General features: G+C 66.4%; 42 protein-coding genes and 2 pseudogenes. 10 read left to right on the forward strand and 34 right to left on the reverse strand.

The window, feature by feature from the left end:
• Positions 1 to 622: 622 nt before the first annotated feature.
• The 4 genes and pseudogenes from CYJ10_RS35015 to CYJ10_RS30240 all read right to left on the reverse strand — a co-directional run.
• Positions 623 to 1,411, reverse strand: a pseudogene (locus CYJ10_RS35015) (IS3 family transposase); the annotation flags it as partial.
• Positions 1,412 to 1,539: 128 nt separating this feature from the next.
• Positions 1,540 to 2,007 carry a pilin gene (locus CYJ10_RS30230; RefSeq protein ID WP_308303024.1) on the reverse strand — a complete coding sequence of 156 codons (468 nt, stop codon included), beginning with the start codon at positions 2,005 to 2,007 and terminating at the stop codon, positions 1,540 to 1,542.
• A gap of 237 nt (positions 2,008 to 2,244) precedes the next feature.
• Entirely contained in the window at positions 2,245 to 2,562 is a 318-nt protein-coding gene (locus CYJ10_RS30235; protein ID WP_101685125.1) for a YnfA family protein, read from the reverse strand.
• A 32-nt stretch (positions 2,563 to 2,594) separates the two neighbouring features.
• Complete coding sequence (locus CYJ10_RS30240; RefSeq protein WP_101685126.1) at positions 2,595 to 3,536, reverse strand: LysR family transcriptional regulator; 942 nt, start codon at positions 3,534 to 3,536, stop codon at positions 2,595 to 2,597.
• A gap of 135 nt (positions 3,537 to 3,671) precedes the next feature.
• Here CYJ10_RS30240 and CYJ10_RS30245 point away from each other — a divergent pair, with 135 nt between their 5' ends.
• The 3 genes from CYJ10_RS30245 to CYJ10_RS30255 are packed head-to-tail and all read left to right on the forward strand — an operon-like array spanning position 3,672 to position 7,037.
• A complete protein-coding gene (locus CYJ10_RS30245) occupies positions 3,672 to 5,501 on the forward strand; it encodes a gamma-glutamyltransferase family protein (protein ID WP_101685127.1) in 1,830 nt (609 codons plus the stop codon).
• A gap of 46 nt (positions 5,502 to 5,547) precedes the next feature.
• Positions 5,548 to 6,525 (forward strand): Bug family tripartite tricarboxylate transporter substrate binding protein, encoded by a 978-nt coding sequence (locus CYJ10_RS30250; RefSeq protein WP_101685128.1) that lies wholly within the window; start codon positions 5,548 to 5,550, stop codon positions 6,523 to 6,525.
• A gap of 2 nt (positions 6,526 to 6,527) precedes the next feature.
• Entirely contained in the window at positions 6,528 to 7,037 is a 510-nt protein-coding gene (locus CYJ10_RS30255) for a GAF domain-containing protein (RefSeq protein ID WP_101685129.1), read from the forward strand.
• Between the two features lie 61 nt (positions 7,038 to 7,098).
• On the opposite strand, the gene CYJ10_RS30260 is transcribed toward CYJ10_RS30255, so the two are convergent.
• From CYJ10_RS30260 to CYJ10_RS30355, 20 genes are all read right to left on the reverse strand, one after another.
• On the reverse strand, positions 7,099 to 7,821 hold the full coding sequence (locus tag CYJ10_RS30260; protein ID WP_219621553.1) for an MgtC/SapB family protein: 723 nt from the start codon (positions 7,819 to 7,821) through the stop codon (positions 7,099 to 7,101).
• Between the two features lie 69 nt (positions 7,822 to 7,890).
• Positions 7,891 to 9,516, reverse strand: coding sequence for an inorganic phosphate transporter (locus CYJ10_RS30265; RefSeq protein WP_101685130.1), 1,626 nt, complete (start codon positions 9,514 to 9,516; stop codon positions 7,891 to 7,893).
• A gap of 132 nt (positions 9,517 to 9,648) precedes the next feature.
• Complete coding sequence (locus CYJ10_RS30270) at positions 9,649 to 10,638, reverse strand: pyridoxamine 5'-phosphate oxidase family protein (protein WP_101685131.1); 990 nt, start codon at positions 10,636 to 10,638, stop codon at positions 9,649 to 9,651.
• 72 nt (positions 10,639 to 10,710) lie between these two features.
• Positions 10,711 to 11,322: a glutathione S-transferase family protein gene (locus CYJ10_RS30275; protein ID WP_101685132.1), complete on the reverse strand. Its 612-nt coding sequence runs from the start codon at positions 11,320 to 11,322 to the stop codon at positions 10,711 to 10,713.
• A gap of 126 nt (positions 11,323 to 11,448) precedes the next feature.
• A complete protein-coding gene (locus CYJ10_RS30280; RefSeq protein ID WP_101685133.1) occupies positions 11,449 to 12,372 on the reverse strand; it encodes a LysR family transcriptional regulator in 924 nt (307 codons plus the stop codon).
• 19 nt (positions 12,373 to 12,391) lie between these two features.
• On the reverse strand, positions 12,392 to 13,450 hold the full coding sequence (locus CYJ10_RS30285) for an AI-2E family transporter (RefSeq protein ID WP_101685168.1): 1,059 nt from the start codon (positions 13,448 to 13,450) through the stop codon (positions 12,392 to 12,394).
• Positions 13,451 to 13,854: 404 nt separating this feature from the next.
• Positions 13,855 to 14,883 (reverse strand): cytochrome c-type biogenesis protein CcmH, encoded by a 1,029-nt coding sequence (locus CYJ10_RS30290; protein ID WP_101685134.1) that lies wholly within the window; start codon positions 14,881 to 14,883, stop codon positions 13,855 to 13,857.
• 19 nt (positions 14,884 to 14,902) lie between these two features.
• Entirely contained in the window at positions 14,903 to 15,457 is a 555-nt protein-coding gene (locus CYJ10_RS30295; protein WP_101685135.1) for a DsbE family thiol:disulfide interchange protein, read from the reverse strand.
• Complete coding sequence (locus CYJ10_RS30300; RefSeq protein WP_101685136.1) at positions 15,454 to 17,478, reverse strand: heme lyase CcmF/NrfE family subunit; 2,025 nt, start codon at positions 17,476 to 17,478, stop codon at positions 15,454 to 15,456. Before CYJ10_RS30300 ends, CYJ10_RS30295 begins: the two co-directional genes overlap by 4 nt.
• The gene (gene ccmE / locus CYJ10_RS30305) at positions 17,475 to 17,960 is read right to left on the reverse strand and encodes a cytochrome c maturation protein CcmE (RefSeq protein ID WP_101685137.1); all 486 of its coding nucleotides are present in this window, start codon (positions 17,958 to 17,960) and stop codon (positions 17,475 to 17,477) included. Before ccmE ends, CYJ10_RS30300 begins: the two co-directional genes overlap by 4 nt.
• Complete coding sequence (gene ccmD / locus CYJ10_RS30310) at positions 17,957 to 18,082, reverse strand: heme exporter protein CcmD (RefSeq protein ID WP_101685138.1); 126 nt, start codon at positions 18,080 to 18,082, stop codon at positions 17,957 to 17,959. The genes ccmE and ccmD overlap by 4 nt, the downstream gene beginning before the upstream one ends.
• Entirely contained in the window at positions 18,079 to 18,864 is a 786-nt protein-coding gene (gene ccmC, locus CYJ10_RS30315) for a heme ABC transporter permease CcmC (protein WP_101685139.1), read from the reverse strand. Before ccmC ends, ccmD begins: the two co-directional genes overlap by 4 nt.
• 3 nt (positions 18,865 to 18,867) lie before the next feature.
• Entirely contained in the window at positions 18,868 to 19,536 is a 669-nt protein-coding gene (ccmB, locus tag CYJ10_RS30320) for a heme exporter protein CcmB (RefSeq protein ID WP_101685140.1), read from the reverse strand.
• Positions 19,533 to 20,171 carry a cytochrome c biogenesis heme-transporting ATPase CcmA gene (ccmA, locus tag CYJ10_RS30325; RefSeq protein WP_101685141.1) on the reverse strand — a complete coding sequence of 213 codons (639 nt, stop codon included), beginning with the start codon at positions 20,169 to 20,171 and terminating at the stop codon, positions 19,533 to 19,535. Before ccmA ends, ccmB begins: the two co-directional genes overlap by 4 nt.
• A gap of 4 nt (positions 20,172 to 20,175) precedes the next feature.
• The gene (locus CYJ10_RS30330; protein ID WP_101685142.1) at positions 20,176 to 20,775 is read right to left on the reverse strand and encodes a NapC/NirT family cytochrome c; all 600 of its coding nucleotides are present in this window, start codon (positions 20,773 to 20,775) and stop codon (positions 20,176 to 20,178) included.
• A gap of 21 nt (positions 20,776 to 20,796) precedes the next feature.
• Entirely contained in the window at positions 20,797 to 21,339 is a 543-nt protein-coding gene (locus tag CYJ10_RS30335) for a nitrate reductase cytochrome c-type subunit (protein WP_101685143.1), read from the reverse strand.
• A 22-nt stretch (positions 21,340 to 21,361) separates the two neighbouring features.
• Positions 21,362 to 23,857, reverse strand: a complete 2,496-nt coding sequence (gene napA / locus CYJ10_RS30340) for a periplasmic nitrate reductase subunit alpha (RefSeq protein WP_101685144.1) — start codon at positions 23,855 to 23,857, stop codon at positions 21,362 to 21,364.
• Entirely contained in the window at positions 23,838 to 24,164 is a 327-nt protein-coding gene (locus CYJ10_RS30345; protein WP_101685145.1) for a chaperone NapD, read from the reverse strand. The genes napA and CYJ10_RS30345 overlap by 20 nt, the downstream gene beginning before the upstream one ends.
• A gap of 95 nt (positions 24,165 to 24,259) precedes the next feature.
• On the reverse strand, positions 24,260 to 24,424 hold the full coding sequence (napE, locus tag CYJ10_RS30350) for a periplasmic nitrate reductase, NapE protein (protein ID WP_101685146.1): 165 nt from the start codon (positions 24,422 to 24,424) through the stop codon (positions 24,260 to 24,262).
• Between the two features lie 327 nt (positions 24,425 to 24,751).
• Positions 24,752 to 25,672, reverse strand: coding sequence for a LysR family transcriptional regulator (locus CYJ10_RS30355; protein ID WP_101685169.1), 921 nt, complete (start codon positions 25,670 to 25,672; stop codon positions 24,752 to 24,754).
• Between the two features lie 111 nt (positions 25,673 to 25,783).
• On the opposite strand from CYJ10_RS30355, the gene CYJ10_RS30360 reads away from it, so the two are divergent.
• The 5 genes from CYJ10_RS30360 to CYJ10_RS30380 all read left to right on the forward strand — a co-directional run bounded on the left by CYJ10_RS30360 (position 25,784) and on the right by CYJ10_RS30380 (position 30,797).
• The gene (locus CYJ10_RS30360; protein ID WP_101685147.1) at positions 25,784 to 26,953 is read left to right on the forward strand and encodes a CaiB/BaiF CoA transferase family protein; all 1,170 of its coding nucleotides are present in this window, start codon (positions 25,784 to 25,786) and stop codon (positions 26,951 to 26,953) included.
• Between the two features lie 40 nt (positions 26,954 to 26,993).
• Positions 26,994 to 27,461, forward strand: coding sequence for a MaoC family dehydratase (locus CYJ10_RS30365; RefSeq protein ID WP_101685148.1), 468 nt, complete (start codon positions 26,994 to 26,996; stop codon positions 27,459 to 27,461).
• A gap of 108 nt (positions 27,462 to 27,569) precedes the next feature.
• Positions 27,570 to 28,589 (forward strand): Bug family tripartite tricarboxylate transporter substrate binding protein, encoded by a 1,020-nt coding sequence (locus CYJ10_RS30370; protein ID WP_101685149.1) that lies wholly within the window; start codon positions 27,570 to 27,572, stop codon positions 28,587 to 28,589.
• A 52-nt stretch (positions 28,590 to 28,641) separates the two neighbouring features.
• A complete protein-coding gene (locus tag CYJ10_RS30375) occupies positions 28,642 to 29,802 on the forward strand; it encodes an acyl-CoA dehydrogenase family protein (RefSeq protein ID WP_101685150.1) in 1,161 nt (386 codons plus the stop codon).
• A 14-nt stretch (positions 29,803 to 29,816) separates the two neighbouring features.
• Positions 29,817 to 30,797 carry an acyl-CoA dehydrogenase family protein gene (locus CYJ10_RS30380; protein ID WP_101685151.1) on the forward strand — a complete coding sequence of 327 codons (981 nt, stop codon included), beginning with the start codon at positions 29,817 to 29,819 and terminating at the stop codon, positions 30,795 to 30,797.
• 18 nt (positions 30,798 to 30,815) lie between these two features.
• On the opposite strand, the gene CYJ10_RS30385 is transcribed toward CYJ10_RS30380, so the two are convergent.
• From CYJ10_RS30385 to CYJ10_RS30405, 5 genes are all read right to left on the reverse strand, one after another.
• Positions 30,816 to 31,802 (reverse strand): FecR domain-containing protein, encoded by a 987-nt coding sequence (locus tag CYJ10_RS30385; protein ID WP_101685152.1) that lies wholly within the window; start codon positions 31,800 to 31,802, stop codon positions 30,816 to 30,818.
• Entirely contained in the window at positions 31,799 to 32,308 is a 510-nt protein-coding gene (locus tag CYJ10_RS30390; protein ID WP_101685153.1) for a sigma-70 family RNA polymerase sigma factor, read from the reverse strand. The genes CYJ10_RS30385 and CYJ10_RS30390 overlap by 4 nt, the downstream gene beginning before the upstream one ends.
• Before the next feature lie 200 nt (positions 32,309 to 32,508).
• A complete protein-coding gene (locus tag CYJ10_RS30395) occupies positions 32,509 to 33,168 on the reverse strand; it encodes an MliC family protein (RefSeq protein WP_101685154.1) in 660 nt (219 codons plus the stop codon).
• Positions 33,169 to 33,190: 22 nt separating this feature from the next.
• The gene (locus CYJ10_RS30400) at positions 33,191 to 33,577 is read right to left on the reverse strand and encodes a cupin domain-containing protein (protein ID WP_101685155.1); all 387 of its coding nucleotides are present in this window, start codon (positions 33,575 to 33,577) and stop codon (positions 33,191 to 33,193) included.
• A 124-nt stretch (positions 33,578 to 33,701) separates the two neighbouring features.
• Positions 33,702 to 34,595, reverse strand: a complete 894-nt coding sequence (locus tag CYJ10_RS30405; RefSeq protein ID WP_101685156.1) for a LysR family transcriptional regulator — start codon at positions 34,593 to 34,595, stop codon at positions 33,702 to 33,704.
• Positions 34,596 to 34,733: 138 nt separating this feature from the next.
• On the opposite strand from CYJ10_RS30405, the gene CYJ10_RS30410 reads away from it, so the two are divergent.
• Both CYJ10_RS30410 and CYJ10_RS30415 read left to right on the forward strand, forming a co-directional pair.
• Entirely contained in the window at positions 34,734 to 35,945 is a 1,212-nt protein-coding gene (locus CYJ10_RS30410) for a CaiB/BaiF CoA transferase family protein (protein WP_101685157.1), read from the forward strand.
• Between the two features lie 34 nt (positions 35,946 to 35,979).
• Entirely contained in the window at positions 35,980 to 36,978 is a 999-nt protein-coding gene (locus tag CYJ10_RS30415) for a tripartite tricarboxylate transporter substrate binding protein (protein ID WP_101685158.1), read from the forward strand.
• Here the strand turns inward: CYJ10_RS30415 and CYJ10_RS30420 are convergent.
• The 5 genes and pseudogenes from CYJ10_RS30420 to CYJ10_RS35020 all read right to left on the reverse strand — a co-directional run.
• Entirely contained in the window at positions 36,965 to 37,447 is a 483-nt protein-coding gene (locus CYJ10_RS30420) for a type II toxin-antitoxin system VapC family toxin (RefSeq protein ID WP_101685159.1), read from the reverse strand. The two genes, CYJ10_RS30415 and CYJ10_RS30420, sit on opposite strands and share 14 nt — an antisense overlap.
• 15 nt (positions 37,448 to 37,462) lie before the next feature.
• On the reverse strand, positions 37,463 to 37,663 hold the full coding sequence (locus CYJ10_RS30425) for a hypothetical protein (RefSeq protein WP_101685160.1): 201 nt from the start codon (positions 37,661 to 37,663) through the stop codon (positions 37,463 to 37,465).
• A 415-nt stretch (positions 37,664 to 38,078) separates the two neighbouring features.
• Positions 38,079 to 39,869, reverse strand: a complete 1,791-nt coding sequence (gene treF, locus CYJ10_RS30430) for an alpha,alpha-trehalase TreF (RefSeq protein WP_219621556.1) — start codon at positions 39,867 to 39,869, stop codon at positions 38,079 to 38,081.
• A complete protein-coding gene (locus CYJ10_RS30435) occupies positions 39,856 to 40,632 on the reverse strand; it encodes an SDR family NAD(P)-dependent oxidoreductase (RefSeq protein ID WP_257993603.1) in 777 nt (258 codons plus the stop codon). The genes treF and CYJ10_RS30435 overlap by 14 nt, the downstream gene beginning before the upstream one ends.
• A pseudogene (locus CYJ10_RS35020) lies at positions 40,607 to 40,740 on the reverse strand (CoA transferase); the annotation flags it as partial. The pseudogene CYJ10_RS35020 and the gene CYJ10_RS30435, both read right to left, overlap by 26 nt.

Here is a 40,740-nt window from a genome sequence, read left to right on the forward strand (position 1 = left end):
CACTTCAACTGCCTCCCTTCGCCATGTGACCGGCTTTCCCGGCCTCGGACTACTACGGAGGCTCCGCCAGTTTGCACATCATCGGGGGCACACTCCCTTGGCATCTGTGCAAACCTTCCCCAGTTCACATGCTGGACTCATCGCATGGGCGAGGTTGCCTGTCGCAGTCTTTATCCTTGCTTGCCGCAAGTCGTCGCGAACACCACGGTCTAGCTGCGCGCTCCCCGTGGCTCCCTGCTGCTCGGCTTATATATCCGAGTAGCATTCGTGTCGCCGGCCCATACCTGTGTCCGGCGGCAGTCCGCGTCCTGCCTGTAAAGCGGTGTAGGCAGGGGTGACATTTCAACCCTCAGATGCGTTTCAACAGGTTCGTGTTCCTCAACCGTCCCATGCTCAGCCTAGAGACTCATCTTGGCGTAACCGCTTCGCCGCAAGCCCCGTTTCCCACGGACTACGTCACCCTGCCAGTGTCAGCAGGTCACCGCCGCTTCGGCTCACTTCCCCTCGCAGCAAAGGAAGGGCATGCCCGGTACTGCAACGTCAATTCCACCGGGTCCTGCATTCCAAACATGCTCAAGCAGCTTCACCCCCAGACGGGCGGGCTACGCTGGCTGGGCGTACAGTAAGTAATGTCAGCGACCCAGACCTGCTCGGCTGCGCTGGGCACTACCTTCTGCGGCCCATCCTTGAGCAGGTTGGGATGACGCCGGAGGCGGTGATGGCTGTGGGTGGTCTTGTGATAGGCCCGATGCGGCTTCACCAGCAGCCTGGCCGCACGCAGGATGTCGAACAGCCGGTCACGACCCACCCGCATATCCGCCCTCTCCAGCGAAGCTCGCAAGACGTGCTGCAGCTTGCGAGTGCCCATGCGTGGCTGGCGCAGTCGCACCTCTGCCACCAATGCGCAGATCCGGGCATCCCCGGGCCGCTTGTCGAAGCTCGCTGTTGCAGCGCTTGTAGTAAGCCTGGCGGCTGATGCCGATGTAACGGCAAGCCCTGCTAACGCTTAGCCCCGGGACGAGTTCTTGCGCGAGGACTTGCCCGAAGGCTTTTTTACAATGCGAACCCCGTGCTCCTTCTGAATCACATCGATCACCGCCTCAAACAACCGCGCTTTCTCCTGCGCCTCGCGCAACTGGACCTCCAGTTCCTTGATACGCTGCTCCGGTGTGCTGGGCTTGGCCTTCCCTTGATTTTTCATCCTGGTGTACCGGGCGCCCTGTGGCAAGGAGCCGCTCCAGTCCTGTAGTCCGTGCTTGCGTAACCATACCAGCACGGTCGACTTTCCCTGGATTCCATAGTTGTCTTGCGCCTGCTTGTACGTCAGTTCGCCTTTTTCCACTTCCTCCACGACCGCCAGCTTAAAAGCCAGCGTGTGATCCCGTTGGGTTCGCTTCCGATCCGTCTCCAAAGCACTCTCCTCATTCGTGCGAGAAAAGTGTCAACCTTATTCAGGACGGGTCATAGAAATGAAAAAAGCCCCGGGGAAAGTCCGGGGCTTTTTGATAGGACAGCGATTCTTGGCTGTCGCGCGTCGTCTTAGCTGACGGTGGCAGGGCAGCCAGCCGGAGCGAAGCTCGGCTTGAACGGGGACTTGGCTGCGATTGCGCACGACCATGCGCCCGTGTTCAAGCGGGTCAGCGTAATGGTGGCGCCGGCGATTGCCGTGTTGGCGGCGCCGCCCAGGGTTGCTGCCAGCGATACGGCACCGCCAGTAGCGGTGAGATCCTTATCGAACGGGCTCGTCGGAATCAGCGTCGACGTGGTATAGCCAACATCAGTTCCCGTAATCGTCGTCACGCCTTGATTCAAGCGATCTTCGATTGCCGTCTTGTATGCCGACAGTTCGCCCACAGCGCGTGCGACCTGCGACTTTGCCACGTAATCCTGATATTGCGGAATAGCGATAGCAGCCAGGATACCGATGATCGCGACCACGATCATCAGTTCGATCAGCGTGAAACCCTTCTGGACCCGTTGGTGGATTCCCATCCGTGCTTTTTTCATGGAATTGACCCCTTTGAATTAGTTGAGAACAGCAGTTGCTGTCGGGGTCATATAGAGCAACAGGTGTGCCAGGTACATTTCGGCCAGAAATCGTCAAAATGTGAGATTTCTTGTCACCTGTAACGAGATGTATCTGCCAAATCCTGTCACCCCCCCGTGGGAGGGTGGAACTCAAGATGCATAAACTGACGGTTTTTGTCAGAGAAAGTGGCGGTTAAATCGCCTTTAATTCTGACTTTAGCGCGGTTGAAACACGATGACGGCCATGCCGGCGACGGCGATTGTGACACCTGTCATATCCCAGATACTTGGCCGCACGCCATCCACCAGCCAAAGCCAGATGATGGCCACTGCTATATAGATACCGCCGTAGGCGGCGTAGACCCGGCCCGAGGCGTCGGGGTGCAAGGTCAGCAGCCAGGCAAAGACGGCCAGCGACGCGGCGCCTGGCAGCAGCACCCACGGGCTGGCGTTCTGGCGCAGCCAGAGATAGGGCAGGTAGCAGCCGAGAATTTCGGCCAGGGCGGTCAGGAAATACAGTCCAACGGTCTTCATGCTTGTTCTGTTTTGGGTTGATCGCAGGCGTCCTACGCTACCGCCGCCTTCAGCGCGGCCACCAGCGGCATCACCAGATCGTTATCTTCCGACTCGCGCCGCCACATCACGCCCACGGGCGGCAAGTCCCAGCTCAGCGAAAACGGCAGCGCCGCCGCGTCGCCCAGTTCGATCAGTTCGGCGGCCACGGCGCGCGGCACGATGGTGATGGCGTCGGGCTGGCTGCGCAGCAGCGTGGCCATCGGCTTGATCGAATAGGTTTCGACGATGGGCAGTGGCGGCGCCACGCCGGCCACCGCGAACATCGTATTGATGGTGCGCCGTACCGGCGTATGCGGCGGCGGCAGGATCCAGTCGAGTTCGGCCAGCCGCTTCCAGTCGAGGTCGCCGCGCGACAGCCGCGCCTTGGCTCGCGAAGGTACCACGAGCACGGGCTCTTCCCGGTACAGCGGCTCTTGCACGATATCTTCCCCCGCCAGGTAGAACGATCGCGCGATCGCGCAGTCCAGTTCGTGCTGACGCAGCGCACTGACTAGTTCGTCGGTGGTGCCTTCGCGTACGACCACCGAGACGCGCGGCTGCTGGTTGAGCCCGTAGGCCAGGGCGGCGTCCAGCACCGCACGGGCCGTGTACGGAATTACGCCCAGCCGCAGCCGGCCTCGCAGGCCGGCCTCGATCACCGCCAGTTGCCGGCCCAGCGCCTCGGCGTCGGCCAGCGTCATGCGGGCGTGGCTCAGTACGGCCGTGCCGGTGGCTGTGGGTTCCAGCCCGTTGCGGGTGCGCGTGAACAGCGGGGTCATGAAGATGTCCTCGATCTCGCGCAGCGCCTTGGTTACGGCCGGCTGGGACAGGTTCATCTCGGCCGCCACGCGCGATACGGACCGCTGCCTTTCCAGCGCCAGCAGCAGCGGCAAATGGCGCAGACGCAGGCGCGACACGATCTGGTGCAGCAGCTTGTCGGTGGCAATCGGCATGGGGGGCGAGGGCGAGCGCGGTGGATGGATATAACCGAATGGTAATACAGCGATAAGTATTTCGATGTTGGCAGTTATTGCAGCTGCCTATACTCGAATCACAAATCAAATGCATCAAACAGGAGTCATTTAGCGATGTTCACCACACGCCCCGAGATCGTCGGCACGTTCGGCGTTGCCGCTTCCACCCACTGGCTGGCCACTCAGTCGGCCATGGGCGTGCTGGAACGCGGCGGCAACGCGTTCGATGCGGCCGTGGCGGCGGGCTTCGTGCTGCAAGTGGTGGAACCGCACCTGAACGGCCCCGGCGGCGAGGTGCCGATCCTGTTCTGGAGCGAGAAGGACCGCGCGGTGCGCTCGGTCTGCGGCCAGGGCCCGGCCCCGGCGCTGGCCGATCCTGAAGCGCTGCGCAAGCAGGGTATGGAACTGATGCCCGGCATCGGCCTGATGCCAGCCACGGTGCCTGGCGCATTTGGGGCGTGGCTGACCATGCTGCGCGACCACGGCACGTGGTCGCTGGCCGATGTGCTGGCGCCGGCCATCGGCTACGCGCGCAATGGCTTCCCGCTGGTGCCGCGCATCTCGCAGGCCATCCTGGCCGTGCAGCAGCTGTTCCGCGACGAATGGCACAGTTCGGCCGATACCTGGCTGCCCGATGGCTGCGTGCCGCGCCCCGGCGCGCTGCATACGCTGCCCGTGCTGGCCGATACCTACACGCGCATCGTCGAGACGGCGGTGAGCAAGAGCGACAGCCGTGAAGGCCAGATCGATGCGGCGATGCACTGCTGGTATCGCGGCTTCGTGGCCGAGGCCATCGACGAATACTGCCGCACCACGCCCGTGCGCGACACCACCGGCGAAAAGCACACCGGCCTGCTGCGCTACGACGACCTGGCCGGCTGGAAGCCCACCGTGGAAGCGCCGGTCTCCCTCGATTTTGGCCGCTACGCGGTGGCCAAGTGCGATATCTGGAGCCAGGGCCCGATGTTCCTGCAGCAGCTTGGCATGCTGCGCCACGCCAATCTGGATGCCCATGCGCCGACGTCGCCCGAATTCGTCCACACGATTGCCGAGGCGGCCAAGCTGGCGATGGCTGATCGCACGGCCTGGTACGGCGATCCGATGTTCGAGGACAGCCAACTCTGCGCGCTGCTGAATCCGCATTACCTGGCCGCGCGCGCCGCGCTGATCGGTGACCGGGCGTCACTGACGATGCAGCCGGGCGCGCTCAAGGGCCGCGCGCCGCGCATGCCGGACCTGACCGTGGCCGACCGCACGCTGGCCATGGCCGATACCCGCTTCGGCATTGGCGAGCCCACGTTCGCCGCGCTGCCGCCGGTCAGCGAATGGGCCGAGCGCGAAGTCTTTGTCGGCGACACCTGCCATATCGACGTGATCGACCGCCACGGCAACATGGTGGCGGCCACGCCGTCGGGTGGCTGGCTGTCGTCGAGCCCCACCATTCCGGTGCTGGGCTTTGCGCTGAACACGCGCCTGCAGATGACCTGGCTGGAGCCGGGCCTGCCCAATACGCTGGCACCCGGCAAGCGCCCATGCACCACGTTGTCGCCGTCGCTGTGCCTGCGCGATGGCGAACCGTACATGGTCTTCGGCACGCCCGGCGGCGACCAGCAGGACCAATGGTCGCTGGCCTTCTTCATGCGCCACGCGGTGCACGGCATGAATCTGCAGGAAGCGATCGACGCGCCGGCCTGGCATATCGACCATTTCCCGCAATCGTTCTGGCCGCGCCAGACCACGCTGAACCGCATCACCGTCGAGTCGCGCTTCCCGGCTGCCACCATCGAAGCGCTGCGCGCACGCGGGCACGAAGTTCGCGTGGGTGAAGACTGGTCCGAAGGCCGCATGTCGGCGTGTACGCGCGAACGCGACAGCAAGGGTCGCCTGGTGCTGCGCGCCGGCGCCAATGCGCGCGGCATGCAGGGTTACGCCGTGGGCCGCTGAATCCAAATCACATTAGATAGTCCGAAGACAGAAGGGGAGTTGCATCATGAGGTCCGTTTTGAAAAGCCTGCTGTGCGGTGCCGCAGCGCTGGCCATGTCGTTTGCCGGCCACGCCGGGGCAGCCGACGCCTATCCCGCCAAGCCGGTCACGCTGATCGTGCCCTGGGCCGCCGGTGGTTCCACCGACATCCTGGCGCGCGTGCTGTCCGAGCACCTGACCAAGTCGCTGGGCCAGCCGGTGATCGTCGACAACAAGCCGGGCGCGTCGGGCAACATCGGTTCGGCGATGGTGGCGCGCGCGCAGCCCGACGGCTACACGCTGCTGATCGGCTCGATGAGCACGCACGCGATGAACCCGGCGCTGATGGCCAACATGCCGTTCAAGGGCGTGGAAGACTTCACCCCGCTGGGCCTGCTGGCCTACGTGACCAACACGATGGTGGTGCATCCGTCGGTGCCGGCCAACAACGTCAAGGAACTCATCGCCTACGCCCGCGCCAATCCGGGCAAGCTGGCCTACGCCAGCGCTGGTCCTGGCTCGACCAACCACCTGAGCGCCGTGCTGTTCGAGAAGATGGCGGGCATCCAGATGCTGCACGTGCCGTACAAGGGCGGTGCGCCGGCCGTGGTCGATACGGTGGCGGGCCAGACCCAGCTGCTGTTTTCGGCTGGCACGCAGACGCTGCCGCACGTGAAGGCCGGCAAGCTGAAGCTGCTGGCGGTGACCGAGGCCAAGCGCTCGCCGCTGCTGCCTAACGTGCCCACCGTCGGCGAGACCATCCCTGGCTATGAGCTGTCGGTCTGGTACGGCGCGTTCGGTCCGAAGAACATGCCGGCTGCGCTGGTGGCCAAGCTGAACACGGAGATCAACCGTGTGATGTCGCTGCCCGAGGTCAAGGCCAAGATGGATTCGATCGGCGTGGAAACGGCCACGTCGACACCGCAGGAGTTTGGCAAAATCCTGCGCCGCGATGCCGACCGCTACGGCAAGCTGATCAAGGATCTGGGCATCCACGGAGAGTGACCATGGCAAGCGTCGATACGCTGGGCCATTGGCAAACGCACCTGAATCCGCTGTTCGACCGCCTGCGCGCCGCCGCCACGCCGCAGGCCGTCATGGATGCCATCGGTGCGGCCACGCTGGACATTGTCGGGCCGGGTTTGCTGACGATCAACGCCTGGCACGTGGAAAGCCGCGAAATCCGCCGGCTCTGGTCGTCGGACCCGGCGGCGTATCCGCCCGGCGGCAAGAAGGTCAAGGGCGATACCGCCTGGACACGCCAGTTGCTCGATCGCGGCGAGGTCTTCGTGGGCGAAGGCGACGAGGCGCTGGCCGCCGTGTTCGACGATATCGCCACGATCCGCGCGCTGGGCCTGAACGGCGTGGTCAACGTGCCGCTGTGCCATGGCGGCCGGGTGATCGGCACGTTCAACTACCTGGCCGGCGTGGAGACGTGGACGGCCGAGGACATCACGGCGCTGCGCGTGCTGGGGCAGTTTGCGGTTGGCGCCGTACGGGACGCCATCGGGGACTGATGGCTGTTCCCCTCTCCCGCAAGGCGGGAGAGGGGAACAAGCCTTACGCAATGCGACGGCCTTACTCCGTCGTACTCGCACTCCAGAACGCTTGGCTCACCACGCTGGTGCCGCCCAGGCGGGTGACGATCTGGTCGAGTACATCGCCATCGACCGACGTGGCCGCCAGCGCCGCTTCGATTTCCACGTCCTGTTCGCCGAAGGCGCGCACCTCCAGGTCGCGCGTGGGGTACTGGGCCGCTTCCAGCGCCTCTTCCAGCAGGCGCATCGCCGTCTTCTGGTAGTCGCGGGCCGTAATCACGTGCACGGTGTGCGTGACTTCCACAGCCGTGGTGTCCAGCGGCTGGCGGTTGATCCGGTCGACGACCGGGCGCAGTAGCGTGTTGGCGGCCAGGATGAACAGTGCGGCAATGCCGGCCTCCGCAATCATGTCGGCGCCCGCGCAGGCACCCACCGCCGCCGAGCACCACAGCGTGGCGGCGGTATTGAGTCCGCGCACATTGCCTTCCTCGCGCATGATCACGCCGGCGCCCAGGAAGCCGATGCCAGACACCACGTACGCAATCACGCGCACCGCGCCGTCATGCCCGGCGATATGGTTGGCCAGGTCGACGAAGATTGCCGCGCCCACGGCCACCAGCACGTTGGTGCGCAGGCCGGCCGTGCGCTGGCGGTACTGCCGCTCGAAGCCGATCATGCCGCCCAGGACGAAGGCGGCGGTCAGGCTGATGGCGGTATCGAGCAGCGATTGCGGATTGATGTTCTGCAGGGCTTCCAGGGACATGGGCGGCATCCGGTCGGGCCAAAAACTGGCGCGATTGTGGCACAGGTGCCGCGGCTCCCTCGAAATTCCTCAGAAGAGGTGCGAAAACAGCCAGTAGAGCCCGCCGGACAGCATGATGGCCGCCGGCAGCGTCAGCACCCAGGCCAGCGCCAGGTTCCGGATTGTGGACATCTGCAGGCCCGAGCGGTTGGCGGCCATGGTCCCGGCCACGCCCGACGACAGCACGTGCGTGGTGGATACTGGCAGCCCGTACATGTCGGCGGCGCCGATGGTGACCATCGCCACCAGTTCGGCCGATGCGCCCTGCGCGTAGGTCAGGTGCGACTTGCCGATCTTCTCGCCCACCGTCACCACGATCCGCTTCCAACCCACCATCGTGCCCAGGCCCAGCGCGATGGCCACGGCCACCTTGACCCACAGCGGGATGAACTTGGTGGCGGTGTCAAGTTCGCGCTGGAACGCCTTCAGGTTTTCCTTCGTCGTGGCATCGAAGCTGACACCTTGCTCCTTGCCGAGCAGGCGGATGGCCTCCGACGCCAGGTACATGTCGTTGCGGACGTTGGTCACCGCCGCCGGCGGCACGTTGGCCAGCGATCTGTGCGTGCGCACCTGGTCGCCGATGCTGTCCGCGATGCCCGCCAGCGCGGGCACCACCTGGTTGTTGAATGCCTTGGTGCGCAGGTAATCGGACAGCACCGCCCGGGTATCGGCCGGTGTATTGATTGGTGCAGCGCCCGGCACGCTGGCGCGCAGCGAATCGCGCGTGACCTGCGCCACGGCGGCAAAGCGCGTGGCCTCGTTCACGGGCATGGCGCGGTTCAACGCGTAAGACAGCGGCACCGTGCCCACCAGGATCAGCATGATCAGGCCCATGCCCTTCTGGCCGTCGTTGGAGCCGTGCGCGAACGACACGCCGGTGCAGGTCAGCACCAACAGGCCGCGAATCCACCAGGGCGGCGGCCGGTTGCCCTTGGGCTCTTCGTACAGCGCCGGGTTCTTCACGAGCATGCGCAGGACCAGCAGCAGCACCGCCGCGAACGCAAACCCGATCAGCGGCGACAACAGCAGCGAGTAGCCCACCTTGATGGCCTGCGGCCAGTCCACGCCTGCGGTGCCATCGCGCCCGTGCATCAGGGCATTGGCCACGCCCACGCCGATGATCGAGCCGATCAGCGTATGCGACGACGACGCCGGCAGGCCCAGCCACCACGTGCCCAGGTTCCAGATGATGGCCGCGATCAGCAGCGCGAAGACCATCGCAAAGCCGGCCGACGAGCCCACCTGCAGGATCAGCTCCACGGGCAGCAGCGAGATGATGCCGAACGCCACCGCGCCGCTGGACACCAGCACGCCCAGGAAGTTGAACAGCCCCGACCAAACCACGGCAAAGTGCGGCGGCAGCGAATGAGTATAGATGACGGTGGCCACCGCGTTGGCCGTGTCGTGAAAACCGTTGACGAACTCGAAGCCCAGCGCGATCAGCAGCGCCACGCCCAGCAGCAGGTAGGGCAGCAGCGGGGTGGCGGGCGGCTGGGTGCTCGATACATCGTGGAACAGGCTGCTGCCGGCGTAACCGAGCCCGATCAGCAGCAGCGCAATGAATAACGCCCAGGTGATTCTTCCTGGGCGGCGGTCGAGATCGGGACGGACGTGCGGTGTCGCGGCGCTGTCGGCCGCTTGCAGGTGGGTGTTCATCGTTGCGCTCCCCAGACAGGACGAAACAGGCGATGGCTGCCGCCGGGTGCGCGGCAGATGCCCATCGTCATGTCCGAAGATGACACTTCCGTGACAGTGGTGGCGCGAACGCCACGTTTGTCGGACGGAATTTCAGCGCCAGCTACCGGTGGCCAGCGCCTGGGGCGACGCGCCTTCGGGGTCGATGTCCCAGCGCAGCGGCAGCGCGCGGTCGCGCCGGACGATCTGCTCGGGGATGAAGCGCCACAGCCGTTGCGCCCCCTCGAAGGTGGCAATGTCTGGCGAATCGATGATGACCTCGGTGCGGCCGCTCAGTTGCAGCAGGTCGCCGGTGGCATAGCTCACGAACACCAGCCCGGCCACCGGATTCACCATCATGTTGCCCAGCGTGTTGAAGAACGTGTTGCCCTGGAAATCGGGAATCGTCAGGCTGCCATCGTCATCGACGCGCACAAAGCCGGGCTTCCCGCCACGATGCGAGACATCCACCTGACGCTGCGCGCCGGGCAGGTCCACATACGTGGCCACGAAGAACGAATCGGCGTTGCCGATCAGCGTGCGCGCGCGGGCGTCCAGCGCATCGAGCATCACGGGCGCCTCGTCGGCCGGCCTGGCCGGGTCGCGGGTCATCACGGGCGCGCGCTTCTGGATGTACTGCGGGCAGTTGCCGAAGCTCTGGCCCACCGCGACCTGAAAGCCCTGAGCACCTGTGGCGGCATGGCGGTAGATCGTGCCGTTCATACGGTTGCGGCGCCGGGTATGCGGCTGGATACCCAACAAGCCGATCGCGTCGCCGTCCTCCATGCCCGCGTCGGCCGGATCATCGGCGTCGCGCACCAGCGCAACGTCGAGCTGGCGCGGATCGGGCGAATGCAGGAAGCCCGGCTGGCCGCCGCGCACCGTGGCCCACGGACGCCCGTCCGGTGCCACCGCGCCAATCACGATCGACGGCAGCATGGCGAAGAAATCGCGATGTTGGTCCGGCATGTAGTCGCGCACCACGCGCGTGCCCACTTCGGCCAAGCGCTCGTCGGCGCCGATGCTGGCCTGCAGCAGGCGCTCGCCAGTATGCCAGGGCGTGCCGGGCAGAATTTCCACGGGGGAAGCCGAATGCGGGGTCATGACGGGCTCCTGATGTCGTACGGAATGTCGAAGGGATCCGAAGGGCGAAGAGGCAGGCCGCGGCGCCGGGGCTCAGGCGGCCAGGCCCACTGCCGTGGTCTGGAACGGGGCGAACCCGGGCAGCGCTTCCACGCGCGCCAGCCACTGGCGCACATTCGCGTAGTCCTTCAGGTCGACAAAACCCTCGGGCGCGCGCGCCGTGTAGCTGTAGAGCGCCACGTCGGCAATGGTCGGATGGTCGGCGGCAATCCAGGCGCGGCCTGCCAGCGCGTCATCCAAGCGCTTCAGCACCACGTGTGCGCGTTCGATCGCTTCCTTGCTGTCGTACGGCGCCTTGAAGACGGTGATGATGCGGGCGCGTGCTGGACCGAAAGCCAGGTCGCCGGCTGCTACCGACAGCCAGCGTTGCACGGCGGCGGCGGCGGCCGGCGATTCCGGCAGCCAGTCCGTGCGGCCCAGCTTCTTGCTCAGATAGACCAGGATGGCGTTGGAATCGCTGATCACCGTGTCGCCATCGACCAGCACCGGCACCTGTCCGAACGGATTCATGGCCAGGAATTCGGGGGTCTTCTGAGCGCGGGCCAGCAGGTCGACGTCGATCCACTCGGCGGGCTGGCCCAGCAGCGACAAAAAGAGCCAGGCGCGGTGCGAATGTCCGGAGAGCGGATGGCCGTACAGTTTCATGATGGATGTCCTTGGTCGATTATTGCGGTGTCGGACGCAAACGCTGCGTACGGATCGACTATAGACAGCCGGCTTGCTAGGAAAAACGGGTGACGCGCGAAGGGACTCTTGCAAAATCCAGAAGAATCAGCGGGCTTGGGGGGTGTCGGAGGTGTTCAGCGACACCTGGCCGCGCAGCAGGTCCACGGCCAGGTCGATAAAGGCGCGCACCTTGTGCATGGCGTGCCTGCCCTCGCGGTGGATGACGTGGATCGGCAACGGCGCCGGCTCGTAGTCTTCCAGCACGACCCGCAGCTTGCCGTCGCGCAGTTCGTCGGCAATCTGGTAGGACAGCACGCGCGTCAGCCCGAAGCCGGCCACGGTGGCGGCAATCGCCGAATCGTTGGTGGTCGTGGCCATGCGCGGGGCCAGCCGTATGGGCAACGGATCGCCGTCGCGCATGAAGCGCCATTCGGGCGCAGTGGAAATGCCCGTGGTCTGGATCACCGCATGGTGCGCCAGGTCGTCAGGCGACGTGGGCGTGCCGTGCTGCGCCAGGTAGTCCGGCGCGGCGCAGACCACGCGCCGCACGTGGCCTACCGGGATGGCCTGCAGCGACGAGCTGGGTAGCGCACCAATGCGCACGCCAACGTCAATGCCCTCGTCGATGAAATTCACCACGCGGTCGATGAACAGGCAGTCGACATCCACTTCCGGATAGCGGCGCAGGTACTCGACCACCACCGGTGTGACAAAGCGCCGGCCGAACAGCACCGACGCGGTGATCGACAGCCGGCCGCGCGGTGCGTCGTGCGTGCCGGCGGCGGCCAGTTCGGCGTCGTCGATCTCGGCCAGGATGCGGCGGCAGTTCTCGTAGTACGCGGCGCCCGTGGCGGTGGGGCGCACCACGCGCGTGGTGCGCGTGAGCAGGCGCACGCCCAGATGCGTTTCCAGGTCGGTCACGATCCGGCTGACCACGCTCAGCGACGCATCGAGCTTGCGCGCAGCCGGCGTGAAGCCGCCGCATTCCACCACGGCCACATAGGTCTTCATTGCCTGCAGTCTGTCCACGGCGTCTCCTGGGCGGGTGTCAGGGGGCGGCCGGGTCTTCGGCGTTGTTCAGGTCCCAGCAGGCGATGAACAGCGCGGCGATCAGCGGCCCGATCACAAAGCCGTTCAGCCCGAACAGCGCCATGCCGCCCAGCGTGGAGATCAGGACCACGTAGTCCGGCATCTGGGTGTCCTTGCCCACCAGGATGGGGCGCAGCACGTTGTCCACCAGGCCGATCACCAGCACGCCAAAGCCGATCAGCACACCGCCCTTGAGCAGCGAGCCGGTCAGCAGGAAGTAGACTGCAACCGGCGACCAGATCAGCCCCGCGCCCACCGCTGGCAGCAGGGACAGGAAGGCCATTACCACGCCCCACAGAAGCGCGCCCTGGATGCCGAGCACCGCGAAGATGGCGCCGCCCAGTACGCCCTGTACCACGGCCACGGCGATATTGCCCTTGACCGTCGCGCGCACGACCGTCGTGAATTTCTGGATCAGGTGCTGCTTGTGGGCGGCGCTCAGCGGCACGGCCAGGCGCACCCGGCGCGACAGCTGAGGGCCATCGCGCAGCAGGAAGAACAGCAGGTACAGCATGATGCCGAAGCCGATCATGAACTGGGCCGTGTTCTGGCCAATGCTCAGCGCGCGCGTGGCCAGCATCTGGCTGGCGGTCAGCGCACTGGCGCTGAGCTTGTCCTTGACGTCGGAAATGCTGGCCAGATCGGCGCGCGCCAGCATGTCGCGCACGAAAGGCGGCAGCGCGTCGGCGGCGGACTGGAAATAGTGGCCGAAGTTGATACGGCCCGAACGGACGTTGTCGTAGAGATTCACGCCTTCCTGGACCAGCGACATCGTGATCGCGATCATCGGCAGGATCACAAGCAGCAGCACCAGCAGCAACGTGAGCAGCGCGGCAATGTTGTTGCGGCCACGCAGCGCCGCCACCAGCCGCCGCTGCAGCGGCGCAAAGATGATGGCCAGCACCGCACCCCAGAACACTGCGCCGTAGAAGGGCAGAAGAATCCAGAAAAATGCGATGGTGACCACCGCCAGCAACAGCAGGAACGTCTTGTGATGCAGACCGTTGGGGTCGGCCATGGGGCGATCCTCAGAATGCGAGCCAATGGCCATTCTACGATGTTTGTCTGACTCCACCCGGCGGCCGCGCGGCCCGGTGCGGGATCGGTCGGTGCCGGGGTGGCTGGTGGCGGAAGGGTCGCTTGCACCGGTGGATTCAGCGACAAGGCTGTCCCACATCGACAGCAGCTGGATGGCGCACGGGTAAACGCGGCGCGCGGTGGCCGTTGGTTGCTTCGACGCTGCCTCGCGCAGGAGCAGCGTGGTGGCGAGGCGATCTTCGAGCCGGCGGATCGCGAAGTGGATGCGGGCCGCGCAGATACCCTTGTGGCGCTCCGCCGCGATGGCCCACTGGTGCCGCACAGGACGACAAAGTGGCGCAGTTGGGTGGTATTTGCTTGAGTCGACTGGTTCGCTTGAATCGATTACTTCGACGATGTAGAGCTGCCGCTCGTCTGCCGGGCCGCCGCAAGATTGGCGGCCACGCGGGCGGCGGTCTGCGAGTCGGGCGGCAGCAAGCGGTACAGGTGCTGCCAGTAATCGATGGCGCTGCGGGCGTCGCCGCGCTCCGCAGCTGCGCTGGCGGCCAGCGCCAGGCTCTTGGGATCGTCGGGATCGGCAGCCAGCGCGGTGCGGATCTGCTCCATGGCGGCGCCTTCGAGCGAGCCGCCATTGAGGCTGGCCAGCACGTCGGCGTAGTCGGCACGCAATGCCGCCACATCGGGGGCCAGCGCGACGGCCCTGGCATAGGCCGCGGCCGCATCGTCGAACCGTTCAAGCACCGTGTAGGACCGCGCCAGCATCGCCCAGCCATCGGCATCTTGAGGCTGGGCCTGCAGGCGCCGCGCCAGTTGATCGACCATGGCTTCGATCTGTGCGATCTCGGGCGTGTGCGCATCGCCAGACAGACTGTGCGCATCGTCGACCTGCATCACGGCGGCCGGATTGCCTAGGTGCAGGTAGAGCATGGCGGCTGCCGGCGGCAGCATCACGCAGAGTGTTGCGGTGGTCCATTTGGAGCGAGGATGGTACGGTGCGGGTTCTTCGACAGCTGGCTTGCGCCCCGCCGCCGCGTTGGGAGGCCGGGCGGACAGCGACGGCCGGTGCTTCCGCCTTCGCCAGAGCCAGCCAGCCACCACCGCCAGCAAGACAAACGGTCCCAGCCACAGCAGCCACGTCGATGGCTTGAACGGCGGATCGTAGAGCACAAAATCGCCATATCGTTGCACCAGGTAATCCTTGATGGCCGTATCGCTGGCGCCCTGTGCCAGTTGCGCGCGAATTTGCCGGCGCAGGTCCACCGCGAGTTCTGCGTTCGAATCGGCCAGGGTCTGGTTCTGGCACACCAGGCAGCGCAGTTGCTGCGAGAGCGCGTGGACGCGTGCATCGAGCTCGGCGTCAGACAGTGGCGCCGCGGCGGCCTGCCAAGCCAGTGCGGACAGCAGACAGGCCATCAGCCACCTGAATGGCGGTCTAGGCAGGATTCGCACGAGGCCCCCCCGATTGCAGCTGCCGCAGCAGCGGCTTGATCTGCCGTTCCAGTACGTCCGGTGTCACTGGCCCCACTTGTCGGTACCGCACCACGCCATGGGCGTCGATGATGTAGGTCTCGGGCACGCCATAGACGCCGAAGTCGATGCCGACCCGCCCGTCGGCGTCGACTCCCGATAGCACGTAGGGATTGCCCATCTGCCGCAGCCAGGCCTGGGCGGCGAGCATCGTGTCCTTGTAGTTGAGCCCGTAGACTGGCACTGGCGATCTTGCGGCGAAGTCCACCAGCACAGGGTGTTCGGTGCGGCAGGCAGCGCACCAAGACGCCCAGACGTTGAGGATCCACACCTTGCCGCGCAGGTCCGACACCCGCAGCGTTTGCGTACTGCCCGGGGCGTCGAGCACGGGCAGCGCAAACGCGGGGGCGGGCCGTCCGACCAGCGCCGAGGGCAGCTCGCGCGGGTCATGGCGCAGCCCGGCGCCGAGCGCCACGACGATCGCCAGGAAGATGGCCAGCGGCAGGATGAAGCGCGTCATGGCCGGCCTTCTTCGGTGGGCTTCAGCGCCAGCGCTGGCGGTTGGGGCGAAGGGTGAATGGATGGCAAGGCGGATTCCTGACGCACCGTCGTCGCGCGCCGCACCCGGTATCGCCGGTCGCAGACCGCCACCAGGCCGCCAAGCGCCATCAGCGCGCAGCCTGCCCAGATCCACTTCACGAATGGCTTCACGTAGATGCGCACGGCCCAGGTGTTCTCGCCTGCCGCTTCACCGATAGCCACATAGAGGTCGCGCGTGAAGCCCGTATCGATCGCGGCTTCGGTGGTAGGCATGTCCTGGCTGCGGTAGATGCGCCGCTCAGTAGCCAGCGTGGTCAGCAGCCGGCCGTCGCGGTGGACGGTCATGATGCCGCGCAGCGCCTCGTAGTTGGGCCCCACCACCGGCACCACGCGGTCGAAGCGGAAGGTGTAGCCATCGACGGCCACCGTGTCACCAGGCCGCATCGGAGACTCGCGCATGGTTTCCTGGCTGTTGACCAGCGTCACGCCGGCGATAAAGACCCCGACGCCCACATGCGCCAGCAGCATGCCCCAATAGCCGGCCGGCAGCTGCCGCAACCCGCGCCACGCGCCGGGCGCGTGCCTGAGCCGCCCGGACAGGCTCACCACCGCGGTAGCCGCGCACCAGATGGCCAGCGTCAGGCCAAGGCCCGTCAGCGCCGACTGGTTGCGCAGCACCAGCAGCAATCCAGTACCGATCGACACGCTGGCCACCGCCGCCCAGCGTAGTCGCCTTGCGACGGGGGGCAGGTCGCCACGTCGCCAGCGGGCCAGCGGCGCGGCACCCATTAGCAGCACGGCAGGTGCCATCAGTGGCACGAACACCTGCTCGAAGTACGCGGGGCCCACCGACACCTTGCCCAGGTCCAGCACATCGAGCAGCAGCGGATACAGCGTGCCCAGCAGCACGGCCGAGGCGGCTACGGCCAGCAGTACGTTGTTGGCCAGCAGGAAGGTCTCGCGCGCAGCCAGTCCGAAATCTGTACCGCGCTTTAGTTGCGGGGCGCGCCAGGCAAAGATGGCCAGCGCCAGGCCGGTGACAAAGCCAAGCAGCGTGAGGATGAAGATGCCGCGCCGGGGATCCACCGCGAACGCGTGCACAGACGTGAGCACGCCGGAGCGCACCAGGAAGGTACCGAGCAAGCTCAGCGAGAACGTGAAGATGGCCAGCAGCGCCGTCCAGGCACGAAACGCGCCGCGCTTTTCGGTCACGGCCAGCGAGTGGATCAGTGCCGTGCCCGCCAGCCACGGCATGAACGAGGCGTTTTCCACGGGGTCCCAGAACCACCAGCCGCCCCAGCCCAGTTCGTAGTAGGCCCACATGCTGCCCAGCGCGATGCCCACCGTCAGGAACATCCAGGCCAGGATGGTCCAGGGCCGCGACCAGCGTGCCCAGGCGGCATCGAGGCGCCCTTCGAGCAGCGCGGCCAGTGCGAAAGCGAACGCCACGGCAAAGCCCACATAACCCATGTAGAGGAACGGGGGGTGGAACACCATGCCGGGGTCCTGCAGCAGCGGATTCAGGTCGCGGCCTTCCATGGCGCGTGGCAGCAGCCGGATGAACGGGTTGGATGCAAACAGTAGGAACAGCAGCAGGCCGCTGCTGATGGCCCCCATCACGCCCAGCACTCGCGCCACGAACGCCAGCGGCAGGCGGCGGCTGAACACGGCCACGGCCAGCGACCAGGCGGCCAGCATCAACGTCCAGAGCAACATCGAGCCTTCATGGCCGCCCCACACGGCAGCCATGCGGTAGACCAACGGCAATGCGCTGTTGGAATTCGCCGCCACGTAGCGCACGCTGAAGTCGTTGCCGACGAACGCCATCGTTAGCGACACGTAGGCCGCCAGCACCAGTGCAGCCTGCGTCACGGCGGCGGGCCGCGCCAGGGCCATCCACGGCACGAACGCACGGGTGGCGCCTGCCAGCGGCAGCATCCCTTGCACCAGCGCGGCGAGCAGTGCGCAGATCAGGGCGAAGTGTCCGAGTTCGACGCTCATCGTTGCGCTTTTCTGCTCGCGGCGCCGTTGTTGGCAGCCTCATCGGCGGCAGCTCCATCGTTGGCGGCGCGCTTGAGCGCCTCGGCGGCTTCAGGCGGCATGTAGTTCTCGTCGTGCTTGGCCAGTACCTCGCTGGCCACGAAGGTGCCATTGGCATCGAGCGTGCCGCGCGCGACCACGCCCTTGCCTTCGCGGAACAGGTCGGGCAGCAGCCCTTGATAGACCACCAGCACGTCGTGGCGCGTATCGGTGACAACGAAGCGGATCTTCAGTGTGCCGTCTTGCCGCTGTACCGAGCCCGGTGCCACCAGGCCGCCGAGCCGGAACGGGCGTGCAGCGGGCGCTTCGTGCGCGGCAATCTGGCTGGGGCTGAAAAAGAACACCAGATTCGAGCGGAATGCGTTGAGCACCAGCGCGAGCGCGACGCCGCCGCAGGCGAGTGCGGCCAGTAATAGCCCAAGGCGGCGCTGGCGTGACGTCATGGCGTGTCGTCCGGATCGGCGTGGCGCTGCCCGCGGCGCCGGGCCAGCCAGAACAGTTCGGCCACAACGGCCAGGCAGGCGACGCCGAAGGCGCCGGCGATGTAGGCGGCGTGTCCGCTCATGGCGTGGCCTCCCGTGGCGTCGCTTCCCGAATTTCGCCGCGCTCCCTCAGGATGCAGCGCACGCGCACCAGCGCGACGGCAATCGTGTACATCCAGCAGGCCAGCGTCATCGCCAGCATGCCTGCCAGCATCGTGGCGGCCATCGTGGGTGCCGCAGTCAGGCTGACCGAAGCGCCCTGGTGGAGCGTGTTCCACCATTGCACGGAAAAGTAGATCACCGGCAGGTTGACCACGCCCACCAGCACGAGCAAGGCGCTGGCACGCTCCGCGCGGCGTGGTTCGTCGATGGCGGATTCCAGCGCGATAAAGCCGAGGTAGAGGAACAGAAGGATCAGTTCCGACGTTAGCCGTGCATCCCAGACCCACCACGTTCCCCAGGTAGGCTTGCCCCACAGCGAGCCCGTCCACAGCGCCAGGAACGTGAACATGGCGCCTGTGGGCGCCAGCGCCGACGCCATCATGGCCGACAACCGCGTGCGCAGGACCAGCGCCATGGCGCTGTACACGGCCATCACCAGGTAGATGAACATCGACATCCAGGCGGCCGGCACGTGGATGAAGATGATCCGGTAGACCTCACCCTGCTGCGCGTCGGTGGGGGCCACGGCAAAGCCGATCCAGAGGCCGACGGTCAGGAAGAGGGTGGCCAGCGCGAAGAACCAGGGCGCCAGCCGGCCGGCCAGCGGATAGAAACGTACCGGCGCGGCCAGGCGCGTCCAGCGGGTGCGCGTGGCGGTTGGGGGGCGGGTCGATGCGTCGGGCAGCGAGACGTGGCGGGTCATCGGTCACTCCATCGCAATGCGGAGGCCCGCGGCCGCCGCCAGCGGGCAGACCAGCAGCGAGAGCGCCAGGCAGGCGCCCAGCAGCGAGAAATGCGGCACCACGTCGAGACCGGCATCGGCCGCGGCGCCGGCACCAGCGCCGAAGACCAGCACGGGAATCGACAGCGGCAGCACCAGGATGCACAGCAGCACCGCTCCGCCGCGCACGCCCAGCGTCAGCGCGGCGCCCACTGCGCCGATCAGGCTCAGCGCGGGCGTGCCAACCAGCAGCGACGCAGACAGCAGCAGTGTGGCGCTGGCGGGCAGGCTGTATTGCTGGGCCAGCAGCGGGGTCAGGATCAGCAGCGGCAGTCCGCTGGTCAGCCAGTGCGCGCAGATCTTTCCCAGCACCAGCAGGGCCAGCGGATGCGGCGAGAGCAGCAGCTGATCGAGGCTGCCATCGGCGTATTCCTGCGCGAACAGTCGCGACAGCGACAGCATCGAGGCCAGCAGCGCGGCCACCCAGAGTATGCCCGGCGCCAGCGTGCGCAACTGCTGCGGATCTGGCCCGATGGCCAGCGGAAACAGGCTCGACACGATAACGAAGAACACCACGCTGGCGAGCAGGCTGCTGCGCCGCCGCCACGCGATGGACAGGTCATGCGCCACCACGGCGCGCAGCGCGCCGATCATGACGCGCGCGCGCGGGTGGCGCCCAGTTCCAGCACAGTGCCAGCCATCGGCAACTGCTGGTGAGTGGCGATGACCGCCATGCCGCCCTGCGCAAGATGGCCGGCCAGCAGTTCCAGAAACCGTGCCGCAGCGGCGTCGTCTACCGACGTCAGCGGCTCGTCGAGCAGCCACAGCGCGCGCGGCGCCAATGCCAGGCGGGCCAGCGACACCCGCCGGCGCTGGCCTTGCGACAGCGTACGCACGGCCTTGCCGGCCACGGCTTCCAGGCCCAGCCGCGACAGCGCCTGCCGCAGCGCATCGGCACCGGGCCGCAGCCCGGCCATGCGGGCGGCAAAGGACAGGTTCTCGGTGGCGCTGAGATCTGCGTCGATGCCGTTGGTGTGGCCCACGTAGGCCAGGCTCGCCAGATACTCGGGGTCGCCGGCATGCACGGTGCGTCCGTGCCACGCCAGCCGCCCGGTGGCCGGCTGCAGCAGGCTGCAGAGCACGCGCAGCAGGCTGGTCTTGCCGGCGCCATTGGGGCCGATGACCTGCAGCAGTCCGCCTGGCGCTAGCGCCATGGCCACATCGCGAAAGACGGCCCGGCCCATGCGCCGCACAGTCAGGTCGCTGGCCTCCAGCACCGTAGCGGCCATGGCGTCACTGTTCCTCGGTCTTGGCAACGTCGGGCAGCCGGTGCGCGATGCCCTTGTGGCAATCGATGCAGGTCTTTTCCTTGTTGGCCAGATAGGTGGAATGCATGGCCTGGGCGCGCGGGCTCTGTCGCGTGAAGTCCATCGACTGGTAGTCGTGGCAGTTGCGGCATTCCAGCGAGTCGTTGGCCTTGAAGCGCGCCCATTCGTGCTGCGCCAGTTCCAGCCGGTGTGCCTGGAACTTCTCGCGCGTGTCCACGGTGCCGAAGATCTTGGCCCAGACTTCCTTCGATGCCTGCATCTTGCGCGCCATCTTGCTGGTCCAGTTGTGCGGAACGTGGCAGTCCGAGCATTTGGCGCGCACGCCGCTGCGGTTGGTGAAGTGGATGGTGCCCTGCAGCTCCTGGTAGACGTTGTCGCGCATTTCGTGGCAACCGGTGCAGAACTGCTCAGTGTTGGTCAGTTCCAGCGCCGTGTTGAATGCGCCCCAGAACAGCACGCCGGCGATGAAGCCGCCCACGGTCAAGAAGCCCAGGCTGAAGTACGCGCTGGGCCGGTTGATCGTGCGCCAGTAGCGTTTGATGAGATCCCAGAGTCTGCGCTGCATCGCTTGCCCCGATCTGTCCGGCTATTTCGTGCTGGAGGTGTCAGCCTTGGCACTGCCACCCTTGGCGCCCTTGGCACCCTTCTCGCCGCCGCTGCGCTTGAGCATCGTCTCGACATCGACGAACGTGTTGCTCACCAGTGGCTTGGCATCGGCCTGCGGTACGTGGCATTGCGTGCAGAAGTAGCGCCGGGGCGAGACTTCGGCCAGCACGTTGTTGTCGCGGTCCATGTAGTGCGTGATGCTGACGGGAATCGCGCCCGTTTCCTCAGTCTTGGTGCGCGCGTGGCAGAACATGCAGCGGTTGAAATCCTTGTCCAGCTGGTAGCCGTCGATCTTGTGCGGGATTGTCGGCGGCTGCATGGTGTAGTTGCGCGTGCGGCGGACGTCCTTGTTCTCGGTCGGATACAGCAGCGGCGCCTTGGTTTCGTCGGCCACCGGCGTGGGGCCGCGCATCGCGTCGACCAGGCCCTGCGCGCCGGCCGGCGGCACCAGCAGCGTGAACACCGCAATCAGCACCCAGGCGCCGAACGCCAGCAGGGCTGTCCAGGATCGGCTCGGCTTCATGGCGTCTCCTTCATGGCGTCTGTCATACCTTCACGATCTTGACTGCGCACTTCTTGAAGTCGGTCTGCAGCGAGATCGGGCAGGTGGCATCGAGCGTGACCTTGTTGATGAGCTGGCTGGCGTCGAACCAGGGCACGAAGACCAGGCCACGCGGCGGGGCGTCGCGTCCGCGCGTTTCGACGCGGGTGCGCATGCGCCCGCGCCGCGACACCACTTCCACTTCCACCCCGCGCCGCAGGCCCATGGCCTTGGCGTCCTCGGGATGCATGAAGCAGACGGCGTTCGGGAACGCGCGATACAGCTCCGGCACGCGGCGCGTCATCGACCCGGAGTGCCAGTGTTCGAGCACGCGGCCCGTCGCCAGCCAGAACGGGTATTCCTTGTCGGGCGCCTCGGCGGGCGGCTCGTAGGGCAGGGCGAAGATCACCGCCTTGCCGTCCGGGTTGCCATAGAACTGGAAGCCGGTGCCGGCCTTCACGTAGGGGTCGCTGCCCTCGCGGTAGCGCCAGCGCGTTTCCTTGCCGTTGACCACGGGCCAGCGCAGGCCGCGTGCCTCGTGGTAGGCGTCGAAGGGCGCCAGGTCGTGGCCGTGGCCACGGCCAAAGCCCGCGTATTCCTCGAACAGGCCCTTCTGCACGTAGAACCCGAAGGCCTTGGCCTCGGCGTTGTGGTACTCGCTGCTGACTTCCTTGATCGGGAACTTGTCGACGTTGCCGTTGCGGTAAAGCACGTCGAACAGCGTCTTGCCGCGCACATCGGGCTGCTTGGCGATCAGGTCCGCTGGCCAGACATCCTCCACTTTGAACCGCTTGGAGAATTCCATCAGCTGCCACAGGTCGGAGCGCGCCTCGCCCGGCGCGTCCACCAGCTGGTGCCAGAACTGCGTGCGGCGCTCGGCGTTGCCGTAGGCGCCTTCCTTTTCCACCCACATGGCGCTGGGCAGGATCAGGTCGGCGGACAGCGCGGTGACCGTCGGGTAGACGTCGGAGACCACGATGAAGTTGTCGGGGTTGCGATAGCCGGGCAGCCCCTCCTGCATCATGTTGGCGGCCGCCTGCATGTTGTTGTTGACCTGCACCCAGTACGCGTTGAGCTTGCCGTCCTTGAGCATGCGGTTCTGCAGCACGGCGTGGTAGCCCACCTTGTCCGGAATCGTGCCGGCCGGCAGCTTCCAGATGCGCTCGGCTTCCTCGCGATGCTTGGGATTGGTCACCACCATGTCGGCCGGCAGTCGGTGCGAGAACGTGCCCACCTCGCGCGCGGTGCCGCAGGCCGACGGCTGGCCCGTCAGCGAGAACGGGCTATTGCCGGGCGTGGCGATCTTGCCGGTCAGCAGATGGACGTTGTAGACCATGTTGTTGACCCACGTGCCACGCGTGTGCTGGTTGAAGCCCATGGTCCACAGCGACATGACCTTGACGTTGGGGTCGGCATAGAGTTCGGCCAGCTGCTGGAGCTTGTCCTTGGGGACGCCGGACAGCTTGCTCACGTAATTGGCGTCGTACTTGGAGACGAATTTTGCGAACTCGTCGAACGTGATCGGCTTCGAGTCGGTGGGGTTGCCGGCGTTCTTGGCCGCCTTCTGCAGCGGGTTGTCCGGCCGCAGGCCGTAGCCGATATCGGTCACGCCCTCCTTGAAGACCGTGTGCTTGTTGACGAAGTCCTTGTTGACCCGGTTGGTCTGGATGATGTGGTGAGCGATGTAGTTCAGCATCGCCAGGTCGGTCTGCGGCGTGAAGATGATCGGCAGGTCGGCCAGGTCGAAGGACCGGTGCGTGAACGTGGACAGCACCGCCACGCGCGTCTTGGGGTGGCTCAGCCGGCGGTCGGTGATGCGGGTCCACAGGATCGGGTGCATCTCGGCCATGTTCGAGCCCCAGAGCACGAAGGCATCGGCGTTCTCGAAGTCGTCGTAGCAGCCCATCGGCTCGTCCATGCCGAAGGTGCGCATGAAGCCGGTCACGGCCGACGCCATGCAGTGGCGCGCGTTGGGGTCGATGTTGTTCGTTCGGAAGCCGGCCTTCATCAGCTTGGACGCCGCGTACCCTTCCCAGATCGTCCATTGTCCAGAGCCGAACATGCCCACCGCCGTGGGGCCCTTCTCCTTGAGCACGCGCTTGAACTGCTGCTCCATCTCGTCGAACGCACGGTCCCAGCTGACTGGCGCGAAATCGCCATTCTTGTCGTACTTGCCGTTCTTCATGCGCAGCAGCGGCCGGGTGAGCCGGTCCTGCCCGTACATGATCTTCGACAGGAAGTAGCCCTTGACGCAGTTCAGGCCCTTGTTGACCTCGCACTGCGGGTCGCCCTGCGTGGCCACCACCTTGTTGTCGCGCACGGCAACCGTGACCCCGCAGCCGGTGCCGCAGAACCGGCACGGCGCCTTCGACCACTTCAGTTTGGTGACTTCGCTGTCCGTGACAAAGTTGGCGGCTTCGCCAGGCAGCGTGACGCCGGCCACCGATGCGGTGGCCGCGATGGCGGTCTGCTTGATGAAATCACGGCGCGTGACTGGCATCGGAGAGCTCCTCGTACATGGCTGCGGCGTCTTCGTTGTGCTGGTAGACGAGCGTGGCGGAGATCACCCCTTCCAGCTGATGCAGGCACGTGAGCTGGGCCACGATGGCCTGCGAGGTGGGGGCTTCCACAGTGACCACGAGCTTGCCTGCGTCACTGACGGCGTGGATCTCGGCGCCCGTCATCGCGTCGATGGCATGACGCACGCGCTCCAGGTTGGCGGGATGGGCAAACACCATGATGCCGGCGATATGCCATTCGTCATCCGAGGCAACGGGATGAATCGGGATAGAAGGTCTTTCAGGCATGCGTGATCCCCTGACAAGACTGCTTTTGCAGGTTTTCCTTCTTTTGGCAATTGGCCCTTGGGCCAATCCGCTTTTCTTGCCCGGCGCGCTGCCGGTCAGTGCTTGGGTGGTCCGCTGATCAGCTGGCTCATCCAGACAATGAAGCCATAGCCGGCCACGATGATGACGGACAGTACCGGCACCATCACGGCAGTCAGAAACAGGAAGCTGCGCGTCTCTTCCTTTTTGCGCTGTGAATCGTCAACGCTGCCTGAATCCATATTCCCCTCGGCTTATGAACTGGCTTGCCGGACGCGAACCCGGTTATGCGTAACTCATTAAAGGAACGACGATGCGAAGTGTCAAGACATGCACCCGTGTGACAGAAGCGGATGGTGTCGCCGCTGATGGGGCAGTGGCCGTTGTCGGGATAGGGTTGGCCAGCGCGGCCGAATCGGCTGACCTGGCATCACGACGTGATATGAATTTCTTTGCGTCCGTGCTGAATAAATTTGGAGCGGATGCGTGTGATGTGTGAGTGCGGTGCATCGCACTTTCCGCGCGCGGCTGCGGTTGCCGCGGCCGACGCGAGGATCGGACTGCCAAGCCTACAGGCCAGGCGATTCCGAAGCCGCCTCATCCTGTGCAATCCACCGCGCCACGGACACAAACCGTTGTACATGTCGGTCGTCGGTGTCCTGCTGCGTGGCCAGCGCAATGCCGATGCGGTTGGTCGGGCGAGGGCTCGACAGGCGCAGGAAGCGCACCCGCCGGTTGGTGTAGCGCGCGGTCACGCCCGGCACCAGTGCGACGCCCAGTCCGCTTTCCACCAGGCTGACGATGGTCTGCACCTGCACCGCTTCCTGGGTGATACGGGGGACAAAGCCGGCCTGCTGGCATAGCAGCATCGCCACGGCCTGCAGATTCGGCACATCGGCGCTGGGATGCATGATGAACGGTTCGTCGGCCAGCGCCTTCAGCGCGATGCTGTCCTGGGCGGCGAAGCGGCTTTCGGCGGGCACGGCGGCCATGAACGAATCGGACTCCAGCGGCAGCAGCTGAAAGGGCCCGCTGTTCAGGATCGGAAAGCGCACCAGGCCGGCGTCGAGCTGACCGCGTTCGATGCGGTCAAGGATCGCGGCCGACGTCGATTCATGCAGGATCAGTTCGATACCAGGGTGTTCGCCGCGAAACGCCGGAATCAGGCGCGGCAGCAGTGCGTAGGTGGCCGATCCGACAAAGCCCACGCGCAGGGCCCCGCGCTCGCCATGTGCCGCGGACTGCGCGGCGGCGCGCGCCTGCTCTGCGTGGAACAGCGCGCGCCGGGCATCGTTCAGGGCGGCCTCACCCGCCTGGGTCAGACGCACGCCACGCGTGGTTCGCACGAACAGGGGCGCGCCCAGCGACGCTTCGAGCTTGCGGATCGAGATCGATAGCGGCGGCTGCGCCATATGCAGGCGCTCGGCGGCGCGGTGGAAGTTGCCGGTTTCGGCAAGCACGACAAACTGCTGCAGCTGGCGCAAGTCCATGGCGATATACAACCAATATCAGTTATTAAAAATCTAATATTAGACGCTAGCGGCCGGCTGGACTACGCTAAGCCCCCATCAGATCCACAAAAGCCATAAGGAGACACTGCGATGCTGCCCCTGTCTGGTATCCGTGTCGTCGACCTGTCGACGGTCGTCATGGGCCCCTACGCCAGCCAGTGGCTGGCCGACCTGGGTGCCGAAGTCATCAAGGTGGAAACCCCCGACGGCGATTCCACCCGCCGTACCGGCCCGGCAACGGAAGACGGCATGTCCGCCATTTTCCTGGGCGTGAACCGCAGCAAGAAGAGCGTGGTGCTGAACCTGAAGCAGCCGGCCGCACAGGCTGCGTTGCACAAACTGCTGGAAACGGCCGATGTGTTCCTGCACAGCATGCGTCCGCAGAAGCTGGGCAAGCTGGACCTGGACCCGGCCAGCGTCATGGCGCGGCATCCGCAACTGGTCTACGTGAGCCTGCTGGGCTTTGCCGAGGATGGCCCCTACGGCGGCCGGCCGGCCTACGACGACATCATCCAGGGGCTTTGCGGCAATGCCGCGCTGATGGCCGCGCAGACCGGCACCGTGCGCTACTTCCCGACCATCTCGGCCGACAAGACCAGCGGGTTGGTGGCCGCGCTGTCGATTTCGGCGGCGCTGGCTGGCCGCGAGCGCAACGGCGGCAAGGGCGGCATGGTGGAAGTGCCGATGTTCGAGTCGATGGTGGCCTTCAACCTGGTCGAGCACCTGTATGGCCAGCACTTCGAGCCGCCACGCGCCACGGCCGGCTATCCGCGCGTGCTGGCGCCGTTGCGACGGCCCTACCAGACGGCCGACGGCTACGTCTGCATGATGCCGTACACCGATGCCCACTGGCGCGACTTCTTCCAGGCGGCCGGCCGCGACGACCTGGCCGCCGATGCCCGCTTCACCGACATTGCCGCGCGTACGCGCCATATCGAGACGCTCTACGAGATCACCGGCGAGCTGGTGCGCGAACGCAGCACCGACGACTGGCTGGCGCTGTGCGAGACGCTGCAGATTCCGGTGGCGCGCGTGAACGACCTCGACGAACTGGTGGATGACCCCCACCTGCGGGCCACCGGCTTCTTCGATCAGGTGGACGACCCGGCCATGGGCACGCTGCGCTTTCCGGGGGCGCCGGTGCGCTTCGACGGTGAACGCGCCCATGCCAGCGTGCCGCCGCGCCTGGGCGAGCACACGCGCGAAGTGCTGGGCAACCTGGGCCTGAGCGACGCCGAAATTGCCGCGCTGGGTGATTGACCATCGCACCACACCAATCCACACACGACACGGAGAGCACATGACCGCAGCCAAGCCGCAACGCCTGGGACAGGGCTTCTACTGGCAGGACATTCAGGAAGGCCAGGTATTCGAGACCTTCCGCCGCACCGTGACCGAGACCGACCTGGTCAACTTCATCTCGGTCACCGGCATGCTGGAGGCCATCTTCATTGAGGAAGGGTACGAGGCCGGCGCGATCAAGGGCCGGCCGGTACCCGCCGCACTGACCTATGCGCTGATCGAGGGCTTCATCCTGCAGACGATGATCCAGGGCACGGGCCTGGCAATGCTGGAACTGACGCAGAAGATCCTCGGCCCGGTGCTGGTGGGCGACACGATCCACGCACGGATCACCGTGACCGGCGTGCGGCCGACGTCGAAGAGCGGCCGCGCTGTGGTGGACTCATCGATCGAGGTGTTCAACCAGCGCCAGGCGCTGGTCATGACCTATACCGCGCGGCGGCTGCTGGCCGGACGCGAGGCCTGATATGGCCTGAGACGGCCCGACCACGCGACGGCAAGTCGCGTCGACCGCGCGCTGCCTGCCCCCTTTACAGGGTGAGGCAGGATACGGCTATTACCGGAGGAGACAACCATGCCCACACAGAGCAGAATTGCCAGGCATTGCTTCAACATTCCCAAGCGCCGCGCATGGCTGCTGGCGCTGACAGGGTGCGCGCTGGCCATGGCCCCGCTGCCGCGCCCGGCGCTGGCCGCCACCTATCCCGAGCGGCCGATCCGGCTGGTGGTGCCGTTCCCGCCCGGCGGGCCTACCGACCTGGTATCGCGCGTGATCGCCCGCAAGATGTCGGACGAACTCGGTCAGCAGGTGCTGGTCGACAACCGGCCGGGCGCCAACGGCAACATCGGCAACGAGATCGTCGCCAAGTCGCCCGCCGATGGTTACACGGTGCTGTACAACACGTCGTCGATCGCGCTCAGCCAGGCGCTGTACAAGAAGCTGCCCTATGACGTAAAGCGTGACCTGGTGGCCGTGGCCATGACGGCCAACGTGCCGCTGGTGCTGGAAGTCAACGCGCAGGTGCCGGCGAACACGGTGCCCGAGTTCGTGGCCTGGCTCAAGTCGCACCCTGGCAAGATGACCTACGGCTCGGCTGGCAACGGCAACGTCACGCATCTGGCCGCGTTCCTGTTTCTGCAGGCCAACGGCCTGGACGCGGTGCATGCGCCGTACAAGGGCAGCGCTCCGGCGCTGACCGACCTGGCCAGCGGACAGGTGCAGTTCATGACCGACACGATCAATTCGTCGCTGCCGTTCATCCGGGACAAGCGCATGAAGGCGCTGGCCGTGACCAGCGCCGCGCGCAGTGCGCAATTGCCCGACGTGCCGACGCTGGCGGAATCCGGCATGCAGGGGTTCGAGGTCGGTGCCTGGCAGGGGATGATGGTGCCTGCGAAGACGCCGTCAGACATCGTTCGCAGGCTCAACGCGGCCGCGCTGAAGGCACTGGGTTCGGCCGATGTGCGCGCCAGTCTTGCCGCGCAAGGGGCCGAAGCGCGCGGCTCCAGCCCCGACGCCTACGCGAAATACCTGGCCCAGGAGATCGACCGCTGGCAGAAGGTGGTCAAGGACACGGGCGTCACGCTGGACTGACCGGCAATCACTCGCCGGTCGGCCGCTGGATGGACCAGTAAAGGAGTCGAGATTGCATCCGTTGTTTGGCACGTTCGCGCTGACCGCATTGCCTGCCGGGGCCACCGCGTTCCGGCAGCAGGTCAAGGCTTTCATGCAGGACCATTTGTCAGCGCTGCCGCCAGACGTGCGGGCGCGCTCGTGGATGGGTTTCGATGCCGGTTTCAGTCGTGCGCTGGCAAAGCGCGGATGGGTCGGCATCACGTTGCCGGCGCAGTACGGCGGGGCCGGTCTCGATGCGTTCTCGCGCTTTGTGCTGGTGGAGGAATTGCTGGCCTGCGGCGCGCCGGTGTCGGCCCACTGGATCGCCGACCGCCAGAGCGGGCCGCTGATCCTGCGCTACGGCAACGACACGCAGCGGGCGTTCTACCTGCCGCGCATCTGTCGCGGCGAGGCGTTCTTCTGCATCGGCATGAGCGAGCCCAATGCGGGCTCCGACCTGGCCAGCGTGGCCACGCGTGCGGTGCCGCTGCCCGATGGTGGATGGCGCCTGAATGGCCGCAAGATCTGGACGACCAATGCTGACCGCTGCCACTTCATGCTGGCGCTGGTGCGGACATCGGGCGAGACCGGCGATCGGCAGAAGGGGCTGTCGCAGGTGATCGTCGACCTGTCGCTGCCGGGCGTGACGGTGCGGCCGATCCACGACCTGGCCGGCGATGCGCATTTCTCGGAAGTCAGCTTCGACGACGTGCAATTGCCCGCCGACGCCCTGATCGGGCAGGAGGGCGCGGGCTGGGAGCAGGTCAACGCGGAACTGGCCTTCGAGCGCAGCGGCCCCGAACGGCTGTATTCGAGCGTGGTGCTGCTCGATGCGTGGATGGCGGCCCTGCGCCGGCTGCCGGCGGTGCAGCGCGATGTGGTGACGATCGGCCGGATCATGGGCCAGCTTGCCACGCTGCGCGCCATGTCGCTGGCGGTGACTGCCAGGCTGGCGGCCGGCGAAAGCCCGCTGGTCGAAGCCGCGCTGGTCAAGGACCTGGGCACCGGGCTGGAGCAATCGATCGGCGCGCTGGCCGAGGCGGCACTGGGCGACCTGGCCGACCTTGCCGCCGATGCCGACCTGTATCGCACGGCCGCCTATGTGAGCCAGATCTCGCCCACCTATTCGCTGCGGGGCGGCACGCGCGAAATCCTGCGCGGGATGATCGCGCGTGGCCTGGGACTACGCTGACACGGAGAGTGGGCATGGACGATATTTACGCCGATGCGCTGGAAACGGTCCTGCGCGATCACTGCACGCCGGCCGTGGTGCGCGCCATCGAGGCCGGCGCCGAGCCGGTAGCCTCCGCGCTCTGGGCGCAACTCGACGCCAGTGGCTTCGCGGACAGCCTGCTGCCCGACGGACTGACGTTGCGCGACCTGTTGCCGATGCTGCGGGTCACCGGCCAGTACGCGACACCGCTGCCGCTGGGCCAGACGATCTTTGCACGCGCGCTGCTGCACGCGGCCGGCGTCGCCATTCCGGACGGCCCCATCGCGCTGGCCAGCTTCGGCCCGCAAGCGCGCACGCTGGTTGCCGATGGCGCAACGGCACGCTGGTTCCTGGCGCAGCAGGCGGACCGCGCCTGGCTGTTGCACCGCGACGCCGCCGATGTGGCGCCCACCGGGGTGCACGGCGACCTGACCGTCAGCATCGCAGGCGGGCCGGCGTCAGCCTTTGCCTTGCCGCCGGGCACGCTGCGCACGATTGGCGCGGCGCTGCATGCCGCGCAGATGGCTGGGGCCATTGCACGCGTGTTCGACCTGACCCTGCAGTACGCCAACGACCGCGTGCAGTTTGGCCGGCCCGTGGGCAAGTTCCAGGCGATCCAGCACCAGATCAGTGTGATGGCTGAGCAGGTGGCGGCCACGCGCATTGCTGCGCAGATCGCATTTTCCGGCGATGGCTGGACGCCGCATCGCATGCACGCGGCCATCGCCAAGTTCGGCGCCAGCGATGCCGTCGCGCCGGTCACTTCGATGGCCCACGCGGTGCACGGGGCCATCGGCATCACCGCCGAATACGATCTCCAGCTCTATACGCGCCGGCTGCATGCTTGGCGCGTGGCCGATGGGTCCGAGCAATACTGGGCCCGCGAGATCGGCCAGGCCGCCTGCGAGGCGAGTGTCGGTGCGGAAATCGGGGCCGTGGATATCATCCGCGCCTGGAGCGGCGAGGCCGTATAAGAAATCGTAGAACGACGATCAGGCGGGCAGTACCGTGGTCCAGTAGCGCGTCATGAAATGGACGCGCACGGGCAGCATGCTGCGCAGTGCGTCAAGGATGCGGTCGGTGTCGGCAACGGGGAAGGTGCCGGAAACCCGCAGTGTCGCGATGGTCGGATCGCAGCGCAGATGGCCAGGACGGTAGCGATCGACATCGGCCAGGAACGCATCGAGCCGCATGTCGGCCGCCACCAGCATGCCTTCCGTCCAGGCGGTGGCGGTGTCGGATAACGGCGCGGGTGCGTCCACGCTCTCCGCCGTGAAGTGCGCGGCGTGGCCGGCCATGATGACGCGCTCGGCGGCGATGGCTTCGGCGGGTCGCACCGATACCGCGCCTTCGGTCACGCCGATCCAGCCCGCATCGGTGAGATGGCGTACCGCGAAGCGCGTACCCAACGGCCGCAGCGTGGCCGCCTGTGTGGCCACGATGAACGGCCGAGGCGCCGACGCGGTATCGCGTGCCGTTTCAATCTGGATCTCGCCGCGCTTCAGGACCACACGGCGCTCGGTTGCCGAGAAGGCGATGTCGATGGCGGTATCCGTATTGAGTTGCACGTGCGTGCCGTCGTCGAGGGTCAGCCGGCGCTGCGCTCCCACGGCGGTGTGGGCATCGGCCAGCCACCCCTGCAGGGGCGCGTGTTCGCGCGTCATCCACGCCGCGCCACCCCCCACGAACAGCGTGGCGAGCGCCCGGACGGCCTGGCGGCGACTGGCCGACTGCGGCGGCGTCAACGCGGCATTGGCTACCGCGCTGGCCAGCGGCGAGGCCACGCCGCGCAGCCGCGCATTGACGGCTTCGATCTGCGCCCAGGCACGCGCGTGTTCGGGATGCTGGTCGAGCCAGCGGCGCCAGGCGGCGCGGGTGGCATCGTCGGCGTCGCCGCCTTGCAGCGTGACCAGCCATTCCACGGCGGCATGCGCCACTTCGGGCCTGACGCCCAAGGTCGAGGCGGCTTGGCGGGTCATGGCGCGGCCATCGCGAAATAGCACTGCGTGCCGGCACGAATCAGGTAGCGCTTGACGGTGGTGACGGAGATCTTCAAGGTGGCGGCGATTTCGGCCTGGCTCAGGCCATCGAGCTGCGCCATCAGGAAGGCGCGCTGCACCGGCACGGGCAAGCCGTCGAGCAGTTCGGCGATTTCCTGCAGCGTCTCGAGCAGGATCGCGCGTTCCTCGACCGAGGGCACCAGCGACGGCGGCTGGTGCGCGAGCGCTTCCAGATAGGCCTGTTCCAGCTTGTCGCGCCGCCACTGGTTGGCCATCACGCGTTGCGCGACGGTGGTCAGAAAGGCACGTGGCTCAAGAATGGACGGGGTTTCCTCGCGGGCCAGCAGGCGCATGAACGTGTCCTGGGCCAGGTCGGCGGAACGGTGCCAGCAGCCCACCTTGCGGTGTAGCCAGCCGAGTAGCCAGCTGTGATGGTTGCTGTACAGCGCGTGAATGTCCTGATGCGGACCGGCGTCGGCGGCCATTGTCCTTTCCTTGTCGCCGCGGCGGGCCTGCAGAGGTACGAATACCGGGAAATGAGAATCGTTATTATATGGATGCGTGCAACGGGCGGCAAATGGAACTTGGCCTGCACGTGAGGAATATGGGGGAATCTGTGGCGACCGTCGTGTCTGTGCCACGTATCCACGTATCCACGTGCCGCGTATCGGGCGCGGCGCCGCCTTCAGTGGGCGGTCATCTCCACGCGGCAATCCATTTCGGGTTTGCCGGGCAGCGCCAGCCGGGCGTCCGCTCCCTTGTCCCAGAACTGCGCCTCGCCGTCCTTCAGCGTGGCGACATAGCGCGCCCCCGAGGCCGCCGGCGCTTGCTGCAGCACGACTTGCTGATCCAGCCAGCGCAGGTAGGCGTAACCGGGGTCGGTCTGCACGAAGGTGCCGGCGATGACCGCGTCCACGCCGGGGCATCGGATATTGAACGGGCCCCGGCTGATGCCGCGCTCGTCCTGCGTATGCGCGCCCGCGTAGCCATGACGCAGGTCGTAGATCCGCTGCAGATAGGTGGTGGCCGTGCAGGCGCGCGCATCGTCGGCCTTCCAGCAGTCGTTGCGGCCCTTGATCCAGCCACGCTGCTCGGCAATCAGCGATTTTTTCTGCGCGGTTGGCAGCGACCGGGCATCGAGCGCCAGGCCGTAGAGCCGGGTGGTTTCGCGGTCCAGCCGCGCCAGGGTGGCGTCCTTGCAGACCATCTGCTCGATCTGGCCTTCCGCCTTCTTGCAGTCGAAGCTCGGCGTGACGGCCGTCGGCGCGGCGTGGGCGGGACCGGCGAGAACCAGAACGGCAGGGAGCAGGGTCAGGGCGGCAAGCAGGGCGGGCTGGCTGGGCATGGCAGGAACTCCTGCGGGCCGCTCAGCCCGCGTTGCGATCGATCACGACGAAATGCTTGCGTACCGGTTCGATGACTTCAAAGACGCCCTCGAATCCCGCCGGGATCACACAGGCATCGCCCGGGCCGAACTCCCGTGCGCTACCAGTATGGCTGGTGATGCGCAGCCGGCCACTGATGATGCAGAAGAATTCTTCCTTGCCCGCCGGAAAGGCGATGCGCCACGCGCCCGGCTGGCACGCCCAGATGCCGCAGTCGAAGTCGCCCTGCTCGGCGCTGTAGTGCGTCCAGGTGGTGCGGTCCGGATTGCCCTGCACCAGGCGGTCGGGGCGCGGATTGTCGTGGGCGGGGGCCGGTTCGGCACGAAAATCGACCAGGGAGACGGAGGCGGCGGAAATGGGGTGCGACATGGCTGAAGACCCGGCGGAATCCGGGCGGGGCGGGGTGTAAAGCTGGAAGTGTAGCCGCCGGACGGCCGCGCCCGCCCGCGTGCGGCCCGAGGCGCCCGGCGCCGCCGATCTCGGCGCTCGTCGGTTATCGGCTGGTCGCCTTGTCGCGCAGGAAGGCGACCAGCGTCGTGACGGCGCGCGTCTGGTAGCGGGCCGGCATGTACAGCAGGTACATGGTGGTGCGCAGGAAGGCTAGGTCCTGAGGCGGCAGGGGCAATTGCAGCAGGGCGCCGGCGGCCAGATCGCGGTCGACCATGTAGCGGGGCACCAGGCCCACACCCAGCCCCTGAAGGATGGCCTCGCGCAGGAAGAAGAAGTTTGCCGACATCAGGCGCGGGCGGATATTCGGCACCCCGCCCGCCGCACCCGCCCGACCCGCCGCATGCAGCTTCTGACCGGTCAGTTCGGACGTTATCAGCGGCAAGTCCCGGAACTGGTCAAGCGTGCGCGGCATGCCGTGTTCGCGCACCAGCGCCGGCGTGGCGCAAGCCACGTATTCGACATCGCCCAGGCTGTGGGCCACGGCATTGGTTGGCGTTTCGGCCATGACGCGGATGGAGAAGTCCACCGCACCCTTGATCAGGTCCTCGATGTCATTGTCAAAAATGACATTGAGCGTGATGGCGGGGTACATCGTCATGAACTCAATGAACCACGCCGACATGGTGTGCTGGCCGAATCCGCTCGGCACGCTGAGCCGCACTGTACCGCTCAGGCGCTTGCCCAGGCTCTGTACCGATTCCTGGGCGGCCATCAGTTCGTGGCGGATGGCACGGCCATGTTCGTAAAGTTGCCATCCCAGTTCGGTGGGTTCGAGCTGCCGGGTGCTGCGCCTGAGCAGTTCGGCGCCCAGCTGCCGCTCGAAATGATTGAGCCGCTTGCTCACATTGGCGCGGCTCATGCCCAGCTGACTGGCGGCTCGGCTCAGGTTTCCAGCGTCGATGATGTCGACCAGCAATGCGAGGGCGTTCAGGTCCATTGTCAACCTTGAGTATTCAGATATGTTGAAAACTGGTTGCAATTGTCAAGGATTCGGAACATATGGACAATGCATGCTCGTAAAGACAACCGGACCTCCCTGGCAGGAACAGATCCGGAAGCGGGGAGACTCAGCAACATGAATCAAGAAAACATGGCATCGCTGCCGCTGGCCGGCGTGCGGGTGCTGGACCTGTCACGTGTGCTGGCAGGACCGATGTGCGCGATGGCGTTGGCCGACCTCGGTGCGGACGTCATCAAGGTGGAACATCCCGCCCGGGGCGACGACACCCGCGATTGGGGCGTGCGCATCGGCACACGCAATACCTCCTATTTCAATAGCGCCAACCGCAACAAGCGATCGGTGACGCTGGACCTGCAAAGCGAAGCGGGCCTGGCGCTGGCCCGGCAACTCGCCGCGCAGTGCGATGTCGTGATCCAGAATTTCAAGGTGGGCGGCGCCGAAAAACTCGGCCTGGGCTACGAACAGCTCAGCGAGATCAATCCGCGCCTGGTCTACTGCTCGATTTCCGGCTATGCGCGCTTCACCCCCGAAGCCGAACGTCCCGGCTACGATCTGGTCGTGCAGGGTGAGTCCGGCGTGATGGCCACCAACGGCGAGGCCGGTCAGGGCCCGCTGAAGTTCGGCGTGGCGGCAGTCGACATGTTCACGGGCATGTATTCCGCCCAGGCGATCCTGGCTGCGTTGTTCGCGCGCCAGTCCACCGGTCGCGGCCGCCACGTGCAGATGGCGCTTTACGACTGCGGCGTAATGATCACGTCCTACTACGGCATGGAGGCATTGCTCAAGGCCGGCGACCCGCCCAAGTTCGGCAATGCCCATCCGTCCATTGTTCCTTATGGCGTGTTCGAGGCCGCCGACGGACCGCTGGTGATCACGGTCGGCAACAACGGACAGTTCCAGCGTTTCTGCCGCGAGGTCATCGGTTGCCCGGAATGGGCCGACGACGAACGCTTTGCCACCAACACGGCCCGCTCGGCCCATCGCGACGTGTTGCTCGCGCAGGTACGCGAGCGGCTCCAGCGCTTTACGCGCGCCGAACTGCTGCAGCGCCTGACGGCCGCGCAGATCCCCTGCGGCGAGGTGCTGGGCATGCTGGACGCCCTGCAATCCGAACGCACGGCGCAGGCCGGCCTGCTGCATCGCTTCGAGGACAGCGAAGCCGGCGCGCAGGCTGTGCTGGCACCGCCATATGCGCTCGATGGCCAGCGCCTGCCCGTGCGCATGCCACCGCCCCACATGGGCCAGCACACGCACGAAGTGTTCAAGGAATTGCTAGCGCTCGACGACAACGCCATCGCGGATCTGCAATCGCGAGGCGTGATCTGACACCCCGAATTTTCGATCGACAGGAGACAAGACAATGACCAAGCTGCTACTGAGCCGCCGCCAGGTACTGAAGGCGGGAGCCGCCGCGTCGATGGCCGCCGTGATGCCCTCGGTGCTGGCCAAGACCGGCTGGCCAGACAAGTTCATCAAGATGGTGGTGGCATTCCCCGCTGGTGGCCCCACCGATACCGCCGCGCGCATCGTGGCGCAGAAGCTGTCGGAACGCCTCGGGCAGCAGGTCATCATCGAGAACAAGCCCGGTGCTTCGGGCTCGATCGGCACGGCCAGCTTCATCCGCAGCCCGGCCGATGGCTACAACCTGTCGATGTTCGGCATGCCGGCCCTGCTGGCGCCGCTGATGTACAAGACCAACGCCTACGACGTCAAGAAGGACTTCCTGTCCGTGGCCACGGTCTACGTGCTGCCGATGGCCATCGTCATCAACCCGGCCGTGGTGCCGCACGTCGAAACGCTCGCCGATCTGATCCGCTTCGCCAAGGCTAGCAAGACGCCGTTGAGCTATACCAGCTCGGGCACCGGCAGCTTTGGCCATCTGGCCATGGAGCAGCTCAAGGACCTGGGCGGCTTCGACGTGCTGCACGTGCCCTACCGAGGCAGCGCGCCGGCCGTGGCCGATCTGCTCGGCGGCCAGGTGGGCATCATGTTTGCCGACGTGGTCGCCGCCCTGCCGCATATCCGTGCCGGCAAGCTCAAGGCCATCGCGCTGAGTTCCCCCAACGCCCGCGTGCTGCTGCCGGGCGTGAAGACCGTATCGGAGCAGGGCTTCCCGGGCTTCGACTTCGATTCCTGGGGCGGCCTGATCGCGCCGCTGGACACCCCGCAGCCCATCGTCGACCGCATCGCCAGCGAGACGCGCGACATCATCGGCAAGGACAAGGAACTGCAGCAGAAGCTGGTCAGCGCCGGTGCCATCGCGTCGTTCCAGGACGGCAAGCAGATGCAGGCGAGGCTCAACAAGGACTACGACCGCTGGAGCGCCATCGTCAAGGCCAAGGGCATCAGTGCAAGCTGAGGCCGTCGCGTAGGGCTGGCGTTCGAGCCGGCGTGCGCGGCATCGGCGGTCCCGTCCCGAAGGGATCGACCAGCCGCACGCCGGTCTGGGCGAAATCCCGGACGTTGCGCGTGACCACCGCCAGGCCGTGAATCATCGCGTTGGCGGCGATCATCTTGTCCAGCGGGTTCTCTGGATGGGGCACCCGCAGGTGGCCCCACAGCTCGACCACGCGTCCGTCGACGCCAAGGATGTTGTGCAGGTAGCGGCGTTGCATGGCCACTAGCCATTCGTCCAGCGCCTGGCATTGCTGCCGGTCGCTCCGGAACCGCTTCAGTTCCACACCACGCCGCAGTTCTCCCATCGTCACCACCGAGACGAACAGGGCGTGGCCATCGGCCTCGGCATCCTCGAAGAAGGCGCGCACGCCGGGGTCGGCCCGGCGCCCCTTGCGGCTTTCGCTGATGACATCGGTGTCGATCAGATACATGTCCCGGCCCCCCCGTTATTGAACCCGTGCAAAGTCCTGGTCGTCGTAGGCGTCGCCCGGCGGAATCGTCTTGAGGAACGCCGCGAACGTCGGCTTGCGGGCGGGTTTGGCTCTGGCTGCAAGCGGCTTGCCGCCATCGCGTGACGCGCGGTGCGTGTCTGTGTCAGCCGCGCTTTCGTCGAGATTCCCGGGGGTGGGTTTGTCGTGCTGTTTCATGCTGGGCCTCCGTCATCGGTGAGTGAGTGAGGCGCCATGTTGCATGCGGAAAGGCCCGAAGTTTGTGTCGGGATGTGACGGGTGACCGACTGTTGATCCAGCGTAATGCGGGTGTCGGCGATGCGCCGCGGCGGCAAAATTTGGCCCGGAAAAGAAATACCCCGACGCGCGGGATCGTCGGGGTAGTAAGAGTTGCCAAGTCGTTTAGGGTCGTGTCGAAATGACCCTACGTCAGTGTGACGTTCCGTACCTGCTACGCCAATAACTCACATGAGTTATTGGCGTATCCGGAACAATCCCTGCGAAATGCGGCATTGCGTCACGAAATTCTGAACAAAGGAACGAAATTCCGAATCCTGGGTAGTTCATGCGCCGCCAGCCGTTGTGGCGCCGCGATGCGGCCGGCTTCCATCGATCATTCGCCGGTGTCGGGGCGGCCCGCCTTGCTGCGTCGCGCGGGGTGCCACGGATAGACCGCCAGTAGTGCGTTGACCACACCGTTGGTCCAGCCAAAGCCGTCCTGCAGCGGATATTCGCCGCCGCCGCCCCCTTCTGCGCCGCCTGCACGGCGTCGCTGCAAGCGATATTTCTCCACGAGCTTGTATTCCGAGACATAGAGGCTGGCCACGGTCTGGAGCCACCGGTGTGCGATGTCGTCGGCCAGCGCGTCGCAGCCATAGCGGCGCAGGCCCATGATGCCGATCCACTGCAGCGGCGCCCAGCCGTTCGGCCTGTCCCATTGCTCGCCGGAGTCGATCTCCGTCGTGGCCAGGCCGCCTTCCTCGACCAGGCGGGCGGCCACCACGTCGGCCACCTGCGCGGCCTGCTCCGGGGTAGCCAGCCCCAGGAACAGCGGCATCAGCGTGGCCGCGCTCAGACAGGGTCGCGGTGCGCCGCGATGCCAGTCGAAATCGACGAAGGCGCCCGTGCCGGTGTCCCACATGGTGGCCGAGATGGCTTGCCGGCGACGGTCCGCGGCCTCGCGGTAGCGCGTGGCACCGTCACGGTCGCCGGCGCGCTCGCACAGCTCGCTCAGGCGGCATTCGGTGTGCCAGAGCAGGGCGTTCAGGTCGATGGGCAGGATTGCCGTGGTGCGGATGGTGGCCAGGTCGCAGGTCGGCTGGCCGCTGGCCAGGTCGGGCTCGCACCAGCGCGAACTGAAATCCCAGCCCGATTCCGCCGCGGCACGCAGGTCGCGGAATACCAGGTGCGCGGGGCGATCGGCGCGGCGCGCCGTGGCAACGTCTTCCAGGTAGGCTTCCTCGCGCGGATGGGCGCGGTCGTCCCAGTAGCGGTTGAGCAAGGCGCCGCCGGGCATGCGCACCAGGCGCCGGTAGGCGTTGCCCGGGGCCAGGTGCGCGGCGCCGTCCATCCAGAACGCATATTCGCGTTCGAGCTGCGGCAGGTAGCGCACGGCCGCATCGACGCCCTGATCCTCGAACAGGTCGGTCATCAGTACGAACACGGGCGGCTGCGAACGGCTCAGGTAGTACGATCGCGTGCCGTTGGGCACCAGCCCGTAGGTGTCCAGCAGATAGGCGAAGTTGTCGGCCATCGCGCGCAGCAGGTCTTGCCGGCCGCTGGCCGACAGGCCCAGCATGGTGAAGTACGAGTCCCAGTAGTACAGCTCGCGAAAGCGGCCGCCCGGCACCACATAGGGCTGGGGCAGCGGCAGCAGCGAACAGCGCGGGGGATGTTCGGCGGGCTCGCGCGTCAGCACCGGCCACAGGCCGTCGATATGCTCGCGCAGCGAATTGTCCGGATCGGATTCGTAGTGATCGTCCGACACGGTCTCGCGCGCGAAATACGTGCGGACGAAGGCCTCCAGCGAGAAATCCGGTGCGGCCCGCTCGGCGCGGTAGCGCGCCAGGATGGCTTCGGGCGCGTCAAGTGGAATGCAGTCGGGGAAGGTCTTGCTGTCCGCGAACATGCCGCTGGCCTGCACGTCGACGAACAGTTCGGCGTAGCGTTCCGCCGGCGACACCGTGTCGGCGTCTGCGCAGCCGGGCAGCATACACGGGGCGGGGGCAGGCAGATGGGTGACGCAGGGCGCGTGCCCGTGACAGTGCGGCGGCAAGGGGGGCTGGCCCGGCGCCTGGGCCAGCATGGCGGGCGGGGCCGCTGCTGTCGCGGCATCAGCCTGGGCGGGCTGGGTGCGCGCGGCGACGTGGGGCACGCGCCCGGTGGCCACGTTATTGTTCCGCATAGTTCCAGAGCAGTCCGCCATCGATTACGAGCGTGGTGCCGGTGATGTAGTCGGCATCGGCGCTTGCCAGGTAGGCCACTAGCCCGGCGACTTCGTCGGGTTGGCCCAACCGCCCCAGCGGGATGTTGGCGAGCAGCGCTTGCAGTTCGGCGCGGTCGGCCATCAGCTTGCGGTTGATTGGCGTCTGGATGGCGCCCGGTGCGATGTTGTTGACCGTGATGCCGGCTGGCGCCAGTTCGATGGCCAGGTTGCGCATCAACATGCGCAGGCCGCCCTTGCTGGCGCAGTAGCTCGTGAAATGCGGGAAGGGCAGGTCCTCGTGGACAGAACTGATATTGATGACCTTGCCGCCCAGCTTGCAGGCCAGTCTGTGCTTCACGAACTGCTGGGTAAGGAAGAACGGCCCCTTGAGATTGGTATCTAGCACGCGATCGTAGTCGGCCTCGGTGACCTCGGTGAACGGCGCGCGCACTTCGACGCCGGCGTTGTTGACCAGGATGTCGAGACTGCCCGACGGCGCCACTGCAGCCACGGCCTGATCGACGATGGCAAACGCCTGCGCCACGTTGCCGATGTCGCCCGCGACCACATGGGCGCGGCGGCCTGCCGCCCGTACGCCATCGGCGGTTTCGTCGGCCTCGGCGTCGTGCTTGTGCGCCGCAACAACGATGTCGGCGCCTTCCTGGGCAAGGCGCAATGCGATGGCACGGCCGATGCCGCCCGCGCCACCCGTGACCAGTGCTGAGCACGTGCGCCGATCCACTGGGCCCCGGCGATTCGCCCGTGGCAAAGTGGATGGCCGCATGCCAGTAGAGCTGCTGCAGCCCGGCCTCGATCAGCGAGGTCTCCACCACCTGGCCGCGCCCGGTCT

Origin of the sequence: Cupriavidus pauculus, assembly GCF_002858765.1 — a bacterium.
Lineage (GTDB): Bacteria > Pseudomonadota > Gammaproteobacteria > Burkholderiales > Burkholderiaceae > Cupriavidus > Cupriavidus pauculus_B.

Excerpts from the sequence above, each read along its gene's own strand:
- CYJ10_RS30295 (WP_101685135.1), bottom strand. The coding sequence starts at position 15,457 with ATGACGCGCTTCATCCTGCCGCTGGCCATCTTCCTGGCGATCGTCGTG.
- napA (WP_101685144.1), bottom strand. The coding sequence starts at position 23,857 with ATGCCAGTCACGCGCCGTGATTTCATCAAGCAGACCGCCATCGCGGCC.
- ccmA (WP_101685141.1), bottom strand. The coding sequence starts at position 20,171 with ATGGCCGCTACGGTGCTGGAGGCCAGCGACCTGACTGTGCGGCGCATG.
- CYJ10_RS30300 (WP_101685136.1), bottom strand. The coding sequence starts at position 17,478 with ATGAGCGTCGAACTCGGACACTTCGCCCTGATCTGCGCACTGCTCGCC.
- CYJ10_RS30255 (WP_101685129.1), top strand. The coding sequence starts at position 6,528 with ATGGCAAGCGTCGATACGCTGGGCCATTGGCAAACGCACCTGAATCCG.
- CYJ10_RS30400 (WP_101685155.1), bottom strand. The coding sequence starts at position 33,577 with ATGTCGCACCCCATTTCCGCCGCCTCCGTCTCCCTGGTCGATTTTCGT.
- CYJ10_RS30245 (WP_101685127.1), top strand. The coding sequence starts at position 3,672 with ATGTTCACCACACGCCCCGAGATCGTCGGCACGTTCGGCGTTGCCGCT.
- CYJ10_RS30415 (WP_101685158.1), top strand. The coding sequence starts at position 35,980 with ATGACCAAGCTGCTACTGAGCCGCCGCCAGGTACTGAAGGCGGGAGCC.
- CYJ10_RS30265 (WP_101685130.1), bottom strand. The coding sequence starts at position 9,516 with ATGAACACCCACCTGCAAGCGGCCGACAGCGCCGCGACACCGCACGTC.
- CYJ10_RS30275 (WP_101685132.1), bottom strand. The coding sequence starts at position 11,322 with ATGAAACTGTACGGCCATCCGCTCTCCGGACATTCGCACCGCGCCTGG.
- CYJ10_RS30355 (WP_101685169.1), bottom strand. The coding sequence starts at position 25,672 with ATGGACTTGCGCCAGCTGCAGCAGTTTGTCGTGCTTGCCGAAACCGGC.
- CYJ10_RS30345 (WP_101685145.1), bottom strand. The coding sequence starts at position 24,164 with ATGCCTGAAAGACCTTCTATCCCGATTCATCCCGTTGCCTCGGATGAC.
- CYJ10_RS30285 (WP_101685168.1), bottom strand. The coding sequence starts at position 13,450 with ATGGCCGACCCCAACGGTCTGCATCACAAGACGTTCCTGCTGTTGCTG.
- CYJ10_RS30390 (WP_101685153.1), bottom strand. The coding sequence starts at position 32,308 with ATGGCCGCCGACGCCGGTCCGCATCAGGACATTCACGCGCTGTACAGC.
- ccmC (WP_101685139.1), bottom strand. The coding sequence starts at position 18,864 with ATGACCCGCCACGTCTCGCTGCCCGACGCATCGACCCGCCCCCCAACC.
- CYJ10_RS30260 (WP_219621553.1), bottom strand. The coding sequence starts at position 7,821 with ATGTCCCTGGAAGCCCTGCAGAACATCAATCCGCAATCGCTGCTCGAT.
- ccmD (WP_101685138.1), bottom strand. The coding sequence starts at position 18,082 with ATGAGCGGACACGCCGCCTACATCGCCGGCGCCTTCGGCGTCGCCTGC.
- CYJ10_RS30235 (WP_101685125.1), bottom strand. The coding sequence starts at position 2,562 with ATGAAGACCGTTGGACTGTATTTCCTGACCGCCCTGGCCGAAATTCTC.
- CYJ10_RS30425 (WP_101685160.1), bottom strand. The coding sequence starts at position 37,663 with ATGAAACAGCACGACAAACCCACCCCCGGGAATCTCGACGAAAGCGCG.
- CYJ10_RS30365 (WP_101685148.1), top strand. The coding sequence starts at position 26,994 with ATGACCGCAGCCAAGCCGCAACGCCTGGGACAGGGCTTCTACTGGCAG.
- CYJ10_RS30240 (WP_101685126.1), bottom strand. The coding sequence starts at position 3,536 with ATGCCGATTGCCACCGACAAGCTGCTGCACCAGATCGTGTCGCGCCTG.
- CYJ10_RS30370 (WP_101685149.1), top strand. The coding sequence starts at position 27,570 with ATGCCCACACAGAGCAGAATTGCCAGGCATTGCTTCAACATTCCCAAG.
- CYJ10_RS30420 (WP_101685159.1), bottom strand. The coding sequence starts at position 37,447 with ATGTATCTGATCGACACCGATGTCATCAGCGAAAGCCGCAAGGGGCGC.
- napE (WP_101685146.1), bottom strand. The coding sequence starts at position 24,424 with ATGGATTCAGGCAGCGTTGACGATTCACAGCGCAAAAAGGAAGAGACG.
- CYJ10_RS30410 (WP_101685157.1), top strand. The coding sequence starts at position 34,734 with ATGAATCAAGAAAACATGGCATCGCTGCCGCTGGCCGGCGTGCGGGTG.
- CYJ10_RS30380 (WP_101685151.1), top strand. The coding sequence starts at position 29,817 with ATGGACGATATTTACGCCGATGCGCTGGAAACGGTCCTGCGCGATCAC.
- CYJ10_RS30395 (WP_101685154.1), bottom strand. The coding sequence starts at position 33,168 with ATGCCCAGCCAGCCCGCCCTGCTTGCCGCCCTGACCCTGCTCCCTGCC.
- CYJ10_RS30330 (WP_101685142.1), bottom strand. The coding sequence starts at position 20,775 with ATGCAGCGCAGACTCTGGGATCTCATCAAACGCTACTGGCGCACGATC.
- CYJ10_RS30250 (WP_101685128.1), top strand. The coding sequence starts at position 5,548 with ATGAGGTCCGTTTTGAAAAGCCTGCTGTGCGGTGCCGCAGCGCTGGCC.
- CYJ10_RS30385 (WP_101685152.1), bottom strand. The coding sequence starts at position 31,802 with ATGACCCGCCAAGCCGCCTCGACCTTGGGCGTCAGGCCCGAAGTGGCG.
- ccmE (WP_101685137.1), bottom strand. The coding sequence starts at position 17,960 with ATGACGTCACGCCAGCGCCGCCTTGGGCTATTACTGGCCGCACTCGCC.
- CYJ10_RS30405 (WP_101685156.1), bottom strand. The coding sequence starts at position 34,595 with ATGGACCTGAACGCCCTCGCATTGCTGGTCGACATCATCGACGCTGGA.
- CYJ10_RS30270 (WP_101685131.1), bottom strand. The coding sequence starts at position 10,638 with ATGACCCCGCATTCGGCTTCCCCCGTGGAAATTCTGCCCGGCACGCCC.
- treF (WP_219621556.1), bottom strand. The coding sequence starts at position 39,869 with ATGCGGAACAATAACGTGGCCACCGGGCGCGTGCCCCACGTCGCCGCG.
- CYJ10_RS30230 (WP_308303024.1), bottom strand. The coding sequence starts at position 2,007 with ATGAAAAAAGCACGGATGGGAATCCACCAACGGGTCCAGAAGGGTTTC.
- CYJ10_RS30335 (WP_101685143.1), bottom strand. The coding sequence starts at position 21,339 with ATGAAGCCGAGCCGATCCTGGACAGCCCTGCTGGCGTTCGGCGCCTGG.
- ccmB (WP_101685140.1), bottom strand. The coding sequence starts at position 19,536 with ATGATCGGCGCGCTGCGCGCCGTGGTGGCGCATGACCTGTCCATCGCG.
- CYJ10_RS30360 (WP_101685147.1), top strand. The coding sequence starts at position 25,784 with ATGCTGCCCCTGTCTGGTATCCGTGTCGTCGACCTGTCGACGGTCGTC.
- CYJ10_RS30290 (WP_101685134.1), bottom strand. The coding sequence starts at position 14,883 with ATGGCCTGTCTGCTGTCCGCACTGGCTTGGCAGGCCGCCGCGGCGCCA.